The sequence below is a fragment of the Arcticibacterium sp. SM2516 genome, from assembly GCF_057914865.1.
The window spans coordinates 4,266,708-4,324,378 of record NZ_CP195290.1 but is presented as its reverse complement, the minus strand read 5'-3'; the positions used below and the strand labels follow the sequence as shown (position 1 = coordinate 4,324,378).

The window sequence follows — 57,671 nt, the reverse complement described above, 5'->3', positions numbered from 1 at the left end:
TGCCAGAGGACCTGGAGCCACAGATGGGGCTTCTCCATTTGCTAAGAAATTTAAGGCTTCTGGTGATTTTAAATAAACGGCATAAAGCAACGCAGCAGCTATCCATGCCATGTAATGACCTACATACATTCCTGCGGCTGTAGTCCATCCTGATTTAGCGGATTTAGCATATCTGAAAACAGAAAGGTCAGACATACCTACGTGCATAGCAGCGTTTGCAAACCATGACCAAATAGCAACATGCCAAAAGGTGTATTTGATTTGTCCAGGAAAAGGCTCTCTACCTTCTCCCCAAATATTCCAGAAATCGCTAAAGCTCTTTATTTCCAACTGGTTTAATGCCACAATTCCGGCTGCAAGAAAACCGATGATAATAATAGGTGACATCCAATTGGCGGCTTTAGATACCATGCTGTAACCTTTGGCGGCTACATAGGTGGTAATGGCTCCAAGCATAACCACAATAATAATCCAAGTAGATCCATTTGGCATGACGTCTGTAAGCTTAGGCATATCCATATTAAAAGGGATGCCTACAGCTGTAGCAGAAACGGTTAACATAGAGCCTGCCAAAAAGCAAAAAAGAACGCCGTTGGCAATATTATAAAACTTTACGAGGCTTTTTCCGCATATCTTTTCCAGTTGGAAATAAAGTGTAAACCTGTTTTTGACAGCAATTTCGGCGGTTAGATATCTCCAAGACAATACGGCCATCAGATTACCAACCAGAAGACCCATTAATAAGTCAAATGCACTGACACCAGTGGTAAGGAAAAGGGGACCAATAACAAACTCTGTACCTGCCGCATGTTCTCCAGCATACATGCCCAAAAAGCTTTTCCATCCTTTGAGTTCTTTTTTGGGAATAGGTTCTCTTTCGTATTCCTCAACAACGACAACTTCTTTGCTCATTTTTTATTTTGGTAGGGTTTAGTGGAGCAAATTAGTATAATAGCTTGATATACCGATAGGTTGTATTCCCCCGAATGGTTTACTAAAAATTTAAAAAGCCTATTGGGGCATATGATTCTATGTTAGTTTGAAGCATTATTTGTGATAAAGCATATCTTGATAAATCACTTGTATATAATAAGTTATAGGCAACTCGGGTATCCGAACTTTATATGAAATAATGTGTTTCACCGTAAAATGCTTAACAAAAAATGAAGTGCTATGGTATAGACAGTATAGGATTGTGAGTTGCACCGATTCATAGATTCTCTGCTTGGAAATATTTGTTATTAAGAGTGACTTTCATAGAATATTTCAAAATTATAAGCTCCTAAAAATGGCTATGCAGTGTTTGTTATTTCATTATAGTGATCTTTTGTACGTCCTTTTTCTTTGAAACGAGAGCTATGCATAGAACAAAATAGTTACCTACTTTAAAATTCGCCTAAATCAATTGATGTAGTGTTTCTTATATCTGCGACTATTTCGCCCAAACTATTATATATTTTAATATCAAAACTTACACCTTGTTCTTAACTTAAATAAAGGTATCTAGAAGTTCGGTTAGGGTATAATATTAGAGATGTGTTGTTTTCTTCTGATGATAGTAAGACCATGCTTATTCGTCACAGTTGTCATCAATGTTTTATTTGGGATTCCTTCATCAGTAGCTATCCCCCAACTTTTGTTCTGAGTTCGAATGCTGTTGCATTGCCTTCGTCTGAGCTCTGTAGCCTTATAAGAAAAAAGCACCTAATCTTTCGACTAAGTGCTTTGTTTTCGTGGGAGTTGAGGGATTCGAACCCCCGACCCTCTGCTTGTAAGGCAACATTAATGCTGGTTTCATATGTATTCATATGTGCCAAAAATGCTGATAAAGAGCCATTTACTTGTTTAAGCCATTTCACATTAATTCATAAAATACCTATATTTGTTGGAGAATTGTTGGAGAATTTTCAATTCATCAAAACAAACAGGGTTATGAGCTTAACTTCAAAAATATTCGTTGATGGCCGATATACTAAGAAAGATGGTTCGCAAGCTATCAAAATCAGACTCACAATTGATCGCGAAACATTAGAAATTCCTACTGGGTATACCGTCAATCCCATTTATTGGAATGAGCGTAAAATGGAAATAAAGCCAGGGTGTCCCAGCATCAAGAATGTAACACGGCTGAATAATATGCTTAAAAAGCAGAGAATTGAATTTGAAGATAAGATCATAGAGCTTCAGAATTCAGGTGCCCTGCCCTCCATGAGCATGAAGACCTTAAAATCATCTTTAATTGGCAAAGCAAGCAATGACGGTATTTTGGCATTTTCACAAAGGATTATTTGTGAAATGGAACAAGCCAAAAGATTTGGAAATGCTAGAGTTTATAAAACGCTCTACCGAAGTATTAAGAATTTTCAAAATGGTAAAGAATGCCCTATAAAATCTATTAATTTTCAATGGCTAAAGGCTTATGAAGCGTGGTATTTGAGCAAAGGAAATTCATTGAACGGACTTAGCGTACATATGAGAACCTTAAGGGCTTTGTTAAATCGATCTATTTCAGAAGGTTTAATTAGTAAAGAGGCGTACCCTTTCGAGAAATACACAATTAGGAGCGAAAAGACGAAGAAAAGAGCTATTACAGAAGAAGGTATTCAAAAAATCAAAGCCTATTCTCCCGATACGCCCCAAAAAGAGAGGGCAAAGGACTTTTTTCTAATAAGTTTTTATCTCATGGGAGCTTCTTTTGTGGATTTGGCTTATATGAAGATGGCTCAGGTTCAAAATGGCCGAATAGAATATAAAAGAAAGAAGACCGGCCAGCTTTACAATATTAAAATAACCCCTCCTCTAAAGGAAATTCTTGATAAATATACTTCGAATAAAAAACCAGTAGATTTTGTCCTTAATGTTATAACGGCTAACGAAGAGGCAAAGCAGTATCAGCAGGTACGGGATGAGTTGAGGCGGTACAATAAACGCATAAAGGATATTGGTGTAGAATGCGGCGTTTCTGGCTCTCTTACAAGCTATGTGGCAAGACACAGCTTTGCTACGATTGCTAAATTAAAAGGTGTTCCCGTTCCTGTTATTTCTCAAGCATTAGGGCACGAGGATTCTAAAACAACAGAGATTTATTTGGTACAGTTTGATCATGAAACCATGGACGCTTTTAATGAGCAGATTCTTCTTTCGTAATTAGATATTAGAAAATTGCACTATGCTAAACAAATAATTCCCATTCTTTTTAACTTAGGAAATGAGATAATTGGAAGTGGCAAAGAATCTTGTGCTAAATACGTTGTGGGAATATCTTCGGATGTCATAATTAAGGAAATAATAGAATATTCACTTGGATTATCGACCAGAGAATCTAATGAATCAGTATTATCCTTCAGCCACTTGTCTCTTTCAGAATGTTTGTGTACCCAAGAACTATCCTCATTTCTTCCTAAATACTTATCCATTTCCGTTTTCATTTCATGAATAACTCTAGCACTGACTGTATTTTTACATTCGATAGAGAAAATTATTTTTTTTGCTTTATCAATTGCCAATACATCAATATCTCCATATTTTTCATCATTTTGATTTCCACTTAACTTACTTGGTTTTACTTCGTATGGTATAACTTCCATTGTTCCTTCTTCTTTAAGCCATTCAAAAACGTGGTCTCTAAACATTTTACCCTTTTCATCATTTATCTTTTTTAGGTAATTATTCAACGAACTTCCTTTTTTCGCTTTCAGTCTTCCGTTAAATAAGAGTACTTGGAGGTTTTCTGAAGAATCTAACACATGTCGGAAACTCCAATAGTAAAGAACTGAACCCTCTTTTCTTTTGACTTTAATTAAAGGCTTTCTTAGGTAGGATAGACTTCTATTGTATTTCCAAGGGTAAATGTCTCCCTTTTCATATCCGTTAGGAGATTTAATTATTGAACTTCTTTCAGACAGAGTTATTAAATCTAGTCCAATTTTTATTAAATCTTTTTGAAAGCCTGAAAGTTTTTTTGACAACATTTCAAGTAATAGTTCTTCTTTAATTTCTATAACGGATTGTTCTTGTTCAAAGGCGATTTCTACCAATGTTCTCTTAAGCTTGATGATTTTTGTCAAGCCTATCCCCAAATCACTTTCAAAAGCTTTATCTATTTCTATTATTTCTTCAGGCGGAGTGGAACCATTTGTTTCTTCATGTTGGATTGTCCTGAACTTATCGGTAAAATTTTCTTGATATGTATATACAGCAGTTTCTGCCTTAGCTTTTGAAAAAGGATAAATATATGTATTCACAAAACTTTTATCCGTTCCAATTCTACCAGAAGGAAGCAACCCCATTTCAGGATTATCCATCTCTAAGTCGATAGAATCAGAAAGGATTCCCCAACTGATAATTTGATTCATTAATGCAACAATTCTATCGTAATCGTCAATATTTGGCCATCGGGTTCCAAACGTAGGTTTGGCTGCAATAAATTCAATTATACATCTAATAGAGAGTGCTGTGGCTGCTAAATCATGGTTTCCTTTTTCAAGCTTTTGAACTTCCCTTGGAAAATCACTAAAACACGATATTTTCGCAGGAATATGCAATTCCTTAAACTCCCTACTGTGAATACATTTTTCATGCAATTTCATTAACCATTTTAATAACTCACAGGCATTGAATGCTTCAAGTTCAGAAATCAGTTTTGCGACTAAGGAGGAAACAACTTTATTACAGAGCGAATTCTTTTCTTCCATTGATTCTATCTTCTCAGGAATTGGTTCTTGTAAATCCAAATAGCCTACTAGTTGATCAAGTATAAATGATATTTCGCTTTCCTGAACGGATCTATAAGGAACAAGTCCTCTATTATCCAACCGTAATTCATTAGTTGTATCAAAGTATAAAATCATCTTTGCACTATATGGTTGCATATATGTTTCAATCAATTCTGTAATTGCATTTTCTTCCAAATGATTGGAACCATTTGCTTTTAATAATTGATTTAATCCTGATAAGACGGCACTTATTAGTTTTTTTTCTCCAAGATTATCTGGTCTAAAGAAAAAGCTTAAAATTTCCTTAGGAATTCCGATTGCAATAGTGTTTTTACTTTGTTCTATTTTGGTCTCGAAATCCAATTCAATATCTTCAGTTGTTTGAGGAGAAATATCAGATGGAGCGATTAACTCTTTTGCTAATCTCAGATCAAATTCAATCGGAGTGGTACTTTTAAATTGAGCAAATAATTTTTGCAAGTCACCTCTCATTTTATACAACCAGAAAATCACGGCTTCATTATAATGATTAATTGTTTCTTTTTCTTGCCGTGAATTTGCCTGATTATTTTTAACCCAAACGGGACATTTAAAGCATTCAATCAGAAGATTATGCTCTCTGGAATATTGCCGTTCTTTATATATGGGAGCAAAATCTCTCATTCGCCTTACTGGAACAGGTAATAAACCATGTTTTCTCGTCTGCTGAAGAGCAGAGTGTTCATCTATTTTTTTTACAGCAATTCTCTCAAAATCGTTTGAATTACCAATGGAGAAAGTCATAAAATCCGGAATTGCCGTATCTGATGGTAACAAGGATTCATTGTTTGATTGATATGAAACAAAGGCATCCAATATGCCTCCCATCGAAAGTATTCGGGATTGAGAACTCGCTTTACTATAGACTTTGGCAAACTTCCATAAACTTAATTCATCAAGTGTATCAGAGAAAACCAATTTTTCCAGCTCACAATATTTTATAGTAAGTGCTTCGTTAGAACTTGCAGCCTTCCCATACTTGAATAAGAAATCCTGACCGTCTTCTCCGATAACATTTAATGTGAAATATTTATATATGTGAGAACCATTAAGATCTTCAAGAAAGTCGATAACTTCTGTATTCCTTAATTCGAGTGGTAGTACCTCTTTTGACTTTGATAACTCTTCAGTTTGGGCAGAATCATTAATGGCACTAGTTGGGATAAAACAGACATAAGCTAATTTATCATTATCAAACCTAAATATCGATTCTTTCAAATTCAATTCTGTTTCTGGCAGTTGAATGTCTGTTTCTTCCCACCCCGTTTCTTGCAATAGTTTTTTAATTTCACTCCATTGATGATTGTCAAAAAAGTTCATTAATTCTGATAAACAGCCATCCTCAATTGCTTGTTTTCTTATAAAATGAGTTAAACAGTTTACTGATGCAGTTGGAAGAGCAAATAAAAACTCACTTTTCCCATTTTTAATAATAGGTTGTAGTAGCAAAGGATTTTTATCAGGATCATCATTCTGAAAATTGAGATCCTCAGGATCAGCAACAAAATGATTTAACACATTAATGTTCACACCATAGTGTTCTGCAATTTCTGATAAATGTTCTTTATCAAAAGCAACTGATTCCTTTAAATGATTTAACAAACCTTTTTCAGGCAGTTGAATTTTAGAATCTGTAAATTCTTCATATTCATATCTATTTAATCCAGCGGACATAGCAATGTATTGGCTCATTGCAAGAATCATTGTAACACCATCGCTTACCTCTGTCTTGAAATTTTCAGGAAGATTATTTTCTTGAGTAAAAATTGTTTCCAGAAAGAAGTTTAATATCCTTGTCCCATTGAGATTTAGACCGGGGAAAACTATAAAATCTCCAGAAAACCAAATTACATTTTCGGTAAAAAAAGTGCTAATAGGATCTTCTAGATAATGGCTGGTTAAATTATTTTTATAAAATTTGACCAATAATGAATTCGGAATATTAGGCTTGTTCTCTTCTGAATGGACAATGACGTTTCTTGCAAAAATCTCAAATCTAATATTTTTGCCGTGATTTACAGGAAGAAGTTGTAGGGCCGCATTTGTTTTAAGAAGATCAGCTTTATCAAATGATTTGATAAACTCCTCTACTTTTTGAGGGCTATGTCTTTTTGAATATGGAATGCTTGATGGCATATTAAGACAACATTTTTTGAATTTAAGTCCACTTCCACACGGACATGGATTGTTTCTACCAGTTCTATGCAGATTTTTCATTTTATATCTTCTGATAATCTAAGGATTTATTTTTTTTCAATTGTTAAAGTTATTACATTTTATTGCCTTTAAGTATTTGAGGTCATTGGAATTGAACAATCAAATACTCGCTTAAACACTAGGCAATTAGAACTCTTATTATATCAAATCATTGCTCCTGAATTTGCCTAGACAACGAGGGAGAGGTTTTGTGAAAACATTAGAATATTAATTGATATAATTGTGGTAAATACGTGAAATATGTTGTATAATTACTCTTATAATGATATTTATAACACCAAGCGAAACCCTTCAGAAATTCCCTGCCCTACTCCGTGTGAGCAGAGTAAAGGAGGGCTTAACGCAAGCTGAGCTTGCCCAAAAAGCTAATGTCAGTATTTCAGTTCTAAGAAAATTCGAACAAACAGGCCAAATTTCCCTTGAGTCCTTTACCAAGATAGCCTTCGTTTTAAACCTGACAGAAGCCATTGTGAAGGCCATTGAAAATACGCAAACGGTTCCTAGAACTATCGATGAAGTCCTAAAAGAGCAAAACTCGACCAAAGTTTCTAAAACGATTAAGAAAAGAGCAAGGAACAAATGAAAACTACCATCAATCCAATAAAGGTTCTCAATGTATCATTAAACATTGGAGAGACCCCTCCTCTGCCTGTTGGCAGATTGGCACATGATAACGGCAAAGTTCTTTTTGAATATTCCCCTGAATTTATTCAAAGTGGTTTGGAAATTTCTCCATACAAACTCCCTTTGAAATCAGGAACACAAAGTTTTCAAACGCATTTATTCGAAGGTTTGCCAGGGGTATTTAATGATAGCCTCCCTGATGGTTGGGGCAGGCTTTTACTAGATCGGTCTTTACGAGCCAAAGGGATATTGCCCGATACATTTACAGTTCTAGACCGATTGGCACATGTTGGGCATACCGGCATGGGAGCGTTAATCTACGCACCTGATTATAGCTCCTCTCCTCAAGGCGGAACTGTCAATCTGGATGAACTGAGCGAGCAATCCCTTGAAGTACTCTCTGGAAATAGTGAAGACGTATTTGAACAATTGTTGAAACTTAACGGGTCTTCGGCCGGTGCAAGGCCAAAAGCAATGATTGGTGTAAGCATGGACAAGAGTTCCATCATTCAAGGTATAGATAACTTGCCAGAGGATTACGAACATTGGATTGTCAAATTTGGAAATGCACTGGATGGGCATGATTCAGGAGCAATTGAATTTGTTTATAATCAAATGGCGACAAAGGCCGGTATTTTAACCCCAGAGACGCACCTGTTCGAAGGAAGGGGTAATGCTGGCTATTTTGCGGCAAAACGCTTCGACAGGCTTGCAGGTGGGAAAAGAATGCATGTGCTTACAGCATGTGGCCTCCTACATTCTGATTTTAGAACCCCTGCCCTTGATTATGAGGATTTGATAAAAGCGACGCTTTGGCTCACGAAGGATATTCGTGAGGCTCAGAAAATGTTCCGTTATGCGGTGTTTAATGTACTGGCTCATAATCGTGACGATCATTCCAAGAATTTTTCCTTCCTCATGGATGAAAAAGGAGAATGGATAGTTTCTCCTACCTATGACCTTACCTTCTCATCAGGACCAGCCGGACATCAAAGTATGATGGTAGCAGGAGAAGGCCAAAATCCAAGCGTGAAAGATTTAATGAAACTGGCTGGTCATGCTGATTTATCTCCATTGGAAGCTAAAGAGATTATAGGACAGGTTCAAGAAGCTTTATCTGAATGGAAAATGCTTGCTAAGAATTATGGCGTTTTGGCTCAAAATATTGCTTTAATCTCGGGAAAACTTAATTAGGTTTCTTATAACTTCATAGTTTTAAATAATACCGTGTATGTCTCAACTTCCCCTCTTTCCTTAATGCACCTATCTCAACTAGCTCCTGAAGATCGCGTGTGGCCGTTGCTCTTGATGTTTGGGATATCCTTAGGTAGTTCTCCGCACTCAAACCTCCTTTAAACCCATCTAATCCTTCACGAAATATTCTTAAAATGACTTTTTTCTGCCGTTGGTTTAATTGGTTGTCAAATTCTTGGAAGAATTTGGCCTTACTAAGGATAAAACCAATTAAGTCCTGCACATGCTTTTGTGATTCTAGAATCTTTCCGGAGAAATAGAGCAACCATTTTGTAATCTCCAAAGAGCCATTCGCTTGCTCTAAGGCTTCGTAATACGCCTTCTTGTCACTTTCTATCACTTTAGACAAAGAGGTAATCAATGCTTGCCTAGCCCCCATAGCCAAAGATTTTTCCGCAATTGCTCGCCCAATTCTACCATTTCCATCCTCGAAGGGGTGGATTAGCTCAAAATACAAATGGGCGATACCAGCATGAAGGATAGACGATAAGCCCTCCTCCCTTGACGTATTATACCAGTGTATGAAGACTTTCATTTCTTCCCTTACACGGGAGGATGGAGGTGCTTCATAAAATATCTTGGGCCTATCCAAGCGTCCTGAGACAATTTGCATGGGGTCTTCATGGGTTCGATAGTTCCCCACTACTTCTAAATCTGTTCTTCCATTCATGGTCATGGCGTGCCAAGAAAATAAGGTATTCTCACTCAACGATTCATCATATTTTCTAAATAAATCAACGAGCATTTGTGATATACCCGCCTCCTGTGGTTTTGACTTTCTCCCATCGGTTTGCAAACCCAAGTTTTTACGAATTGAAGATTGAACAGAGTCGCGATCTAGAATTTCACCTTCAATTTTAGAAGTATCCAATGCTTCTTCACTCAATATGGCTACCCTTAGTTCTTCAACTTCTTCAGATGAGACACTCGCCAAAGAGCCTATGATTAGGCCAGCATTTCTGTGGAATTCATTTTCAAATTTGTCAAATTGGCTTGCGTCAAATCTAAATGCTGGCCAATTCTGATGTTCCCAAATCCATTTCATGAGGTATAGATCCCGTTTCTATGCCTCAATATTAGCACAAAAAATGAGCTATAGAAAGAAGTTCTATAACTCATTGCAAACTTTCTTCTTTTATTGGTTTTTCAGACTTTGAAAAATTGTTAAGCCATATTTTAAATTAGGGCAATCCCCTATCAGGTCGGGCTTTACGCTTTTACGCTTCTCACGTAAAACGTGTTGCAGGGTAACCACTTCAATCCCTATTGCAGTATGCCGAACATTTAGGCCCCCTACTCTCTTCCGCACCATATCATCAGCTCACAGCGAAATCCTTTGGATATTCACAAGTTCACCATGCTGAAAAGGTGCTTTCCTAAGGTGATACATTTCGGGTAGTCAGCGGTAACCAGAATATTGCTCGATTGCATCAGAACAATACCCTCGTTTTTAAATCTATAATTCTGGTTTAGGAAAAGGGTTTGCTTCCTTTAACTGTTTACGCAGTAGCACAAAGTCCTCTAAAGCTACTTTTTTGTCCCGGTTTGTAAACTTTTCGAACTGGGCGGAAAGTGTTGTTAATTGGTTGAGCTCTTCAAAACTGGCTTCTGTATCAATGAGGAAGCTGAATAACCCGCATCGTTTGGAAGGTTGTTTTTCGAGAAAATCAAAATCCTTGAACCTAGTATTGCAAATTAACTCCCGTGCCTTTGGATGAAGTTGATTCGTGAAAGTTGGATCATTGTGCCAAGCAATCAAGGTATCCTTTAGATTCCAATCATACTGCTCTAACCATGATCTATAATAATTATAGCCATCCAGGCAATCAAACCCGACATATTCAATGGAATAGCCCTTTGTTGAAAAATGACCAACAACATTATTATAGCAAGCCAAAGCACATCTGGATAAATTAACGACCTGTACCACTTCTTCCAATGGAGCAGTATCAGGATACGGGATTTCAAATATGATGGGGCTATTTATTTTTTCTAATGGGGTCATTCTTATCACTGAAATTCTGTTCGTGTGGTGTTCTATTGTTTAAATCTAGCTAGTCCTGCTATCCAAACAATTTAGAAAAGAAGCCCCTACTCTGCTCGATTTCCAAAGCTTTAAGTTTTTCCTCCCGTCTTCGCTTAATAGTCTCTTGACGCTCTTTCTGTCGTGCCTTCTCTACATTTAGAAGCTCTTGTACCTGTTTGGCCAAATCATCATTTGCTTTTTTCAGATGCTCGATTTCAGAACCATTCTTTTTACCGGAATGGTCTTCCAATAGACGCACATAGGTTTCTTTGTCCTTACGACCTTCTTCTACCGTTTTAGTCAGAAGCTCAATTTGCTGTTGCAGGGCTTCCCGCTCTTTTTCACGAGAATCAGCTATCTCATGACGGATCGCTTCAAGCTGTTTTTCCCAATCTGACGGCTTTACTGTAACCTTACTGTCAGATTTTACACTATCTGACTGTTTCTTCACGGCATCAGGTTTATTGATTATTGAAAAAACACGCTCCAATTCTGACACGTCAATGACTTTGTGCCCTCTTGCGTTCTTTTCAAAACTTAACGTGCCATCCTTGGTAGCATCATTGATGGTCTGTCTGCTTTTATCGGTCAGTTCTGCGGCTTCACGTACTGTAACTTTACTCATGGAATGCTCCTTATGCTTTACTGTAAAAAAAGCCTACCGTATATTTGTGCCACATTCAAGACTTTACAAGTCCCCTGCCCCGACTTTACACAGTATTTTACAGCCTTACTGTAATTTACTGTCAGATTGGACAGGTCTTTACAGTCAGATTTTACTGTCAACTTTACTGCTTCTTACTGTAAGAATATGTCAGATTTTACTGTAACCTTACTGTCATCTCTTTACTGGGATTTTGTAACTAATTGATTTTACTTGATTTTATGCTTTACAGCTTTATTACAGTTGAAGCAATATGACAGGTATGTTACTGTAAAGTGCGGTTTTAAAGAATCGCCCTGCCCTTCTCTCCTTTCAATGAAGAGAAGATCCTATCTAACCAAACCTTAAAGGAGGCTCCCTTTAGCTCTATTTGAAGATGACAAAAACAGAAAAGCCCCAGTCTGCAAACTAGGGCTTTTATTGGATACAAATCTGTACCCCTTTATTCGTATTTAAAGCCTACAGGTTTGGTTAATCAAATGCAAGCAATTCTTTTGTTTGCAGCAGGTTTTTCTGTGTCTTTTTTAGGGCAGGGGTGTACACACACATGTACTTACCTAAATTGACATCACGAAAAAGATTAGAATCCTCAGGAGGATTTTCTCAAATTGGAGCAGTGGCTCTTATTAAAAGCTTTGACCCCTATCTGGATAAACCTGAAATCACAAATAATCAGCCCAAAAGAAAGGGCTTATCATGTCCAGAGGATAACGGCACATTCGTAAAGCCCTTAAAACAGAGCTTTATACGCAACCCACGACTAATGCCTATGACCAGAATGATGTTATCACTCCTAGCCGGATGGAACGGTAAAGGGCAGGGGGCTATCAAAACCACCACGGGGATTTTGGCTAAACATTTAAGCAGGTCAAACAGGATGGTCTTCAATTACCTTCAAGATGCTATGGAGGAGGGGTATCTGACCTATTCACGAATTAAGGATAAGATGGGCTACTATATTGGTATTAAGATAACCTTGAATTTCGGGGCTATTAGGAAGATTTATAAGCCAAAACATCCACAAGAGACGCAAAAAAACCAAGAAACACGGGATCGGAAATTTACTTCCGAGATAAAACCCAATTTAATTAATACTAAAGCTTTAGATGAGCAAATAATGGTGACTTTGGCACGTTTTGCCCTAAAAGCAGGGTATTTGGATGATTCAGTGCCCAAAATATCACCAAGTTGATGTAAATTAGGATGCTCACTGAAAGAATAAAAAGGCAGGGTGAGGATAAAAACCTCCCTGATATAAATCAATGAACTGTAAACAAGCCAACGATTCAATTGCCCTGATAGACCTCATGGAAAAACTAGGCTATGAGGTTAAAAAGAAAGAGCGGGGCGGTAGTGAATGGCGATTTCTAAGTCCTTTTCGCTCAGAAGCCGAACCTAGCTTTTATATCAATGTTAGGGATAATTGTTGGTATGATCATGGAGAGGCCGAAGGTTCTCGCTCTGTGGTAGATTTTGCCATGAAATATCTGCAAACCAATGGCAAAAGCTCAAGCGTATCAAATGCCCTTTCTTTTTTGGAGGATCTGGGCTTTGGCGGGAATCCCTCCCAATCTTTATTTCCTTCAGCCAGTACATTCGAGCAAATTCAAGAAGAGCTTCCCCGTGATCTGGAATTCATTAGGGCAAAACCAGTTCAACATCCGGCCATATTCCAATATCTGAAGGGTAGGGGTATACCGGAGCATCTGGTTAGTCATTACCTGTGCGAGGTTCAATACCGGAACCTGAAAAAAGACAAAGTCTTCTTTGCCTTCGGTATAAAAAACAGGGCAGGGGGCTATGAAATACGTTCGGCTTCCGATACGCCCGTATTTAAATCTGCCCTAATCAAAAGAGATATTACCATCATTAAAGGAAACAAGACTGGCAGTTCAATTAATTTATTTGAAGGCACGGTAGATTACCTTTCTCTTCTAGTGCTTTATAATGGCACTAAATTAAACGGCGATACAATTATAATGCACTCTCTGTCTTCGTTTCAGGATACTTTAGAATATATCCAAAACGGCTCGTATCAGAATATAAATCTATGGCTGGACAATGATAACAGCGGAAAGAAGATGGTTGGCAGATTTGTGGAGGAGGGGGTTGAGAACATTCAGGACAAATATGATTTGTATGGCGATTCCAAGGACTTGAACGATTTGTTGAAGGTGAAGCTAAATTCCGAGAAAGGTATTCATAAAGTAAGCAATCCAAACCTTAATCAAGCCTAATCATATTTCATGATTACAAAAGATTAATTGGTATATAGATAATAAAACAAAATCTGGTCATTTTGTTCTAAACAGGAATTAATGGTCTGATAATTAACCAGTTAAAAGCTAGGCGACCAAATAGGCGATTTGGTCTTTTTTCTTCGAACCATCTTTGATTTCGAACTATATTCGTCCATGTTTATTCTTCAATTATTTTAAGAAAAACATTACTAGTTCACAAACAACAACAACAACTATGACACTACTTTTGACGCCCTAAATTTTAATAGGTTATGAGACAAAAAAACGAATGATTCTCAACCCAAAACCTGCCACCTTTTAATTTCACTTGTAATGCTAAAGAATCTTTAGACTTAAATTTTCACGTTCTTTTTTTCTTCACAATTAACTTTTCTTAAATATGAAAAAACACATTAGAGCTTTAATTCTTAGTATTCCGTTGGCTCTTTTAACCTTTACGGTATTTTCTCAGGAAACTAAAGTTTTGAACTTGGGTTTTCCTAAAATAGGCCAAGAGAGTTTGAACTATTTATCTTTAGGGACTTCACTTTCGGCTGGGGTTAGAAATGGAGGGGTTTATGCTGAAGCACAAAATGGCTCTTTCCCTAGTTTATTAGCTAGACAAATGGGTTTGGTTAATTGGAGAGTACCAACTCTTCCAAAATCTGGAACGGGACGTGACCATGCCGTTATATTATCGAATGGATTGCTAGATATATATCATGAAAAAGGGAAGTTCGATGACACTACGCAGGATTCCGTATTCCCCAAGATTGAAGGAGTAGTGGATAATTATGCTATACCCTATCAAAAGGTTCTGGATATTTTAAAATCTAATCAAAACGATGTTAATCAAAACTACGATAACCGTTCTTTTAAATATTTAGAGAGGTTTTCTGAAGAGAACCATTCTCTGTTCTATTTTGTAAAGGAGCGACTTGATAATGTTGATTTTTTTACGTTCGAATTTGGCTTTCACGACTTTATTCAGTTTGCCCAATCTGGTGGTTATCAAACGGATATTAGCTTTATCTGTGACCGAGAGATAATAGGGGAAAAGATTCTATTGGATTTGCTTACTGAGAAAACGCCTTATGGCGTAGTTTTAAATGTTCCAAATTATTTGAACTTTCCAATTTACAAAATGTATTCCTCAGGTTTAATTGATGAAAATGAAATATTCATAGAACATTGGCAAAAATCGGATGTGAGAGCAATCGATCTCAATGACATTATGCTGCCTAAGGGTTCAGTTTTAGAATATTTCAGTGGTGGATATGGTATTGGAAGTTTTGAAAACCCTCTCAAAGATGAAGACATACTTGATGTTGAGGAACAACGCTTTGCAAGTGTTACCTGTTATAACAATTTATTAAAGAAATTTGCCAACGACAAAGGGCTTGTATAAGTCGATTTAGAATCATTATTTGACGAAATTATTGACGGCACCTACTCAACAAAAGAGCTAGGTCTGGTTATCAACCCTGATTATCCTAACGGAAACTTCTTTTCTTCTGATGGGCTAACACCCACAGCCTTAGGTCAGGCAATAATAACAAATCGTATTATTAAATCGATAAATACAGCCTACAAATCAAACATTCCACTTTTAGACCTGCATAAATTCTAAACTCAATTACAACAATGAAAATTTTATACAAAATTCTGCCTTTCATTTTTCTTTTTTCAGATTTTGCTTATTCACAGGTGAATGGTGGTAATATTACTTGGCCGCCAAACAGGGCTGTATTTCAACGAAATACCAGTAATCAGGCGAATGTTCCTATATCTGGAAATATCCTTGTTGACACTGGTTATTCTGTTCAATATAAATTAGAGAGTCTTTATAAAGATGGCACCTACAAAAGCACTATTACAAATTGGACTACATTAAGCTCCACCCCATCAAATTTTTTAATTAATAAAACTTTGTCCACGGGATGGTACAAATTTAGTCTTAGGTGGATGAGTGGAGGTAGTCAGTATGGGAGTGATGTAAAATCTCTCTTTGGTGTTGGAGAAGTATTAGTTATTGCTGGTCAATCCAATGCTCTTGGGGAAGGTAGTGTAAATTATAGTGATGCATCTAATATTGGAGCCGATTTAGACTGTATATCAATATCGAATCAAACATATGCAAACAAGTGTTCTGGAAAGCTTCCGGTATTTCCTACAATCACTAAATTATACAAGAACTCAAGCTATATCGGCCCAAACGGTATTGAACCCTGGGCCTATAATATGCTTGGAACAAAAATTGTAGATAGTGAAACAAATACTGTTGTACCAGTCATGTTTTTTAATGCTGCTATGTCTGGCTCTAGTTCAGAAGATTGGGCTTTGACGGCACAAAGCACAACAACGAATCGAAGCAACAATAATGGTTTTAATCGGTGTTCTCAAGCTGGAGGCCAAAATTTTGGTCAGGGAGAGCCATACAGAAGTCTTCGAAACTCCCTGAATTACTATGGTTCACTTTTTGGGGTTCGTGCAGTCCTCTGGCACCAAGGAGAAGCGGACAACACTAACAATGTTACTCAAGCAATTTATAAAACCAATTTAAATACCGTAATAGATGCTACTCGCAGTCATTTTAATAGTAATTTGGCATGGGCTATCTCAAAAGTTTCTTGGGATGGTAGCACAACAGACGTAAACATTACAAATGGTCAAGATGACAGTAGAACCGCAAGGTCAGCAGCAAATGGAAGCATAAATTCTGATACTTTTACCTCCATATCTTACAGGCAAGATGCCGAAGACTATAACTTAAAAGTTCATTTTAATATGGCGGGGTTGAAAGAACTTGCCACAAATTCAACGGGTAGCTATTATGCCAATTGGAGTAATATTAAGGCGAAGAGTCCGGTCGTTGCTAATAAGTTAATTCCCATTACACTGAGCGGATCAGGTAGTTCAAAAACAGCCACACTTAACTTTGGGGCTGTGGATTTGAACGCCACCGATTTTAATTGTTTCCATTGGACAAACGAGGGCACCTATGATGCAATATCGTACCCGAGTTACACGTGTAATAATGGAGGGGCGGGTACTTCTAAGTTATTAACCCAAACTGGTATTTGGAGATGCTTCATGCGAGATTCTCAAGGCAATGTATATGTTAGTCAATCGGTTCAACGTGATTCTTGGGGTACGTTTAGGGTAGCTAAAAGTCCGATCAGTTCTAAAGCATATCCTAATCCTACCTATTCTGATTTTGCAAACACGATTGCTTTTACGTTAGAGAAAGAAGCACATGTGAAAGTTGAAATACTTGACCATGATGGTTCCCTCATTCAGATATTAACTGATGGAGAGCATAATGCTGGGGAGTTTGAATATCCGTATAAAATTTCAAAGAAAATGAGCAATCGACATAATATATTGTTCTATCGCATTACTATTAATGGAGAAGTTTTGACGAAAAGGCTAGTCTACAAGAGTACAAACTAATTTAATTTGAAATGATTGGAAAACGTATTTCATTGCTCCTTTTGGTAGTTTCTATCATGGCGTGCCGTGAAAAAGAAGTATCTGTTGAATTAACACCTTGTGAAAATTATTTCAGCTATCAGTTACTTGATAGTGGGTTGGTTCAATTCAACAATACATACCCTTCAGGTGCAAATTTCAAATGGATTGTCGAAAGTACTGCTAATAGTAACACTTATTATTCTTTATCACCTGACCCCTTCTTTAAATTTGAGTCCAATGATTTATTTCAAATTGGGGTTTCTTTATTTTCAGAATTAGACAGTTCAGAGATAAAATGTGCTTTTGAAGTTGAGGTAAATAGTGCTTTCCAATCTGATGATACAACAAGAATTTATGGTCATTTGGGAGAGAGAAGTTTAAATAATTACATAGAGCCTTTGGGTGATAGGCATTTTTTTCCTTATGTCGCATCGGAAAATATTTACATGCCTGTTGGAGCCCCTGGAGGGTATTGGAGAGGTACAGACTTACTAATTATAATGTCAGACTTTAATGAAAAACCTAGCGGAACGCCTTCACAGTTTATTCAAAATATTAAACCAGGGATTCAATCCATTGCTAAATTTAGAAATAACACTCTTGATAAAAATAATTTAATTGAAAAGGGGTGGTATTTTGGTGCTATTGTAGGGGTTAATGGGGGGGCAGAACCGTTTTATATGTTCGGAGGAAATGACGCCAATGAAGACCAAATTGAGATTTTGGAAATAGTATCAAAGAAACGAGCCCGGCTATTCCCAGAGATGGATGATGATACCGTTTGGATAACATGGCACCTGTTTAATGGGGAATCAGCCGAGATTCCAATTGATGTAATCATACACTCAGAATATATTTTTCTGGAAAAGCAGAATTATTAATAAAACTATTTTTAGTTGTTGGGTGCATTTTCGGTTGATTCGCCAAAAGGAAAACACAGCTACCTTGAAAAAAGTAATACAACCAGTGTTAATTTGGAGTGACATGGAATTTTACCAAATCTTCAAGGCCAATAATGTAATACGGGATTAAAGGGATTTATCGTCTTTTTAAAAAAAAACTGCCCCATTAAAAATGAGACAGTCTCTCGCTAGCTTTTTAATGACTTTGAAAGTCCTTCAATTGCTTTGAACAGTAGTGTAATTGCTATAAGCAATGTCACTACGGAATTTAGAATTCCTAATTTTTTCATTGTATGGATATTTTTTAAAGGAACAGGACTTTCCTGCCCATTCAATAGCAAAGATAGAAAGAAACCCTCACATCCCAATTTTTCGTATTTGGTCTTACTTTTGCTTAAATAAAGATTTGAGAGACATTTGTAACTTAGGAAGTTATTATAGCCATGGATATTTTAAATTTCGCTCAAAACTTGTATGAATTTATTAACGGAAAGTCTGAATCTTATAGAGTCATATTTTTTTCAAATTGCAAAATAGCCTGTGCTTGTTTTTAACCAAATTTGTCTTTGAAGAAATCATTATGAGATAACCAACTCAGTCCTCTTCATCCCACATTCTTTCTGCCCATTCACGCTCTTCTAAGCCGCTTACCTGCAAATATATTCCAGTGGTCTCCACAGAGGAATGTCCCATCCAGATCTGAATCTGGGTTAAAGGCACTTTTGTGACACCATGCACAGCAAAGCCGTGCCTAAGACCCTTTGCTGAGGCACAAATGCCATATACTTTGGCCTGATTCATTGCTGTTTTTACAATTCTTGAGGCCGTCCTTACAGAAAATGGCCATATTTTTTGATTGCCAAGCTCATACTGTCCTAGTTCTTTTCGGCTAATGTCTAGAAATGGAAGTAACCGGCCTAAAAGATGTTCTGGCAAAGGAATCTGTCTGTAGACATCATCCTTTCTTTGTTTCAGCGTACGCAGAATGACCGTCTTGTCAGTAAAATCAATCTGTGGAACACGTAGCTCTGATATCTCGCTGATGCGGGCTCCAGTGTAATACAACATTTGACAGAAAAGGGGACCAAGAACAAAAGTTGGGGGATAGCTGTTAAATTCTGAATTTTGGAGAAATTTAACAGCTATAAAATTGGAAGAACTAGTAAAGCTATTGTTGCCCGAATTGTTAGTCGATAATTTCAATCTGATAAAGGTCGATAAGGATAAAAAGACTGAAATTCTGCGAATTTATTTAGAAGAGAAGTTGGATATTCCACAGGAATTATCAGAACTAAAACTTCATTCAAAAGGCTTCTATGATGAAATAACCATCCAAGACTTTCCGATTCGTAATTACAAAGTGTTCCTTCATGTCAAACGTCGTAAATGGAAGGATTTGGAAACAGGAAAGAACGTAACAAGGAATTGGGAAATAGTAGCTCAGGGAACTCGAATGACAACAGAGTTTGCTGCTTTTTTAAAAGAATTCAATAGATACACAGGCCATTGATGTCGAAACGGTTGGCAAGTTCTTCGGATTGAATGGGAAGAAACTACAACGGCAGTATAAGAATCATTTAAGCGACTTCAAAAACTGGAAGCAAAAGCCAAGAGCCAAAGAATGGCTAATCTACCCACAAAATATGGGAGAATATCTGTCAATAGATGAAACTAGCCTTTCGGATGGAGAACTCTATACTATTCTGACCAATAAAGAAGCGAAAGGAAAAAAAGGGAGCATTGTTGCCATCATAGCAGGCACTAAGGCGGCTGATATTATAAAAGCCCTACGTAAAATACCAGAGCCTAAACGTAAGAAAGTCAAAGAAGTAACCCTTGACATGGCTCCTAATATGGAGTTGGCAATCAAAAAATCATTTCCATGGGCCAAACGAGTTACCGATAGGTTTCACGTACAAAAATTAGCCTGGGATGCGGTGCAAGAAATGCGAATCAAGCATCGTTGGGAGGCTATAGACCAAGAAAGTGATGCCATCGAACTTGCAAAAGTAAAGGGAACTCCTTATAAACCTGAGATACTAAGTAATGGCGATACACTCAAGCAGCTTTTAGCTAGAGGTAGATATGTACTTTATAAACGACCAGCAAACTGGTCTAAGTCGCAAGCCGAAAGAGCTGCTCTATTATTTGAACGCTATCCAGATATTGAAAAAGCCTTCGGACTGGGTATTAAACTAGCCGAGATTTATGACAAAACCACTGACCAAACTTATGGTTTAGCTCGACTAGCCAAATGGCATGAAGAAGTAAGACAAGCAGGCTTTAAATCCTTTAATTCAATTGCCCGAACATTTGAGCATCATTACAGAACTATTCTTAATTATTTTGATAACAGAAGTACCAATGCTTCAGCAGAATCTTTCAATGCGAAAATCAAAGCTTTTAGATCTAGGTTTAGAGGTGTCAGGAGTATTGAATTCTTCCTTTTTAGACTATGTCAAATTTATGCTTAAAGAACTCATCCCCCAGATTTTGCTCTTGACCCACATTATTCTTGTATTGTGCTCCTTCACTCGTAGGTTCTTCAATAATCTCATAAATTTTTTTAACCACGGAATCAAAAATCAATTTACCGTTGCCAATAATAAATGGGTTAGAAATCTTTAAATTATAAATTCCTAAAAAAGGCTTTAAGTCCAGATTCTGTCCCTTAATGAAGAATCTTCTTGGGTTAAATCCTGATACATCATTATACAGTAAGCTGCCCGAAATCACTTGAAAAGTATGATTCCACCCTCCATTTTGATTACCTCCAATATCATCAAACAATTTTTGCGTAAACTTATAACTACCTATCAAAGTTATAAAGGCAAGGTCATAGCCCCCAAGCAGCATATATTTTTTGGGTTTGTAATAACCAGTTGGTTCCCCAGTCAACTCTTCTTCGGTATACTCCAAAACTTGATTTCCATTTCTTTCAAAATGGGCATCAACTCCTGAAACGTAATCTTGGATTGATTTATCCGGCGGGGTAGTGGTTAAGGCGATATGCAGAGTTGAGTGAAAATATCTTATTTCGGACATGAAGGGTGTTTAGATTATTCGATTAGACGACGCAATTTAGTCTTAACATATTTAATTTCAAAACCATGCAAATCAGTCACAATTCATTGATTTTCAATATTGATAACGCTATCAAGAACTAAATAGAAAATAGGTTATTCAAATGACCAATTGTAGGAAATTTCTTTTTCCTGCTTTATTACGTTTTGGGATTGTTTGATTCCTTCTCTGAAATATTTTATCGCTTCCTAAGAGCTTTCATTTATTCCCAATGCCAACTTTTGGGCTAAGTCAGGATAAAGGTTGACCCAGAGATAGCCTTCGTTGATTTTTTGGATGTTTTCAGTATCAGAAATAGTATAAATTTTTTTGAGGCGTGATCTTCCAGGAATTCATTTATAGATTCCCGCTCGTATAAAATAAGTTTATGAAAAGGCTCCTTCTTCTATGCAGATTACATTCATAACCAAATATAAATAAACAAGATGAATTCACGTCGCTTTGATTAAAACTGCTGGCAGACGTGGAAATTGGTTTTAGTGACAAAGTATCAATTGTTGGAGAATTGTTGGAAAAATAAAAAAGCGTCAGAAAGAATAAACTTCCTAACGCCTTTATTTTCAGTGTGGGAGTTGAGGGATTCGAACCCCCGACCCTCTGCTTGTAAGGCAGATGCTCTGAACCAACTGAGCTAAACTCCCCTTTCGTTTGGGATTGCAAAGATGTAGGATTGATTTATAATTTCCAAATACTTTTAGAAAAAAACTTGATTTATTTTCAAGCCTATTTTAAGGCTTGAGAAAACATTAAAATTGTATTAATTCTTTATTAATTTGCACTATCTGGTCATGAAAGTATTAGAAGTTGTCAATATTGTACAGGCTGATATGCATATTCAGACCTATGTTTGCCAAACATTTATTCAACCATTCCTTTTTAAAAGAAAGTGTTGGTGGCGTACTAAAGGGAATATCTCTTTTTTTCGTTGCCAGCACTTTTTCCTTTTAAATTCCTTATGAATTTATAGCAGAATATGGATTGACTTCATTAAAGCCCTCAAATGATTGTCTATAAATTAGCTTACGAGATATTTTAAATTTCCGAGTGTCTTGCAAATAAAAAAGTGCCTCCGGTCTTTTACGACTAGAGGCACTTCAAATAAAAAGGAAACAATACCTAATTAAGCATATACATTTAAAGCGGAGACTACTCCCTTAACGCCAATCATGGTCATATTGGATAGGTGAGTAGCTACAGCATCTTCGAATCCATTAAGAGTTGTTAAGTCCATTCCCCAAAATTCAGAATTGCTTAGAGCCTTTTTCGTTAACTCCCTTGGATCATTATTCTTCCAAGCTTCATGATACCAGGCGGCTTGGTCGTCGTTGATTGGATAAAATGTCCCATTTAATTCTCCAAAGTATTTTTGGTCTTCTACTTTTACAGATTTCATGAATAGCATGTAGGCCGCAATACCTCTAGCGAAATAATGAGGGGCTGTTCCAAAAACTTCATAGTATCTTAGAAGAAGAGGAATGGTCCTCATCTTTATTTTCATGGTGTATTGGAAAGTGATGCTGATCCACTTATGATCTAAGTATGGATTTCTAAATCTGTCAATAATTTCTCTACCATAACGTTGAACTACTTTTGGGTCAATTTTGGCTGGAAGAGAAGGTGCAAGTTCAGAAAGCATTAAGTTAGAAATGAATTTCTCCATAATGTCATTTTCTAAGGCCTCTTTTACCGTTTCAAAACCGGCTAGAAAACATAAGGCACACATGAGCGTATGCGGAGCATTAAGCATTCTTAATTTTAGCTCACGATATTGTGTAATGTTGGGTTCCACCACTACTCTATCATCTGCTTTTTCAAAAGAAAGTCTCTTTTTAACGTCTTCATTTCCTTCAATGGCCCATAACGAATAAACTTCTGCTTTGGTTAATAGATCGTCTTGATAGCCGATAGTTTCGCATAGTTCTTTATGTTCTTCTTTAGAGGGCATGCCAGGGACAATTCTATCTACAAGAGAATTGCAGAAGTGGTTTTGATTTAAAGCCCATTCTTTAAAATCCTTGCCCAAGTTTTGATCATCAATTTGCTTTAGTACCAGATCTTTTAAGATAGAACCATTATCCACAACCAATTCCGTTGGAATGATGATGACACCCGGTAACCCAGCTTCGAATCTTCTTACTAGCCATGCCGTCAATTTTCCTGGAAAGGAGTTTGGTGTGCCTTCTCCATCTTCTTTATGATACTGAAGGCCAACCTCAGTGGTGTTACTTATAATAACGTCGATGTTTTTGTCTTCCGCCGTTTTGAGGATTTCTTCCCATTGGGTGCTGGCCGCCAATACCCTGCTGATGGGTTCGCAAATAACGTTTTCCGAAATGTTTTTGTTGTCTTTTATACCTCTAACACAGACCGTATAAAGGTTGTCTTGCTTATTGAAAATATCGATGCCGCCAGGCATAGATTTTACGACCACAATGCTTCCATTGAAAATGTCCTCTTTATTGGCTTTGTCAATAAGGAAATCACAAAGGCCTCGGAGTAATACTCCTGTACCAAATTGTAGAATTCTCTCTGGATGTGTTGTTTGTCTTGGGTGAGATTCTTCTGAAAGATTCATTGCCTTTATGGGTTGTTTCTGATTAAAAGAAACAAATAAGGCAAATTTGGTTATTAGAACCAATTAATTTTAGCTTAATCAAGCATTAATTGGAGGCTTTTTCTCTAAAACATCAGCAAACTCTCTTGTTATGAAGAGGCTAGAGCGATACATTGAAACAGAATTTGAGGTTAATAAAACCCCTGAAAGCGGGTTAAAAATTGTTAAAACAGGTAATGAAGAAGTTGTAAACCGTAGTTTTGTTAGAATTTAAGGTAATTAGGAAACGCTCTGAATGAATAATTTTAGATACATTATAGTTTTAATGCTGTTGGCATTGGTTGGTCTTGTGGGCTTCCAGTGGTATTGGATTGAAAATGCATTAGCCGTAAAGCGGGAACAGTTTGACCGTAAAGTGGTGGAGTCTATGAATCAAGCCGTGAATAGGGTGGAGAAGCAGGAAGTTCTTTTTCTGGCTAGTAGAAAGATGAAAGAACAAGAGCAGCTTACTTTAGCAAGTCTTTCAGAAACTAAGAAACCACAAAAAAAACTGAAAAGGGTTTTGAAACGGAAGACAGTGAAACCTGTTGAGACTAAACAAGCAGTGCCTGTTTCAGTTAAAAAGGACTTAGCTCATTCGAGCACTAAACAAAATGCCAATGGCTTATTAAGGTCGCCAAATTCTAAAAAACAAAACTTCCCAATGGATTCTGTTTTTCTAGGGTTTGAGCAATCCTCTGAGATTCCTAGTATTGAAGAGTTTACTATTAATATTCAGCTATCGGATGTAAATTTTGACGAAAGAAATCTTCTACCCGAAAACAGGTTGGCTTTTGTGAAAAAGGTGATGAGAGAGCAGAACCTTTTGATGCAACAGCTTGAACAGAGAGCAGGAGACTTCTCAAATAGAAACAGAGGGATAAATCAGATTTTTAATATTATTGATCAGGAATTTAACCAGTTAATAATGGCCAACGAGGCTTTGGTTGCAAATAGAAACCAAGCAGGTATCGGTCATCCTCCGATGCCACAGAATTATCGATATGCATTCGAAAACAATCCTAGTTCGTCAATTTCTCACGATAGTTTGAAAGTTTCTGGGATTAAAAAAGGTAACCCTTCTGGAAATTTAAAGCCTAAAAAAGTGCTTTCTTCAAATGCAATTGCGACAAAAAAGAATACGGAGCCGGAATATGAATGGATAGAGGTAGAAGAAGAACCGAAAGTTTTGGAGAAATCTATCAACAAGGCAAACTTGGTTAAGGATGTCTTCGCAGATTTTATGCAAGGCAAAAAGGATATTTACGACAGGGTAAACCAAGAAATGCTGGATACGCTATTGAGACAGGAATTGAAAAATCACGGTATCGATATTCCCTTTGAATATGGTGTTAAGGATAGTGGAAATATGATGTTTGCCTCCTATGCTCTTGATAACAAACCAGAGCTGGCAGATCTAGCTTATAATGTGAGACTCTTTCCAAATGATGCCATACCGCAGCAGCAGTTTTTGTATGTTTATTTTCCTGAAAAGGATAATTTTATCATGGGAAATATGTGGTCAGTTTTTGGGAGTTCCTTGATCTTGATTTTAATGATTGGTGGTATCTTTTTTACATCCATCAATACGATGTTGAAGCAGAAGAACCTGTCTATGATAAAGAACGACTTCATAAACAATATGACCCATGAGTTCAAAACACCAATTTCTACCATTTCTCTGGCGGTGGAGGTGATGAAAGATACTAGCATGAAGTCTAATCCAGAAAAGTATCTTAACATTATTAAAGATGAAAATAGCAGGTTAGGAAGCCAAGTGGAAAAAGTGTTGCAAATGGCTTTAATGGACAAAGGGGAAGTTAAGTTGTTAACGACCGAAGTAGATCTCCATGATTTAATAGAGCAAGTGTGTCAAAACTTGAGCGTGCAGATTGAAAGTAAAAACGGAAGTATCGTTTTGGATCTAGAGGCCGCAGATGCCGTGATTATTGCAGATGAGGTTCACATGACCAATATTATATATAATCTGATAGATAATGCAAACAAGTATTCGCCGGAGAACCCAAGGATAATGGTCGCTACCAGGGATGTGGATGGCGGTCTGGCCTTAATTGTAAGTGACGAGGGTATCGGAATGAAAAAAGAACAGCTAGGGAAAATATTTGAAAAGTTTTATAGAGTTTCCACGGGAAACATTCACAATGTTAAAGGATTTGGTTTAGGTCTGAGCTACGTGAAAAAGATGATGGACCTTCACCAAGGAGATATAAAAGTGATGAGTGAAGTGAATAAAGGAAGTACTTTTGAATTAACGTTTTATAAGGATTTAACGGCTTAAACCTGTGAAGGATAAAAATATGGAAATCAAATTAAAAATACTCTTGGCCGAAGACGATCCGAATCTAGGAATGCTCCTTCAGGAGTATCTTTCTTCAAAGGGATATGAAGTGGAGCTGGCAAGAGACGGCAATCAAGGCTTAGATCTTTTTTTAAAGAATGAGGGTTTTGATATGTGTTTGCTGGATGTAATGATGCCGAAGAAGGATGGGTTTTCTTTGGCAAAGGAAATTAGACTCAACAATGCCGAAGTCCCTATTATTTTTCTTACTGCTAAGTCTATGAAGGAAGACACCATTCAGGGTTTTAAAAGCGGAGCGGATGATTACATTACTAAGCCGTTTAGTATGGAGGAGCTTCTAATGAGGATGGCGGCCATTTTTAGAAGAGTTAGTAAGCAAGGGCCAGAGGTAAATCAAGAAGAGTTTTCTATAGGGCCTTATACTTTTAACACCATAGATCTTAAGCTGTCGTTGAATGGAGAATCAAAAAAGCTAACCACAAAGGAATCTGAACTCCTTAAGCTCTTTTGTCAAAACCCAAACAAGCCAGTAAGTAGGAGTTATGCTTTGAAGATGATTTGGGGAGACGACTCCTATTTTAATGCCAGGTCAATGGATGTTTATATCACTAAACTTAGAAAACATTTAAAGGCAGACGAGAACATTAAGATATTAAACCTCCATGGAGAAGGCTTTAAGTTAATAACGGGCTGATGTATAGCGGGGTATATAATTAAAAGCATAGGATAGTGCAGTACAGGTTTTCAGTAATAAAAATCTTTATCCAAAGAAAATTTTGCAAAGAATAATCGTTAATTTTGCAGGAATTATTTCCATATTTTTCAAGACTTAACACTTCGGATGGCAGGATTATTTAGCTTTCTTACTAGCGACATTGCAATTGACTTAGGTACCGCAAATACCTTAATTATACATAAAGACAAGATTGTCGTTGACGAACCTTCAATAATTGCCTTAGATAAAGTAAGTGGCAAAGTGCTTGCTATTGGTCATAAGGCCATGCAAATGCATGAAAAAACCAATGAAAACATTAAGACCATAAGACCGTTAAAAGACGGTGTTATAGCGGACTTTACGGCCGCCGAGTTAATGATTCGTGGTATGATTAAGATGATTGACTCTGGTAAGAGTTGGTTTTTCTCTCCTTCTCACAGAATGGTGGTTTGTATTCCTTCAGGTATTACGGAGGTGGAAAAACGTGCTGTAAAGGATTCTTGTGAGCATGCAGGTGCTAAGGAAGTATATATGGTTCATGAGCCCATTGCGGCAGCAGTAGGTATTGGTATTGACATAGAGCAGCCTAATGGTTCCATGATTGTGGATATTGGAGGGGGTACTACCGAAATAGCGGTCATTGCTCTTTCGGGTATTGTTTGCGAAGCATCTGTGAGAATTGCAGGAGACTTATTTACAAGAGACATTGTGGATTACATGCGTAGAGAGCATAACCTTTTAATAGGGGAGCGTTCTGCGGAATCTATAAAAATACAAGTAGGTGCTGCTCTGCCAGATTTGGATGATGCACCAGCGGACATAGAAATTCGTGGTAGAGACCTTATGACGGGTATACCTAAAGAGATTAAGGTAACTTACAGTGAAATAGCCTATGCATTGGATAAATCAATATCCAAAATAGAAGAAGCTATCATGAGAGCTTTAGAAATGTCTCCGCCAGAGTTATCTGCAGATATTTTTGAAAACGGAATTTTCTTGACTGGCGGAGGTGCATTGCTTCACGGTTTGGATAAGCGTCTGGAACTTAAGACAAAACTGCCAATTCATGTGGCAGAAGATCCACTTAAGGCTGTGGTGAGAGGTACCGGTGAAATTCTTAAAAATATTGAGAAATTTCAGGCAGTATTAGTTCATTAGTATTTTTCATTTGAGCATTTAAGTTTTTATGTCTCAATTATTCGGGCTCTTAAACAGAGCCAAATATTTTTTCCTATTCCTAGTTTTGGAGATTATTTCCTTTGCATTGATTCGTAAGAATAATTTGCAATGGGATGTTAATGTCTTTAATTCAACCAATGCGGCGGCGGCAAGCACCATGGCAGCTACGTATAAGGCGAAGGAATATCTCTACTTAAAGGAAGAGAATGAAAGTCTGGCGAATGAAAACAGTGCTTTAAGAGAGGAGTTGACAGAGCTTCAGCAAAAAAGTGAAAGAGGAGATGCCTTTTATAAAGTAGACTCTATATATGCGGATAGATTTGAATTCCAGGTAGCCAAAGTTATCAATAGCACTTCAGCAAGGTCAAAGAATTACATTACCATTGACAAAGGAACTTTGGACGGTATAGAACCTGGCATGGGGGTAATTGGTCCCAGAGGTGTAGTAGGTCAGGTGATGTCTTGTAGCCAACATTTTTCCAGAATTTATTCCATTTTACATGAGGAATTTAGAGTTTCTTCCGAAGTTAAGAATAAAGCACTGCGTATTTCTGATCAAACAGCCCTTGGCCTAGCACTTTGGAATGGTGTTTCGCATGACATCGTTAAGCTAGGAACGATAGATAAATTCAAAAAAATAGCCGTAGGTGATAGTGTAGTAACCTCTGCACAAAACTTAATTTTCCCTCCAGATGTACTTATTGGTAAAATAGGATACGTATCCACACCCGACAATGGGGCTTTTCATGATATTGATGTGAAATTGGCAACTGACTTTGGTGGGCTTACTTATGTATATATCGTAAGGAATAAGTTAGTAGACGAGCAGATAAACTTAGAAAGGGAGGAAGAAAATGAATAGTCAGAATCTCATTAAATCGGGTTTGGTTATTATACTCTATGTGGCACTACAAGTGCTATTAGTGAGGAATTTAGTGCTTTTTGATGTGGCTTTCTGCTTTATATACATTATAGCGATATTATGGCTACCGGGTGATATGGATAGTATTTGGGTTATTTTACTCAGCTTTCTAATTGGATTGACGGTAGATGTATTTTATAATACTGCTGGGGTGCATGCGGCAGCATGTACTTTAATAGGTTTTCTAAGAAGAGGAATTTTACTATACTTTTTTCCGGCAAAGGGGGTTGAAAATGATTTAAGCGTCACACTGCCAGAGTTGGGTCATCAGCGTTATTTGGTATACATCACTGTAATTGTTTTTGTTCATCATTTAGCTTTGTTTTTTATTGAAGCTGGTGGTACACATTTGTTTCTTCACACAGTCTTGAAGATTTTTTCAAGCACTGTTTTCACGGTACTGGTTATTTATCTAGGCAGTATTTTCACTTCTAATCTGTCTTTTCAAAGATAATGCTCATCAGACTTTTAGTTCTTTTTTTTTTCTGTTTAAATGTTTTTTCTTGTAGGAGTAAGGCAGATAATACCGGTTTACAAGATCAGGAAGATTTAGGACTACAAGAAAGACTCGATTCTATTCGGGTAGCCATTTCTGCCGATAAAAAGATAGCACTGTTAAAGGGTTTTGTGGATGCCAAAGTCAAAAAGGGTTTTAATGGGAGTATCTTAATAGCCCAAAGCGGGATAGTACTATGTGACACGCTTATTGGGCTGGCAAACTTTGAGGATTCGATACCTATAAGTAGAAATACTCCGTTTCAGTTGGCATCTTTATCTAAAACATTTACCTCAGTAGCTGTAATGCAATTGGTAGAAACGGGTCAATTGAGTTTAGATCTTACCGTTAAAGATTACTATCCTAACTTTCCATATCAAGGTGTTACACTTAGAAGTCTGTTAAGCCACAGATCTGGATTACCTTATTACGAATATACTTTTGATAAAAAATCTAGGGAAGGGAAGTTTTTTCCTGATAATCAAGAGTTGATGAAATGGTTTGAAGAAGTAAATCCTACACCAAAGGCTTTCAATCTACCAGACCATTATTTCTCTTATAACAATACAAATTTTGCTATTTTAGCAGCAATTGTAGAAAAAGTTTCAGGTCTTACGTTTGCGGAATACTTGAAAAATAGAATATTTCTGCCATTATGGATGAAAAAATCGAAGTTTGTAACGGAGTTAAAAGATGGTCAGCCAAGGACTTTTGGCTATCAAAATCGAAGAAGAATTCCCTTTGACGCTTATGATAATATAGCTGGAGATAAGGGTGTTTTTTCTACTTCTCAGGATTTATTGAAATGGTATGGGGCTTTGAAATCCGAAAAAATACTGAAGAAAGAGTCTTTGAGGGAAATTTATACACCCAGAAGTTTTGAACATCCGGGGTTGAGAAATTATGGTTATGGTTTTAGGCTATGGCTGAATGATAAACAACAAACAGATTATGTTTATCATACGGGTTGGTGGAAGGGCTATAATACGATTATGTTCTTAGACCTCAGAGAAGATTTTGTTATTATTATATTAAGCAATAGATACAATAAGGATGTTTATCATGTCAAAGATGTTGTCGATATTCTTCATGGTGGAGAAAGAACCACAACGGTGGAAGAGAACATTTTAGATGAGTAGTAAAGAAATTTAACCTTTTACGATATATGAAAAAATTATTAATACTGGCGACATTATGCATTGCACTGCTGTCTTGTGAGCGGAAGTCGGCAGAAGAGTATGGTGTTATAACCAATAAGCCAGAGTATTATCATAACGCACTAGATAAGCTGACAGAAGTTATTATTCATGACATTTTTTCACCACCAGTAGCGAGTAGAATTTATTCTTATGCTACGCTAGCCGGTTATGAGGCTCTAGTGAATTCTGATGAGAGCTATCGAAGTATGGATGGCCAGCTTAAGGGTTTTGTGAATGTGCCAAAACCGGATGCTGCGGAAGAGTACTGCTATCCTTTGGCGAGTATAAAGGCGTTGCTCCTGGTAGCCAGAAGTCAAACATTTACGGTTGATAAATATGATGAGTTTGAGAATGGTCTCTATGCCGACTTCAAGAAGGCAGGTGTTCCTTCTGATGTTTACGAGAGATCTATAAAGTATGGTGAGGCTATTGCGGCTCATGTTATAGACTATGCCAAAAAAGATAATTATGCCCAGACGAGGGGTTTAAGATATACGGTGAAGAATGAGGCCGGATTATGGGTGCCTACTCCTCCGCAGTATGGAGATGCTATGGAGCCATATTGGATGACTATCAGATTAATGGTTTTAGATTCAGCTAATCAATTCACACCACCACCACCACCACGATATAACCTGGATAAGAATAGTTTGTTTTGGAAGGAGCTTATGGAGGTTTATGATATATCTAAGAATAAAACGGAGGAGCAGGAGAGTATGGCGTGGTTCTGGGATGATAACGCTTTCGTAATGAATGTTCAAGGGCACGTAATGTTCGCTAATAAGAAAATGACACCTGGTGGTCATTGGTTGGCGATAGCAAAAACAGGTTTAAAGGGACAAAAGAAATCTATTATGGAATCTGCAGAAGCGTATCTTATGGTATCAGTTGCTTTGCATGAAGCTTTTATCTGTAGTTGGGAGGAGAAATATAGAAGTGAGAAAATAAGACCAGAAACGGTTATCAATGCCGAGTTTGATCCAGATTGGGTGCCTTATTTACAAACACCGCCATTTCCGGAATATACAAGTGGGCATAGTACCATTTCGGCGGCTTCTGCGGAGGTGATGACGGGGCTTATGGGAGATAATTATTCCTTTACTGATTCTACGGAGTTTCCGTATGGTCACGGGGTAAAGACTTTTCCTTCTTTTAGGGAATCTGCTACTGCTTGTTCATATAGTAGGATGTATGGTGGAATACATTACAGGTCTGGTTGCGAAGAAGGGCAGGCCATGGGAATAAAAATTGGTTCTTATGTTTTTGAGAAGCTGAAAACAAGGAAGTAGTTAAATAAATCCTTCATGAAGTATTTAAAGTCCTGACATAAATGTCATGGACTTTTTTTGTTTTTGGAAGATGAGTGACAATGTGGCATACTTTGCTCACATTGAGAACCAGAAAGAAGACACAATGGCTGAATTATAAGATTGGAATGAGAGTTGATGAGGAATGATTAGAAATTAAATTTTTAATTAAAATAAATAATCATCATGAATACTTTAGTAAAATCTTTTAGACCTGTAAGTAACTACCCTTTCTTATTTAATAATGTTTTTGGGGAGAATGACTCGTTTGGAGATATAAAGAAGAACGAAGCAATACCCGCTGCGAATATTTTAGAAGGGGTGGATAATTTTAAAATTGAATTGGCGGTACCTGGAGCACAAAAGGAGGATTTCAAAATTAACGTGGACGGCAAGCATTTGTCTATCGCTAGAACTTTGACAGAATCTAATGAGCGTACGGAGGCCAATTATACGAGAAAGGAATTTAGTCAATCTTCTTTTGAAAGAAAGTTCTATCTGCCTAAATCTGTAGATGTCGAGAAAATTGATGCAAGTTATGTTAATGGTATATTGATGCTTAATTTGCCTAAGAAAGAAGAAGAGAAAGAAAAGGAGCCTAAGCTGATTACGGTTTCGTAATGCTAATGAGGGTGTAAAAAAAGCGGCTTAGAAATAGCTCTAAGTCGCTTTTTTCTTGTTAAATTATGTTAAGTGTTAAGGTCGGGGTTGAATTTTAATGCTTCGACGTACGTTTCTATATTACAAAAAAATATTTTTGTGTTTATTGTTCTAAATGTAAAACAGATGAAGGATATATGAAAAATAATTTAAAAGTAGCATTAATAGCAGTGGCAAGTAGTGTGGTCACCATAGTAGGCTATAAAGTGTCAGGCTTAGAAAAGACTGATGTTATAATGAACGAGGCGAATGCTAGAGAAGATACAGGGAATTCTAAGCTAGTGAACTTTTCGAATATGCCTGCTTCTGGGTTGACAGACTTTACTTATGCAGCCGGAGTTTCTGCTCCTGCGGTAGTGCATATAAAGGCTAAGTCCATGCGGGCGGTAAGACAGCAGCGAATGCCGTCTATCTTTGATGATTTTTTTGGTTTTGATCAACAACAAGCTCGTCCGCAGGAACAACAATCTTCTGGTTCTGGTGTAATTATCTCTAAGGATGGATATATCGCTACAAACAATCACGTAGTGGAAGGTGCAAGCGAACTTGAGGTAGTGACTTATAATAAGAAAATTTATACGGCAGAAGTTATTGGTGTAGACCCGTCTACGGATATTGCGGTAATAAAAATTAAGGAGAAAGATTTACCTAGTTTAATCTTTGCCGATTCCGATGAGGTTAAAGTGGGAGAATGGGTATTGGCGGTAGGAAATCCTTTCAATTTGGAGTCTACAGTTACGGCTGGTATCATAAGTGCAATTGGTAGAGATATAAGTATTTTGGCTAGAAGTTATCAGCAGAGGTACCAGAAAAGTGGCGTGGAGGGCGATACGCCGATTGAATCTTTTATTCAAACAGATGCTGCGGTTAATCCAGGAAATAGTGGCGGGGCTTTGGTGAATTTACAAGGTGAGCTTATCGGAATTAATACCGCTATAGCGTCTCCAAATGGGGCTTATGCCGGTTATGCTTTTGCAGTTCCTTCAGCAATAGTCAAAAAAGTAACAACAGACCTTATTAAATTTGGTAACGTTCAAAGAGGATATCTAGGGGTTGTTCCGGTGGAACTAGACAATAAGAATTCTCAAGAATTTAAGGTAAAGGTTACTCAAGGAATTTATGTTAGAGAAACTACAGAGGATGGTGCTGCTAATGTTGCGGGAATTCAGCCAGGTGATGTAATTTTAAAAATTGATGGGATGGTAATAAAGTCTGAGCCGAAATTTAGAGAGTTAATTGGACTTAAAAGACCGGGTGAGAAAATTAAAGTGACCGTGGATAGAGATGGTAAAGAGAAAGATTTCACGGTAACATTAAGAAATAGAGATGGAGGTAGTTCTATCATTAAAAAGGAAGTGGCAAAGAGTTCTATTTCTAATTTAGGAGTTAAACTAGAGGAGCTTTCATCTGGAGAGAAAAGCGAGATGGGAGTGAGAAACGGTGTTAGGGTTTCAAAGGTTTTTGAGGCGGGTACTTTTGCTAGAGACACAGATATAAAAGACGGTTTTATTATTACGCGTGTTGGGAATGTTAAAGTTGATTCAGAGAAGGATTTCAATGATGCCATTCAGCAAGCAGTCAATAATAAGGAAGATGGTGTGTTGATCTGTGGTGTTTATAAAAGCGTTTCACGTAATTTCTGTTATGGTTTAACGCTTTAAAGAGCGTAATAGGGTAATATGCAAAAAGACCGCTTTCCGTGAAGGAAAGCGGTCTTTTTATGCCTAATAATGCAAGAATAACTATCCAATCACCGTGTGAGTGAAAGAAGTTATTTTCAATCCTTTTTGAGTGTTCTCAAGAAGTTTTGCAATGTTAATAGATGGGTCTTTAACAAAGTCTTGATTTAAGAGTGTATTCTCTTTGTAGAACTTATTAAGTTTACCAAGTGCAATTTTCTCAAGCATTGCTTCAGGCTTTCCTTCTTGACGAGCTTGCTCTTTTCCTATTTCAATCTCTTTTTCCACGATTGTAGGATCTACATTATCTTTATCTAAACCTACAGGCTTCATGGCTACAATTTGCATTGCAACATCTCTACCTAAAGATACTACATCCGCTCCTTGAACATTCTCAAAAGATACCAAAGCAGAGGCTTTGTTATTTGAGTGAATATAAGCCACAACAGCTTCTCCTTCAACATGGTCAAAAGAAGATATAACTACCTTCTCACCAATTTTACCTATTAATTCTGTGATGGCCTCACTAATTATTCTGCCATCTTCAAGTTTTGTTTCAAGTAAAGTAGCCGTGTCTTTTACATCATTTTTAACACCAGCTTGTAAAATAGCTTTTGCCAATGAAGTAAAGTCTTCAACATTTGAAACAGGCTCTGTTTCGCAAGCTAAGGCCAATACTTTACCACTTTTACCACCATCACTTACATCTACAAGAATAACGCCCTCAGAAGTAGTATTGTCTGCTCTTTTGGCAGCTACTTTCTGACCCGCTTTTCTTAAAAATTCTACTGCTTTTTCAAAATCGCCATCAGCTTCTACTAAGGCTTTTTTGCAATCCATCATACCAGCACCTGTGGCTTGACGAAGTTTGTTTACATCTGCAGCTGTTATGTTCATTTTTGCTTTGATATTTAATTATAAATCCTATAATGTGAATAGCCCGAAAGGTTCCTCCGGGCTATTCGAAAACTTATTTTTTCCTAGAACTAAGCTTTCTCCTCTGTAGAAGTAGCATCAGATTCAGTAGCTGGAGTTTCCTCGTCAGCACCTTCTTCCTTTGTTGTTCTTGTTCTCTTTCTTTTTGGAGATTCTTCAGTTTCCGCTTCTTCAACTGGAGCTGCAGCTGCTGCGGTAGCGGCTGCCTTTTCTGCTGCTTTTTCGGCTGCGGCTTCTTTTTTAGCATCTGAAGCTTTTTTAGCTTCTTCAGCTTCTTTTAACTCAGAAGCTTCTTTATCTTGTTTTCTTTCAAGAATACCTTCTTCTATGGCTTTACCAATAGCAAGGGTAATCAAAGAAACAGATTTGTAAGCATCATCATTAGCTGGGATGGCGAAGTCAATTAACTCTGGGTTAGAGTTAGTATCAACCATAGCGACTACGGGAATACCTAATCTTTTTGCTTCAGAAATAGCAAGGTGCTCACGTTTGATATCCACTACAAATAAAGCAGCTGGAAGTCTAGACATGTCAGTAACACCACCAAGCAATCTTTCTAACTTGATTCTGTCTCTGTCTAACATTAATCTTTCACGCTTGGCAAGATTGCTAGAAGTTTCTTCGTCAGAAAGCATTTTCTCAATGTTCTGCATTTTTTTCAATGACTTACGAATCGTTGGGAAGTTGGTAAGCATACCGCCTAACCATCTTTCTGTAACGAAAGGCATTTTCAATCTTTTCGCTTCTTCAGAAACAATCTCTTGAGCTTGTTTCTTAGTAGCTACAAACATTATTTTTCTACCAGAGCGAGAAATACCTCTTACGAAGGCTTGAGCTTGCTCTAATGAAGTTAATGATTTGTTAAGATCAATAATATGGATACCATTCTTCTCCATGAAGATGTATGGAGCCATACGTGGATCCCATTTACGGGTAAGGTGACCGAAGTGAACACCTGCATCTAAAAGTTCTTTGTAAGTTAACTGTGCCATTTGTCTTTGTTTAAAGGATGATTTAAGCAGCCCAACACATCGGACACGATAAGTGCTGACTGTACTATTTTAAGAAAAACACAAAGTCTGAAATAGAAAACCATGACAGACTTTGTATTCATATTGGTATTAACGTTTAGAGAACTGGAACTTCTTACGAGCCTTTCTACGTCCGTATTTCTTACGCTCAACCATTCTTGAGTCACGAGTAAGGAATCCTTCTTTTTTCAAAGCTGGTCTGTTTTCTCCATCTGCCTCTACTAAAGCACGAGAGATAGCCATTCTAATAGCTTCCGCTTGTCCTGCTATTCCACCACCTTTAACATTCACTTTTAAGTCATACTTTCCGTCTGAATCAACTAAATGAAAAGGTTGGTTTAATATAATTTGTAATACTTCCGTTGGGAAATATGTTTGCAAATCGCGACCGTTAACCGTAACATCACCCTTACCAGGTTGCATGTATATTCTTGCAACAGCCGTCTTTCTTCTACCTATGGTATTGATTACTTGCATATTTTTAATGTTTTAATTTAGAATTAAAGTTCGATTAACTTCGCTTGTTGTGCTGCGTGAGGATGCTCACTTCCAACATAAACAAACAGGTTTGTAAATTGCTTACGACCTAGACGAGTTTTTGGAAGCATACCTCTAACGGCCATTTCCACAACTCTTCTTCCGTCTTTCTCCATTAATTCACGAGGTGTAGCAAAACGTTGTCCACCTGGATGACCCGTATGACGGATATATTGCTTATCTGTCATCTTCTTTCCAGTCAATTTCACTTTCTCAGCATTGATAACAATAACATTGTCACCGCAATCTACGTGAGGCGTGTAATTCGTTTTGGTTTTACCTTTCAAAATGCTGGCAATCTGGCTACATATACGACCTAAAACTTTGTCTTTTGCATCCACAATTATCCATTCCTTGTTGACCGTCGCTTTATTAGCCGAAATGGTCTTATAACTTAATGTATCCACTGTTTATTTTTTTTAAACGTTTATAAAAAAACATTCGCCATTTGATTTTTAAACCTATCCCAAATTCAGTGTTAAAAACCTCAAGCCTAAAGAAAAGTTGTAAGATGCTAGAAACCAGCACATAAAACGGATCGGAACTTCCATTTACACCAACTTAATTTTCCCTTCGAAGCACGGGCGGCTTCATGAAGGCAGTCTTTGGGGCTGCAAAGGTATAAATAAGTGGTTTTAAATACAATAGCTTATTGAAAATAAATATTCAACTAAGCATTTAGCTTTATGACTTACTAAAATTACCTCTTAGAAGTTGGTATTTCCAAGAGGTAAATGGGTTTAGGTTTATCTAAGGTTAATATTGCTCGCTAGTTCACAATCAAATAATGATAGGTAACAGTATCATGGGAGTTCTCATAAAGATAACCAGAAACCTCCAATCTTAAATTGTAGCGGTCATTTGAATCTCTGATAAAACGACGAGTTTCCCCATTTTTATAAGTAACATTAATCCTTTTCATTGATGTCTTAACGCAATCATCAGGGCCTTCTGCGGTTGCCCAATACCTACGGCTTGAGGTTTCTCCGTTTTCGGTTACTTCGTCATACGATATACTATTTCCAGAAACATCCTCCGTATCTATAGTTAAAAAGTAAAGACTGTCTTTATAGCTTATGGTACTGTTTGGAATTACTATTTTTTCTTGTTTGAATTTTCCTCGAATTTGACTTCTGGCAGGAATACAACTACAGCTGTAGATAAACCAGCAACTGGTTGTCAAGAGAACAATGACTAACGTTGTTGAGAGTTTTTTCATAAGTGGAATTTATTTATAACATAGCTGCAATATAAATATTGTGTATTCTTCTCGGGATTGACACTTTTTTAAAAGCGGTGATACAGCTTATCTAAGCTTCAGCGTTACAAGACAGATTACAGCTAGAATAATTCCGATAATCCAGAATCTGGCCACAATTTTCGCTTCATGCAGACCCTTTTTCTGAAAATGATGATGCAATGGTGACATCAAAAGAAGGCGGTTGGCTTGTGCATGTTCCAGTCCATGTTTTCTTTTTTGGTATTTAAAATAAGCCACCTGAGCCATAACCGAAACCAGTTCTATTAGAAATATACCACATAACACAGGAATTAATAGCTCTTTTCTTAAGGCTAATGCCATGGTAGCAATTATTCCACCGAGCATTAAACTTCCTGTATCTCCCATAAAAACTTGAGCAGGATAAGCATTATACCAAAGAAAGCCAATACAAGAACCAAGGAAGGCCGCACAGAAAATCACAATCTCTCCAGAGTTAGGAATAAGCATTATGTTAAGGTATTCTGCGAAAATTTTATTTCCAGACAAGTAAGCAAAAATGGCAATAGCCAACCCAATGATAGCGGAGGTTCCTGCGGCAAGGCCATCGATACCATCCGTAATGTTGGCTCCATTTGAGACAGCGGTTATTATAAATGTGCAAATGAATACATAAGGTAACCAAGATAAAAAATCAGGCAAGAAGCCCCCAAGAATACCGTAATCGATCTCATTACCTTTCATAAAAGGGACAGTGGTGGTTAGCTTAGCCATATCTACATATTGGCCGGCATTTCCCACATATTCTCTTACCACAACATTGTCATTATAATAAAGTGTAAGGCCTACAATTAGCCCAAGCCCAATTTGACCAATGACCTTAAACTTTCCTTTAAGACCTTCTTTGTCTTTCTTGAAGACCTTTATATAGTCATCAGCAAAGCCAATCATACAGGTCCAAATAGTCGCTATTATTAAAAGTATGATGTATATATTATCTAGCCTAGCAAATAACAGTACTGGAATTAATAAGGACGCCAGTATAATAAAGCCGCCCATGGTGGGTGTGCCTTTTTTTTCCATTTGCCCTTTAAGGCCTAGATCCCTAATGGATTCTCCAATTTGAAGATTTCTTAAAAGGTTAATAATTCTTCTACCAAAAATGGCAGCAATTAAAAGAGATACGATGGTTGCTGCAGAAGCTCTGAACGAAATGTATCTAAAGACTCCTGCCCCTGGTAAATCAAGGATACGATGTAGGTAATCGAAAAGGTAATAAAGCATAAATTAGAAAAGGTATGACCAAAGATAGGGATAAAATTATTGTTGATCTCAATCTTCGTTTATGGAGTAGTCAAAAGAAATTTAATGCGAAAGTCGTTGTTCGCCCCAAGAGGAGTTCAATTAATAAAAGGCATCTTCAAAATGTACAATTTCAAATGGCGAAAGTACGATGGAAATTAAATCAAAACGGACTTTACCTTCCCATTCAGAATCATTCAAATATATGTCGGCGGCTTTGATAAGAAAATTCTGTTTCGACTTACCCACATTGTCTTCCGGTAGACCATGGTCTGCATCCCCTCTTAATTTTACTTCTACAAAGATAAGCCAGTCGTTTTGTTTAGCGATGATATCAATTTCTAAATGACTAACCTGATAATTTCTTTCTATAATCTGGTAACCTTTATTGACTAAGAAATCTACCGCCCATTGTTCTCCTTTTTCACCAACCTTTCTTTTGTTCTTCATCACCGTTATTGAAAATAGCCTTAAGTTTTATTTTTGTTTAGTGTACTGTAACCATAAAAGCAAATTAATTTTGCCGCCATAGTGTTATAGTCAGAACCTGAAAGATATGGATTAAAGATATGCAAAATAAGGAAGTAAAGGTTGAAAATTTGGGTTTGATAGACTATCAAGCGGCATGGGATTACCAAGAAAGTGTTTTTGCTAAAACAGTAGAAGTCAAGCTCCACAATAGGAATAATAATACAGACACCCGAACGCCAAATCATTTGTTGATTTGTCAGCATCCGCATGTTTACACGCTTGGAAAAAGTGGTAAGGAAGAAAACTTGCTTTTAGACCAAAGAGGTTTGGAAGAAAAGAGTGCTAATTTCTATAAGATAAATAGGGGCGGAGACATTACTTATCATGGGCCAGGTCAATTAGTGGTTTACCCCATTTTAGATCTTGAAAACTTCTTTACGGATATACATAAATATTTAAGGTATTTGGAGGAAGCGGTTATGCTTACTTTGGCAGATTATGGTATTTCAGGTCTAAGGGTAGATGGTTTTACGGGTGTATGGCTAGAAAGAAACCCTTTAAAAATGTTAGGAGAACGAAAGATATGTGCTATGGGTGTAAAAGCCAGTAGGTGGGTGACTATGCATGGTTTGGCGTTAAATGTGAATACCGATTTGTCCTATTTTGGAAATATTGTGCCTTGTGGTATTGAAGACAAAGCAGTTACTTCAATGCAGTACGAGCTCGGTAGAGAACTAGATATCAATGATGTTTCAAAAAAAATGATTGAGCATTTGAAGGTATTGTTTAATATGGAAATTATATGAAGTTAAGACTGTTGCCATTTAGTTTAGAAAACAAGAACCCATTCAGGATTTCTTATGGTGTAAGAACGCATACAGATACCCTGTTTGTGGAAGTTAGTAGCGGGGGCTTTGTGGGATTGGGCGAGGCCGCTCATGTTCCATACTATGGCATTAATGTATCAGAATCTATCGCCATTTTAGAAAAAAATTGGAGTAGCATATCAGACTTCTGGGGTACACCTCATGATATTTTTTGGCATCGTATGAATAATATATTAGGAGAGAATCATTTTGCGAAATGTGCTGTGGATATTGCCCATTATGATTGGTGTGCTAAAAGAGAGAGAAAGACTTTGTCAGATTATTTGGGGCTTAGCTTAGGTAACTTGCCAAATTCCTGTTTTACCATTGGAATGGATGAACCTGAGAGAATGGCCGAAGCAATTTCTTCATCTAACTGGCCTAGTTTAAAGATAAAATTAGGAGGAGATGATGATTTAAACACACTAAAGTTCTTAGAAAAGGGCATTCATAAACCCTTCAAAATTGACGTAAATGCAGGTTGGAGTTTAGAAAAGGCTTTTGAGTATTTGCCTGAGTTGGAGAAAATGAACCTTCAGTTTATAGAACAGCCTTTGGCTAAAAGCAGGATGGATGAAAATGGACTTCTAAAGGAAAGATCATCCATTCCTATTTTTGCGGATGAGAGCTGTTTTTACAAGGAGGATGTGGCAAAGTGTGCTAAAAAGTTTGACGGTATTAATATAAAGCTGAGCAAATGTGGAGGCGTTTTCCCGGCACTTGAAATGATAAAAGAGGCTAGATCTCTTAACTTGAAAGTTATGATGGGTTGTATGACAGAAAGTAGTGTTGGTATTTCCACCATTGCACATTTAAGTTCTTTGTTAGATTATGTAGATATGGATGGAGCGGCCTTGCTAAAGTACGACCCTGCATCTGGTGTTAATGTAGTAGATGGGGTAGCGGTTTTTAACGGTCTTCATGGGCACGGTGCCATTTTAAAATAATTTTAGAAATGTTAGAACAGGACGAGCTTAAGCGATTTAGTAGACAGGTTCTAATTCCAGAATTTGGAATAGAGGGACAGGAAAAGTTGAAGCAAAGTTCCGTTTTAGTGATTGGCTGTGGAGGATTGGGTAGCCCAGTCCTTTTGTACCTAGCATCAGCTGGAGTGGGAAGGATTGGACTCGTGGAAAACGACGTCGTGGAGACTTCAAACCTGCAGCGACAGATTCTATATTCAGAGGATTCTGTGGGGAAATTGAAAATCGAGGAAACGGAAAGTCGACTTAAGTCCATTAACAAAAGACTTAAAATCACGAAGCATTCTACCCGAATAGTGTCAAACAATGCATTAGAGATTATTGAAGATTATGACTTGGTGATAGATGGTTCTGATAATTTCCCTACGAGATACCTTGTAAACGATGCCTGTGTTTTAAGTGAAAAGCCACTAGTTTATGGGGCAATATACAGGTTTGAAGGCCAAGTTTCTGTCTTTAATTATAAAGGAGGGGTGAATTATAGGGATCTTTTTCCAAGTCCACCTTCAGAAGAAATGGCACCAAACTGTGCGATTGCTGGAGTTTTGGGCGTTATGGCCGGAATAATTGGTTCCTTGCAGGCCATGGAGGCCATCAAAATATTAACGGGTATAGGAAAGGTATTGAGCGGAAAACTGCTTATTGTTGAGACTTTAAGTATGAGCTTTAGGAAACTGACAATTTTTAAAAACACAGACGCTGAGCCAATTACTAGTTTGATAGATTATGACAGGTTTTGCGGTATTATGGTTGAGGACAGGGACTGTATTGATTATGATAACTTCAAAGTTTCAAATATCGCTCAACTGATAGATGTGCGAGAATTTCATGAGCATGAAATGGGAAATCTTGGAGGAGAGCTCATGCCTTTGGCAGCCTTAGAGGATTTTATTCCTGAAATTAAAAATACAGGACTCGTGGTGGTTTACTGTCAAAGCGGTATCAGAAGTGCTAAGGCAGTCAAAGTTTTAAAAGAGACTTATGGATTCAATAATGTGGTGAGTCTAAAAGGAGGAATTAATGCCTGCGACTCATAAAATCTTGTAGGATTATAGTCGCAGATATTTTATCAATGTTACCCTTTACTCTCCTGTCTTTCTTCTTTGTTCCGCTGGAAATCATGACTTGCACGGCCATTTTGGAGGTAAACCTTTCATCAATCATATGTACGGCTTTATTTGGAAAAGCTTTGGAGAGAGAGAGTCGAAAGTTTTTCACCATTTCTGTGGCATCCGTTGCTGAACCATCTAGGTTTTTAGGATCACCCAAAACAAAGCATTCCACATCTTCCTTTGCGGTATATTCTTTTAAATAAGATAGGAGGGTGTTGGTAGGCACTGTTTCCAATGCAGTGGCTATAATTTGTAGTGGATCCGTTACCGCTAAGCCTGTTCTTTTCCCTCCAAAATCAATTGCCATTATTCTTGCCATGGTGTTCTTAGAATTTTTCTATGTCGGAAAAGAAAAAGGAAGATTCAATCAAGGCGTTCTCATCTGAATCGGAACCGTGGATAGCATTTTCACCTAAAGATTTTGCAAAAATCTTTCTTATAGTTCCATCTGCTGCATCCTTTGGATTTGTAGAACCAATGAGGGTGCGGAAGTCGGAAACTGCATTCTCTTTTTCAAGGATTAACGGTATGATGGGTCCAGATGACATGGTTTCACAAAGTTCTGCGTAAAATGGCCTCTCCTTATGAACAGCATAGAACTTGCCTGCGTTTTCGGCTGTTAGTTTGGTTTTTTTCATGGCCACTATTTTGAAACCAGCCTTTTCTATCATTTGGATTATCGCTCCAATATTATTTTCTGCCACTGCATGCGGCTTAATCATTGAGAATGTTCTGTTGGTCATATTAATTGATATTTCAGATTCGATAGGAGACAAATTTAATGTATTTAGAGATACTACGCTGAATTATTAATATAGCTTTCCAAATATGCTTTGTACCTTTGCCCCCCAATTATAGAGAATGCATCAATATTTCACTGACAGTCAGGACAAAAGGAAAGAATTTTTAAGTTTGATGGCTAAGCCACAACAAATAATTCTTACCGCACATCAAAACCCAGATGGAGACGCTTTTGGCTCTTCGTTAGGGCTTTATGCTTTTTTTAAACAGCAAGGACATGAAGTCACGGTAATCAGTCCTACAGGTTATGCCGACTATTTGGCTTGGATGCCTGGCGTAAATCATGTGGTAGATTTCCAGAGTGAACCTGCTAAGGCAGCAGAACTTATTGCTAAAGCTACCCTTATTTTTTGCTTAGATTTTTCTGCATTAAGTCGCATTGGTGAAATGGGAGAAATGTTTGAAAAATCTTCCAGTTTTAAGGTCTTGATTGACCATCATCAAGAGCCAGAGAGCTTTGCTGACTTTGTTTTTTGGAATGATAAGGCAGCAGCAACTTGCGAGTTGATTTATACCCTAATAGAGCAGTTGGGTCTTTTGGAGTTTATTAACGAAGAAGTGGCGACTTGTCTGTATACAGGAATTTTAACAGATACTGGTTCTTTCAAATTTGATAGCACTTCGAAGGAAGTGCATCGAATAGCCGGTGAACTTATTGATAAAGGAATAAATCCCAATGCAATAAATCGAAAGCTTTTCGATCAAAACGAAATTGATAGGCTCCGGTTTTTAGGATACGCTCTTAAAGAGAAACTTACTTATTTAGAAGAATATAGAGTTGCATATTTCTTTTTTTCAAAGGAAGAATTGGAAATGTTTAACTCTAAAAAAGGAGATACAGAAGGGCTTGTAAATTATGGATTGTCTATTTCTGGGGCAGTAATGTCTGCTATTTTTATTGAAAGAGATGGGATGATAAAAATCTCTTTCAGATCAGTTGATGATTTTTCTGTATCCGAGTTTTCAAGAAACCACTATAGTGGCGGTGGGCATAAAAATGCCGCTGGTGGAAAGTCGGATTTGTCATTGGAAAGTACGGTTGAAAAGTTTTTGAACCTTCTTCCAACTTATAAACAACAATTAACCTCACAGCCAGTATAAAAATGGAGTGTGATTCAAACAAAGCAAAAAATGAACTTTAAAGCGAGTGTGTTAGTGGCAGCTGTATCTGGTTGCTTATTGGCGTGTGGCCAATTTAAAATCTCTGAAACTGAAAATGGAAGTAGGCTTCAGATGCATAGAGAGAGCTCTGAAACCAAAATTAAGGAAGGTGATATGTTAACCTTGGATATGAGAATATCTACCGAGTTGGATACCGTTTTTAGAGATACTTGGGCTGAAGGCCAATCTATTCAAGTACCTGCAAGAAAAGGAGAGTTTAGAGGATCTTTTGAGAATGCTCTTTTTGAATTAGGAGAAGGAGACAGTGCAACGGTTTATGTTAAGGTGGATTCTTTATTTGGTAAAATGGGACAGCCGCTTCCTCCAGGAGTGCCTGAGCATTCAGAATTAAAGTTTTTAGTAAGTGTTAAGTCTGTTCAAACAATGGAGCAGTTTCAGGAGTCTTTGAAACTTAAGAGAGAAGGCGAGGCACAAACTATTGCGGTTTATGTGAAAGAAAAGTATCCAAAAGCCGTTAAAATGGAGAATGGAATTTATTATGTTAAAGAAAAAGATGGTGTTGGAGCAACGGTAGCTGCTGGAGATACCGTAAGTGTTAGTTATGTAGGTAAGTTTTTCGATGGAAAGGTTTTTGACCAAAATAGTCCCTTCAAATTTCCTGTAGGTTTAGGATATGTAATTAAAGGTTGGGATGAAGCCTTAATGACAATGAATAAGGGTCAAAAAGGTACTTTTATTATTCCTTCAGATCTTGCCTATGGCGAAAGAGGTGCAGGGGCAACAATTCCTCCTTTTACGCCATTAGTATTTGATATAGAACTTTTTGAAATAGGTAGAAAATGAAAAATGTAGTTATTGCTTTATTAGTAGCGGTGGGCCTTTCCTCTTGTGGAAAGAATTTTATTGAGAATGAGGACCAAAAGTATTTAGATCTTAACGTAGAAGAAATAAAGGCTTTTAATGAAGCAAATAATTTAGGTCTTACAGAACATTCAACGGGTATTTTTTGGAAAAAACTAGTCGAGGTAGAGAGTCCTGTTTATCCAACTGCTGACATTTCTCTTCATGTAGCGTTTAGAATGAGCACATTGAAGGGTGGTGAGTTATTAAATGTTACTGCGGCAGACTCTAGCTTTTTTTCCGCAAGTGCGGCATCTAGTGTTTTTCAAGGGTTTTTAATTGCACTAAGTGCTTTAGGAGAAGGAGAAAAGGGCGTGTTTTATTTGCCTTCTACATTGGTTTATGGTGCTAACCCACCAGAGAACTTAGCCATTCAGCCCTGGCAAGTTGTAGTTTTGGAAATGGAGATTATTAAGCAGTATTCTGAAGAGGATTTTATCGATCTTTATATAGAAAGAAATAGTTTGGCAACTCCAGAACTTACAGATCTAGGTGTTAGAATTATTAGAAGTGCTAATAGACCGGCGGAAGGAGATTTGGTTGCTGGGAATGTGGTTAAGGTAAAATACAAAGGTTACTTTTTAAATAAGAGCACTTTTGATGAAGGTGAGTTTGAATTTAGATTGGGTGCAGGTTCTGTTATCACTGGTTTTGATGATGGTGTTTCGCATATGCGAGTAGGAGAGAAAGCCACTTTAATTATTCCTTGGAGTTTGGGTTATGGAGAGTTTGGTACAGGAACTATTCCTGCAAAAACCACATTGGCTTTTGACATTGAGGTTGTATCAAAGACGGAATAATTTCCCTATTGATGGTGTAATAAAACACTAATAAGGATTCTTGACTTGAAAAAGTGACATTATTCCAAATGATAGCCATATTTTTTAAAAGCAAATATTGTTTGGCTTAAAAGCTTATAAAGCAAAATATTAGTTTAGTTATGTTAAATAATTGTAACTATTAGGCCACTTAAAAGGAGTCTCATCCAAATTTGGATGAGACTTTCTTTTTTAAAAAGATCTAACATCGCATTGATTTAAGGATCTTTAAAACATATCTTTGCGGCGATATCAGCAAAATGTTAATGCTGAACAAAGTAAACGCAATGAAGATATGTCAGCTACTGTAGAGAAAACGCATTACACAGAAAGTGAGTTAGCAGAGTTTGAAGTTATAATTCAAAAGAAGCTCGCGGCAACAATTAATGAAATTAACTTTATAAGCACCACACTGAGTAGAAAAGACGATAACGGTACCGATAGTACTGCTGTTGGAAGTAAAACGCTGGAAGATGGTGCTGATATGAGGGAAAAGGAGAGACTTAACCAATCTTCAGGAAGGCTGAAAAAATTTGCTTCTCAATTGGAAGGAGCCCTGATTAGAATTAAGAATGGTACTTACGGATTATGTAAAGATACTGGTAAGCTTATTCCGGCAGAAAGATTAAGAGCGGTACCGCATACGCAGCAGACTATAGAAGCCAAGTTGGCGAGAAATTAATTGAACAATACCTATTTAACCCTAAATTACCGTCATTTTTAATGACGGTTTTTTTATGCGACATGTTTTACAAATAGCATCTGCAATAGTCTACTTGCTTTTGGTTTTATTTCACAAAGAGAGACAGGATTTTTGGCTTTATTTTGGTGGGGTGTCACTTCTTTTCGCTTTTTATGTTTATGTTGTAGTCAAGACGAAGTTTGTTTTTTTTGAGATTTTATTTTGGGCAGTGCTGTTCAGATTTCTTTTTATTTTTTATTTACCGGTACTTTCAGATGACGTATATCGGTTTATTTGGGATGGCTATTTGGGCATAACAGATCAAAACCCATATTTATTTTTACCTTCAGATTATCATGGTCTAATGCCTGAAGGGCTTTTTGAAAAATTAAATTCTCCTAACTACTACAGCCTTTACCCTCCGTTAAATCAGCTCCTCTTTCAACTAGGCGTAACGTTGGGTAAGACTTCTGTTTTTAGTAGTATTGTGGGTATTCGTTTTATTCTTTTTGCGGCAGGAATTGGAAATGTTTTTTTAATTAAATCAATAGGTGAAAAATTAAAATTTTCAAAAAATAGGGCCGTTACAATTGCTGCTATTTATGCTCTAAACCCTTTTATTATCATTGAAACGGTAGGAAACCTTCATTTTGAAGGCGTTATGCTATTCTTTTTATTTTTAGCCAGTTATGTTTATTTGAGATTTTCTCATACCATATGGTCGGCCATTCCTTTTGCTTTAGCGGTATCTATAAAATTACTTCCGCTTATATTTCTTCCTTTGATTTGGAAAAGGCTGGGTTTAAAAAAGGGAGCTTATTTCATTCTGTTGACTTTTTGCATAAATGTAATTTTATTTCTACCCTTTTTTGATGCTCATTTGTTGACTAATATTTTCAATTCTCTAGATTTATATTTTCACAAGTTTGAGTTCAATGCGAGCTTCTATTATTTACTTAGAGCAATAGGATTTAAAGCTTTGGGCTTTAACACTATTAGCATAATAGGGCCGTTTTTGGCGACTGTTAGTTTATCTCTCATACTAAAACTGTCTTTTTCCAGGCTTGAGTTTGCCAAGACTTCGCTTTTGATTCTACTTATATACGTAATGTGCAGTACCACCGTGCATCCATGGTACATTATTACGCTTTTCGGGGTTTCTTTGTTTACGGATTTCAGATTTCCAATTGTTTGGACTTTTGCAGTTTCTCTTTCATATTTCGCCTACACATCACAGCCAGTTCAAGAGAACCTCTATTTGGTAACTTTGGAATATATGGTAGTTTTCTTCGCAATTTATTGGGAATGGAAGAATAAAAAACCGCTGTTCTAATTTAAGATTCCTTTAATCTTCCTATTATTTAGGCAATAATGGTAGGATTCTCTTCAAAAAATGCAAAACAATGTGTAAGAAGTTTGTTTTCTCCTTCGGAGTTTTTAATTTTGCAGTCCAAATCTCAAAATAGACGAATAAAATATATCTTGATATGGCTAATATCGGTAAAATTTCACAAATTATTGGACCTGTAGTTGATGTAAGCTTTGAGGGCAAAAACTCAGAGATTCCTGAAATTCTAGACGCTTTGTCTGTGGTAAAACCAAATGGACAAAAAGTAATTTTGGAATGTCAACAGCACCTTGGAGAAGACAGAATCAGAGCTATTGCGATGGATTCTACAGATGGTCTTCAAAGAGGAATGGAAGTAACTCACTTGGGTTCTCCTATCATGATGCCAACAGGTGAAGAAATCAAGGGTCGTCTTTTCAACGTTGTTGGAGAAGCCATTGACGGTTTAGGAGAAGTTACCACAAAAGGTATTTCTATTCACCGTTCTGCTCCTAAGTTTGAAGATTTGGCAACGTCCACTGAAGTACTTTTTACAGGTATTAAAGTAATTGACTTGCTTGCCCCTTATGTAAAAGGTGGTAAAATTGGTTTATTTGGTGGTGCAGGTGTTGGTAAAACAGTACTTATCCAAGAGCTGATTAATAACATTGCCAAAGCTTATGCTGGTTTATCCGTATTTGCTGGAGTAGGTGAGCGTACGCGTGAAGGAAATGATTTACTTCGTGAGATGATCGAGTCTGGTATCGTGAAATATGGCGATGCATTTAAGGAGTCCATGGAGCAAGGAGGATGGGATTTGAGCAAAGTAGATAAAGAAGCTTTGAAAGATTCTCAAGCAACATTTATTTTCGGTCAGATGAACGAACCTCCAGGAGCACGTGCTAGAGTAGCACTTTCTGGTCTTACTGTAGCAGAACATTTCCGTGATGGTGATGGCGAAGGAAAAGGTCGTGATATTCTTTTCTTTATAGATAATATTTTCCGTTTTACACAAGCGGGTTCAGAGGTTTCGGCTCTTTTAGGTCGTATGCCTTCTGCCGTGGGTTACCAACCTACATTGGCTACGGAAATGGGTGTAATGCAGGAGCGTATTGCTTCTACAAAAAGAGGTTCTATTACATCTGTTCAGGCCGTTTACGTACCTGCTGATGATTTAACTGACCCAGCCCCAGCAACTACTTTTGCTCACTTGGATGCCACAACGGTATTGAATCGTAAGATTTCTGAGCTTGGTATTTACCCTGCGGTGGATCCTTTAGATTCTTCTTCAAGAATTCTTTCTGCAGAAGTTTTGGGAGATGCCCATTACGACTGTGCACAAAGAGTGAAGAATACACTTCAGAGATATAAAGAATTACAAGATATTATTGCTATTCTTGGTTTAGAAGAACTTTCTGAAGAAGATAAATTAATCGTAACAAGAGCTCGTAGAGTTCAGCGTTTCCTTTCTCAACCATTCTTTGTGGCGGAGCAATTCACAGGTCTTCAAGGCGTTTTGGTTGACATTAATGATACTATCAAAGGTTTCAATCAAATCATGGATGGTCTTTATGATCACCTTCCAGAAGCAGCTTTTAACTTGGTAGGTACGATTGAGGATGCCGTGGTTAAAGGAGAGAAACTGTTGGCAGAAGCAAACAAATAAATTCCACTGAAATTAGAGTTTGAATTATGATTCTAGAAATAATTACACCAGACAAGAATGTTTTTGAAGGCGAAGTTTCTATAGTGACTTTACCTGGTAAAAACGGAGAGTTTCAGATTTTGAATGATCACGCTCCATTAGTGAGTACACTTGCAAAAGGTAACTTAACTTATGAGCAAGGTGGTTCTAAAACCTCAATGATAGTAGATGGTGGTGTGATAGAAGTGGTAAACAATAAAGTTCTAGTTCTTGCTGAGGCTGTTTTAAAAGCCTAGTTTGAACAAACTAGTATATTAAATCCCATGATTCATTTCATGGGATTTTTTTGTTTTTAAGTTTAAATGAAAACACTCATTTCGATTTCTATTGTAGTTTTGTAATAATGGGAATAAAATCTACTCTAAGTAAGCCTTTAGCCGCTATTACGGCAAGGAATCAACATGGCTGGATGCGAAATGCCGTAGAGGTTCAAGAGAAATGGCGTAAAAGCATTATAGAAACAGCTTCAAATACCGTTTTTGGGAAAGATCATCGTTTTTCAGATATTCAATCTTATGGTGATTTTAAACAAGCGGTTCCTGTAAATGACTACGAAGGCTTAAAGCCCTATGTAGAGAAAATTATAGCAGGAGAAAGTGACGTACTCTGGAAAGGAAAACCGCTATATTTTGCTAAGACTTCAGGGACTACCTCTGGAGTCAAATACATTCCAATAACAAATGACTCCATTCATAACCACATAGATTCGGCCAAAAACGCTTTGTTGAATTATATTTTTGAAACAGGAAATGCTAAGTTTTTGGATAACAAGCTCATTTTTCTTTCTGGGAGTCCAGTAATGACCAAAACGGCAGGTATTCATACTGGGAGACTTTCTGGAATATCAAATCACCATGTACCAACTTATCTCAAAACAAATCAGCTGCCTTCTTATGAGACAAACTGTATAGAAGATTGGGAGCAAAAACTGGAAAGAATAATAGACGAGACCATTGATAAACCTATGAGTCTTATTTCTGGTATTCCGCCATGGGTGCAGATGTATTTTGATAGGATTCAAGAGCGAACTGGAAAACAGATTAAAGATGTTTTTCCAGAATTCGATCTTTTTGTTTACGGCGGTGTAAACTTTGAACCCTACAAAGCAAAACTGTTTGAATCTATAGGCAAGGAAGTAGCCTCTATTGAGCTATATCCGGCTTCCGAAGGATTTATAGCTTACCAAGACAAATTTGAGTCTGAGGGGCTTCTTATGCTCTTAGATAGTGGTATTTTTTATGAGTTTATTCCTGCGGAAGAATATTTTGACGAAAACCCTACTCGTTTAACCATTGGTGAAGTAGAACTGAATAAGAATTATGCCTTAGTTATTAATAGCAATGCCGGTCTTTGGGGTTATTCTATTGGAGATACTGTAAAATTTGTTTCATTAGATCCCTATAGAATTATTGTATCTGGACGGATTAAGCATTTCATTTCAGCTTTTGGAGAGCATGTGATAGGGGAAGAGGTAGAAAAGGCTATGAAATACGCCTGTGAAAGACATCCTGAAGTAGAAATAGTGGAGTTTACAGTAGCTCCTATGGTGATACCAAAAGAAGGTCTGCCATATCATGAGTGGCTTGTGGAGTATGCCAGAGAGCCAATTGATGAAAAAGCATTCGCAAAAGATTTAGACTCCCAGTTGGTGTCGCTTAATACTTATTATAAAGATCTCATCGTCGGAAATATTCTAAGGCCTTTGGTGGTTACTTCACTTAAAAGAAATGCCTTTATAGGTTATATGAAATCAATAGGTAAATTAGGAGGACAAAACAAAGTACCTAGACTTTCCAATGATAGAGTTATAGCAGATGGATTGACCAAGGGTCAAAACTTAATTTAAAGTGAACTTGTCGGCATCCAGATGAACAGGAAAGGCATTTCTAAAAGAGCTTAATTCGTCTTTTGATAGTTCAGAAATAATAATCTGAGACTTACTGCTAATTTCGTTTAAAACAACACCTTTCGCATTGATAGCCTGTGAATGCCCAGAATAGGAAAGATTGTTTCCGTCGGTGCCTATTCTATTGGTTCCTAGAACGTAACACTGATTTTCAAGACTTCTTGCCTTAAGTAAAGTATCCCAAACATCTGTTCTTGACGCAGGCCAAGAGGCGGTGTAAATTAATACATCATAGGCTAAACCTAGGTTTCTACTAAATACTGGAAAGCGGAGATCGTAGCAAATTAAAGGGCAAAATTTCCAACCCTCATAATCTATAATCAGGCAATTATCACCGCTAGAAAATGTCTCTTTTTCTCCTCCAAAACCAAAAAGATGTTTTTTGTCGTAGAAGGAAGTGTTTCCATTGGGTTCCACAAAAAGCAAGCGATTGAAGAAATTTTCACCTTCTTTAATAACCAAGCTTCCACATATAGCGGCATCATACCTTTTCGCCATTTGCTTCATCCATCGGTGTGTGGTGAAGTTCATAGGCTCTGCCAAATGTTTTGCATTTGTTGAGAAGCCCGTGGTGAACATTTCGGGAAGCACTATCAAATCAAAAGGAATATCAATAGAAGATATTTTTTCTTCTATTTCAGACCTATTAGCTTCAGGGTTTTCCCAGTAAATATCTGATTGAACAAGAGCTACTTTTAGTGTTGGCTTCATATATAATGTGTTTTACTTTTTGTAAAAACGCATTTTATAGTCTGCTTTTATCATGCCTTTAGAAATATTAGTCAATCTTTTTTTTAGCATTTGCTTCTTAAGCGGACTTAAATGATCTGTAAATAATATTCCGTCAATGTGATCGTACTCATGCTGTATAATTCGTGCCGCCATATCATCATACTCTTCTGTATGTTCGTTCCAGTCCGTATCAAAATATCTAATGGTAACAGTCTCGGGTCTTAAAACTTCTGCTCTTATGTCTGGAATACTTAAACAACCTTCTTCATAAGCCCACTCTTCCCCTGTTTCTTCCAAGATTTCGGCATTAATAAAAACTTTTTTGAAGCCCTCTAAAGACGGATTAACCTCTTCATCCTCCTCTAAGTTTTCATTTATTTGATGCCCATCTACTACAAACATGCGTATGTCTTTCCCAATTTGAGGAGCCGCTAAACCAACCCCAGAGGCAGAGTACATGGTTTCAAACATATCTTCTGCTAGTTTTTTTACATCTATTTCCCCTTTTTCTATATCACGGCATTCTTTTCTTAAAACAGGATCGCCGTAAGCTACTATAGGATATTTCATCTAGAATTCTCTTTTGTTTTTTGCAAAAATAAGGATATGTTTTTTCACCTATGCATTTCAGTGTAAGTACTAAGAGAATTTGTCTGTAATAAATTCCCGTTATCAGGGCACTATTTCAAAATTTAGACAGGAAAACCCGCTGAAAGAGAAGTAAAATGTTTTGTTTTTAAAGATTCCAAAAGCAACCTTATTTTTTTTAGTTACGTTGATATAATAGGGTTTTGAAATTTACTTAAAGGGAAAAGTCAAGATCATTTATGTCTTTAATGCGGATTGAAAACGGAATTTTTGAATAAAAAACGTTAAATCTCGTTTTCTAAAAGCAATTTTACTTTAAATTACGTAAATCAGGCCAGCCTGAGTCTGGTTCAGTTTTTGAGCCTACTTTCTTTGTTAAAATATGTTTCGCTTAAATAGGAAAAATATAATAAATCTGTTCTTCATGACGCTGTCACTTTTTGTGAACAGTAGTGCTTGGGCACAGTTTTATGTAAGCGAAAAAACTTGTGTTGTAGATATTCAGAGTGGTGCAGAAGGTTCATTAGAAGGATGCCCAAATGCCACTTATTTTTTCGACACCGATACGAGTTCCGCTATCTGGGAATGGAATTTTGGAGATGTAGCCGATGTGACTCCTGGGCTAATAAGAAACCCACAACACTTCTATGGCTCCCCAGGGGATTATGTCGTTCAATTGACTAAGACGTCTAAGCAAGGTGTGCGATCCATTGAGACTAAAACTATCTCCGTTGGAGGTTTGCCACAGCAGCCTAAGTTTAATGAGGCCATTTCGGCAGATACTACGGTTTGCGGTAGTAATCCTTTAACCCTTAATCCTTTCAAAATAGGAATAGGAACTGGAGATTATACTTACTTATGGTACCCAGGGGGAGATACCACTCGAACCATTGATGTAGATTCTTCTGGATGTTATTCTGTAGAAGTTTTTAGTGCAAGTGGTTGTTCTAGAACCGCCAAGATAAATGTTAAATTCTGTTTTGAAGAGTCTGGTGGTGGTGGTGGAAATGAAGAATGGTTTTTTGGGACAGGAGCAACGCTAGAATTTCAAAATGATGGTGGCGTAGAAATCCCTAGAGATTCCTTAAATCCCGAAGGTGATTTTTTTGCAGACGTAGAAAAAGATAGCATCACCATTTCTCCAGTGGCAGGACGTTCAAATTTATTAGACTCTGATGTTTCCACAGGTATGGTTTATGGGCCTTCTGGAAGTCTGGCTTTCTATTCCGACGGAAAAAATGTCTATAATGCAAACGACGAACCTGTTTTAGACATAAATGGTGTTGGTTTATTAAATGGAAATAATACAGCATCTCAGGGTTTGATTATTATACCTAAATCTGGATGTACAGAATGTCCTCATCATCAGTATTATGTTTTTGCCAAAGATGTAGACACGGGCTTACTTTCTTATAGTGTGATTGATCTCAGATATAATGGAGGAATGGGCATGATAACCGAAAGGGATGTTCCAGTAGCTGTAGGAATTACAGACAAGATTACCATTCTTCCTAAATCAGACGAAACAGGATTTGAAATTTTCACACATCAATCTGGAAACAATATTATTGAAGTAATTAGAATTGACTCTGTTGGGATTCAAAGCACACAACAATCCATTGGCTTGCCACAGGATAATCCTTTAACAGAAAGTGGATATACGGTATTTGACCAGAATGGTGCTCAAATGGCTCAAGGTGGAATTCAGAATGGAAACAATGTCGTTGAAGTTTTTAGCTACGATGGGGCGACAGGAACATTTTCAAATCCTATTGTGATAGATCTGGGTATTGCAGCTCCGCCAAGCGTTTACGGATTGTCATTTAGCCCAGATGGAAGGCTTTTATACGCTACTATTTCTGGTGATCCAACTAAGGGGGAAACGTCTACCTTACTACAAATTCCAATATTTTTTCAAGATCCAAGTTTAATACAAAGCAATATCTCTACCATTGCTACATCTAAAACGGAGCAATTTGGAGCCCTACAGTTAGGACCCATAAATCCTAATGCCCCCGGAGATAAGTATTTATATATGGCTGTCAATAACAGCAAAAAAGTAGCTTACATTCAAGCTCCCGATATTCCTGGAAATGCTGCCGTAACTGGATATATAGAGGCCAGTAAAGGAATTGATGTGAACGGTGAGATGGGCTTAGGTCTTCCTATCGTAATTTATGCCAAACAAGTGCAGGATGGAGGCGGTGCTTCTGCTAATTATTTTGGGAATTGTTTTAACGCTGCCACGGCTTTGGAATCTCAGGGCATTTGTGACCCTATGAGGAATGAAATCACGTGGGAATTTGAGGACGGCACCACATTAAAGGGCACCAATGTCAATTATACCTTCCCAAAATTGGGTTGGAATAAGATCAAGGTTATTATAAAAGTCTTTAATAAATCACCATTGAGTGGTGTAATAAGCTCTCAGGTTATAGATAAATTATTAGAACTTACAGAAACGGAATGTACAGAAGTCATTTTAGAAGATTCCATTTATATCAAACCTTCGCCCGTTTCTAATTTGCCAGATGTAGGCTATGTATGTACCAGAGAAGTCCCCGTGAAAAGAGCAACTCTTTATGCTAATGTTACCGGTGGAGATGAATTCTTTTATAGCTGGGGCACCGCTTCTGGAGTACCGCTTGGCGGAAACTCAACCGACTCAACGGTGAGTGTTATAGCACCTTCCGTTTATACGCTAGAAGTGGAAAACAACTTTGGGTGTAAAACCAATGACGAAATAGAAGTAGTTGAAGGATGTGAACCAAGGGTATTTTTTCCTGAAGCTTTTACGCCAGTGGGTATGAACCCAAAATTTAAAATTCAATACGCTTATTTGGATGAAGTGAATTTGAAAGTCTTTAATAGGTGGGGCGAGCTGGTATTTGAGACTGATAATCTGGATAATCTATGGGATGGTCGGATTAAGGGCAAATTACAGGCACCTACCGTATATTCATACGTCTTAACTTATAAGGCTCTTGACTTTCCTGATAGGGGAGTTTTAAGGGAAGTAGGCTCAGTGTGGGTATTAAAATAAAAATTCCAAGAATTATTTGAACCAATAATTAGCAGCATAACCCACAATTTGTATTTTTACCAAATTTAATTCTGTTTTGAATTTATGCGGGAAGATTACTTAAATACTGATAGCGATATGCTTAGCCCTACGGAGAAGGATATTGAAAGGGCGTTAAGACCTGTCAATTTTGACGATTTTGCTGGTCAAGCTAAAATTCTCGAAAATCTTAAAATTTTTGTTCAAGCTGCTAATCAAAGAAAGGAAGCCCTAGACCATGTTTTACTTCATGGACCTCCAGGTTTAGGTAAAACCACACTTTCTTTAATCATAGCCAATGAACTAGGCTCTTCCATAAAAATTACCTCTGGACCAGTTTTGGACAAACCGAGTGATTTAGCAGGTTTATTGACTAACTTGGAAGAGAATGATGTGCTTTTTATTGACGAAATTCACAGACTTAATCCTATCGTAGAAGAGTATTTATACTCTGCCATGGAGGATTATAAGATTGATATCATGTTAGATTCTGGTCCAAACGCCAGAAGTGTTCAGATTTCGCTTAATCCGTTTACGCTAATAGGAGCAACCACTAGAGCGGGTTTATTAACATCTCCTTTGAGAGCAAGGTTTGGCATTAATTTAAGATTAGAATATTATGATGCTAAGCTATTAAGCCAAATTGTAGGAAGGTCCGCTCATATTTTGGAGACACCAATAAGTGAAGAAGGGGCTTTTGAGATAGCCAGAAGAAGTAGGGGTACTCCAAGAATTGCCAATAATTTATTAAGAAGAACTCGAGATTTTGCTCAGGTGAAAGGGTCTGGAAAAATAGATATCAAGATTGCCAAAATGGCTTTAGGAGCTTTGGATGTTGACGAACATGGACTAGATGATATGGATAATAGGATTTTACATACTATTATTGATAAATTTAAAGGTGGACCAGTGGGGCTTTCAACTATTTCTACGGCTTGCGGAGAAGAAGCAGAGACCATAGAAGAGGTATATGAGCCTTTTTTAATTCAAGAAGGATTTTTGAAAAGAACCTCGAGAGGCAGAGAGGCCACAGAAAAAGCCTACATTCATTTAAATATAGTACCAAAAAATAGAACAGGAGAATTGTTTTGAAATGGGAGTAAAAAGAATCGGAAGGGAATCAGAGGAGACATTCAAGGTAGAGCCAAGACCACAATCAAAAGAGGTCTTGTTTGAACTCGCTTGGGAAGTTTGTAATCAGGTAGGTGGAATCTATACCGTAATTCGCTCCAAAGTACCAGCAATGGTAGAAAAGTGGGGAGA

52 protein-coding genes and 1 tRNA gene (2 of these 53 cut by a window edge) are annotated in these 57,671 nt (G+C 37.2%); 33 read left to right on the top strand and 20 right to left on the bottom strand.

Features of this window, described 5'->3' with window-relative positions; translation table 11 throughout:
* Positions 1-912: the 5' portion of a purine-cytosine permease family protein gene (locus tag ACSBFT_RS17815; protein WP_463045176.1), read on the bottom strand. 480 nt of this gene lie to the left of the window's left edge; only the first 912 of its 1,392 coding nucleotides appear in the window; the start codon lies at positions 910-912; its stop codon lies off the left edge, out of view.
* A gap of 1,020 nt (positions 913-1,932) precedes the next feature.
* Here ACSBFT_RS17815 and ACSBFT_RS17810 point away from each other — a divergent pair.
* Positions 1,933-3,147, top strand: a complete 1,215-nt coding sequence (locus tag ACSBFT_RS17810) for a phage integrase SAM-like domain-containing protein (protein WP_489601826.1) — start codon at positions 1,933-1,935, stop codon at positions 3,145-3,147.
* A gap of 20 nt (positions 3,148-3,167) precedes the next feature.
* Here the strand turns inward: ACSBFT_RS17810 and ACSBFT_RS17805 are convergent, their stop codons facing one another.
* Positions 3,168-6,971 (bottom strand): SEC-C metal-binding domain-containing protein, encoded by a 3,804-nt coding sequence (locus ACSBFT_RS17805; RefSeq protein WP_489601824.1) that lies wholly within the window; start codon positions 6,969-6,971, stop codon positions 3,168-3,170.
* A gap of 262 nt (positions 6,972-7,233) precedes the next feature.
* Here ACSBFT_RS17805 and ACSBFT_RS17800 point away from each other — a divergent pair, with 262 nt between their 5' ends.
* Both ACSBFT_RS17800 and ACSBFT_RS17795 read left to right on the top strand, forming a co-directional pair.
* Positions 7,234-7,554: a helix-turn-helix domain-containing protein gene (locus ACSBFT_RS17800; protein WP_489601822.1), complete on the top strand. Its 321-nt coding sequence runs from the start codon at positions 7,234-7,236 to the stop codon at positions 7,552-7,554.
* Positions 7,551-8,789: a type II toxin-antitoxin system HipA family toxin gene (locus ACSBFT_RS17795; RefSeq protein WP_489601821.1), complete on the top strand. Its 1,239-nt coding sequence runs from the start codon at positions 7,551-7,553 to the stop codon at positions 8,787-8,789. Before ACSBFT_RS17800 ends, ACSBFT_RS17795 begins: the two co-directional genes overlap by 4 nt.
* Positions 8,790-8,802: 13 nt before the next feature.
* Here ACSBFT_RS17795 and ACSBFT_RS17790 read toward each other — a convergent pair whose 3' ends face one another.
* From ACSBFT_RS17790 to ACSBFT_RS17780, 3 genes are all read right to left on the bottom strand, one after another.
* Positions 8,803-9,894 (bottom strand): Fic family protein, encoded by a 1,092-nt coding sequence (locus ACSBFT_RS17790; RefSeq protein WP_489601820.1) that lies wholly within the window; start codon positions 9,892-9,894, stop codon positions 8,803-8,805.
* A gap of 411 nt (positions 9,895-10,305) precedes the next feature.
* Positions 10,306-10,854: a hypothetical protein gene (locus ACSBFT_RS17785; RefSeq protein ID WP_489601818.1), complete on the bottom strand. Its 549-nt coding sequence runs from the start codon at positions 10,852-10,854 to the stop codon at positions 10,306-10,308.
* A gap of 58 nt (positions 10,855-10,912) precedes the next feature.
* A complete protein-coding gene (locus ACSBFT_RS17780; protein WP_489601816.1) occupies positions 10,913-11,500 on the bottom strand; it encodes a hypothetical protein in 588 nt (195 codons plus the stop codon).
* 601 nt (positions 11,501-12,101) lie between these two features.
* On the opposite strand from ACSBFT_RS17780, the gene ACSBFT_RS17775 reads away from it, so the two are divergent.
* The 5 genes from ACSBFT_RS17775 (at position 12,102) to ACSBFT_RS17755 (ending at position 18,134) form a co-directional block, all read left to right on the top strand.
* Positions 12,102-12,731, top strand: a complete 630-nt coding sequence (locus tag ACSBFT_RS17775) for a hypothetical protein (RefSeq protein WP_489601814.1) — start codon at positions 12,102-12,104, stop codon at positions 12,729-12,731.
* 70 nt (positions 12,732-12,801) lie between these two features.
* Positions 12,802-13,776: a DUF8464 domain-containing protein gene (locus ACSBFT_RS17770; RefSeq protein WP_489601813.1), complete on the top strand. Its 975-nt coding sequence runs from the start codon at positions 12,802-12,804 to the stop codon at positions 13,774-13,776.
* A 403-nt stretch (positions 13,777-14,179) separates the two neighbouring features.
* Positions 14,180-15,187: a hypothetical protein gene (locus ACSBFT_RS17765; RefSeq protein ID WP_489601812.1), complete on the top strand. Its 1,008-nt coding sequence runs from the start codon at positions 14,180-14,182 to the stop codon at positions 15,185-15,187.
* A gap of 236 nt (positions 15,188-15,423) precedes the next feature.
* Positions 15,424-17,232, top strand: coding sequence for a sialate O-acetylesterase (locus tag ACSBFT_RS17760; RefSeq protein WP_489601811.1), 1,809 nt, complete (start codon positions 15,424-15,426; stop codon positions 17,230-17,232).
* Between the two features lie 11 nt (positions 17,233-17,243).
* Positions 17,244-18,134, top strand: a complete 891-nt coding sequence (locus ACSBFT_RS17755; RefSeq protein WP_489601809.1) for a hypothetical protein — start codon at positions 17,244-17,246, stop codon at positions 18,132-18,134.
* Between the two features lie 615 nt (positions 18,135-18,749).
* Here the strand turns inward: ACSBFT_RS17755 and ACSBFT_RS17750 are convergent.
* Complete coding sequence (locus tag ACSBFT_RS17750) at positions 18,750-19,223, bottom strand: tyrosine-type recombinase/integrase (protein WP_489601808.1); 474 nt, start codon at positions 19,221-19,223, stop codon at positions 18,750-18,752.
* 82 nt (positions 19,224-19,305) lie between these two features.
* Here ACSBFT_RS17750 and ACSBFT_RS17745 point away from each other — a divergent pair, with 82 nt between their 5' ends.
* Together ACSBFT_RS17745 and ACSBFT_RS17740 are read left to right on the top strand one after the other, a co-directional pair.
* Positions 19,306-19,665, top strand: a complete 360-nt coding sequence (locus tag ACSBFT_RS17745) for an ISAon1 family transposase N-terminal region protein (RefSeq protein WP_489601145.1) — start codon at positions 19,306-19,308, stop codon at positions 19,663-19,665.
* 28 nt (positions 19,666-19,693) lie between these two features.
* Positions 19,694-20,629: an ISAon1 family transposase gene (locus ACSBFT_RS17740; protein ID WP_489601806.1), complete on the top strand. Its 936-nt coding sequence runs from the start codon at positions 19,694-19,696 to the stop codon at positions 20,627-20,629.
* Here ACSBFT_RS17740 and ACSBFT_RS17735 read toward each other — a convergent pair.
* The 3 genes from ACSBFT_RS17735 to ACSBFT_RS17725 form a co-directional block, all read right to left on the bottom strand.
* Positions 20,604-21,200 (bottom strand): hypothetical protein, encoded by a 597-nt coding sequence (locus ACSBFT_RS17735; RefSeq protein ID WP_489601804.1) that lies wholly within the window; start codon positions 21,198-21,200, stop codon positions 20,604-20,606. The two genes, ACSBFT_RS17740 and ACSBFT_RS17735, sit on opposite strands and share 26 nt — an antisense overlap.
* 605 nt (positions 21,201-21,805) lie before the next feature.
* A tRNA-Val gene (locus ACSBFT_RS17730) sits at positions 21,806-21,880 on the bottom strand.
* Positions 21,881-22,359: 479 nt separating this feature from the next.
* A complete protein-coding gene (locus tag ACSBFT_RS17725; RefSeq protein ID WP_463045213.1) occupies positions 22,360-23,814 on the bottom strand; it encodes a tagaturonate reductase in 1,455 nt (484 codons plus the stop codon).
* Between the two features lie 274 nt (positions 23,815-24,088).
* Here ACSBFT_RS17725 and ACSBFT_RS17720 point away from each other — a divergent pair, with 274 nt between their 5' ends.
* From ACSBFT_RS17720 to ACSBFT_RS17680, 9 genes are all read left to right on the top strand, one after another.
* Positions 24,089-26,131 (top strand): sensor histidine kinase, encoded by a 2,043-nt coding sequence (locus tag ACSBFT_RS17720; protein ID WP_489601802.1) that lies wholly within the window; start codon positions 24,089-24,091, stop codon positions 26,129-26,131.
* 19 nt (positions 26,132-26,150) lie between these two features.
* The gene (locus ACSBFT_RS17715; protein ID WP_489601800.1) at positions 26,151-26,846 is read left to right on the top strand and encodes a response regulator transcription factor; all 696 of its coding nucleotides are present in this window, start codon (positions 26,151-26,153) and stop codon (positions 26,844-26,846) included.
* 147 nt (positions 26,847-26,993) lie between these two features.
* Positions 26,994-28,025 (top strand): rod shape-determining protein, encoded by a 1,032-nt coding sequence (locus tag ACSBFT_RS17710; RefSeq protein WP_111373174.1) that lies wholly within the window; start codon positions 26,994-26,996, stop codon positions 28,023-28,025.
* Between the two features lie 28 nt (positions 28,026-28,053).
* On the top strand, positions 28,054-28,908 hold the full coding sequence (gene mreC / locus ACSBFT_RS17705; protein WP_463045216.1) for a rod shape-determining protein MreC: 855 nt from the start codon (positions 28,054-28,056) through the stop codon (positions 28,906-28,908).
* The gene (locus ACSBFT_RS17700) at positions 28,901-29,422 is read left to right on the top strand and encodes a hypothetical protein (RefSeq protein WP_463045217.1); all 522 of its coding nucleotides are present in this window, start codon (positions 28,901-28,903) and stop codon (positions 29,420-29,422) included. The genes mreC and ACSBFT_RS17700 overlap by 8 nt, the downstream gene beginning before the upstream one ends.
* The gene (locus tag ACSBFT_RS17695; RefSeq protein ID WP_489601798.1) at positions 29,422-30,603 is read left to right on the top strand and encodes a serine hydrolase domain-containing protein; all 1,182 of its coding nucleotides are present in this window, start codon (positions 29,422-29,424) and stop codon (positions 30,601-30,603) included. The genes ACSBFT_RS17700 and ACSBFT_RS17695 overlap by 1 nt, the downstream gene beginning before the upstream one ends.
* Before the next feature lie 26 nt (positions 30,604-30,629).
* On the top strand, positions 30,630-31,952 hold the full coding sequence (locus ACSBFT_RS17690; protein WP_489601796.1) for a vanadium-dependent haloperoxidase: 1,323 nt from the start codon (positions 30,630-30,632) through the stop codon (positions 31,950-31,952).
* A 204-nt stretch (positions 31,953-32,156) separates the two neighbouring features.
* Entirely contained in the window at positions 32,157-32,591 is a 435-nt protein-coding gene (locus tag ACSBFT_RS17685; protein WP_463045220.1) for an Hsp20/alpha crystallin family protein, read from the top strand.
* A 176-nt stretch (positions 32,592-32,767) separates the two neighbouring features.
* Positions 32,768-34,291: a trypsin-like peptidase domain-containing protein gene (locus ACSBFT_RS17680; RefSeq protein WP_463045221.1), complete on the top strand. Its 1,524-nt coding sequence runs from the start codon at positions 32,768-32,770 to the stop codon at positions 34,289-34,291.
* A gap of 81 nt (positions 34,292-34,372) precedes the next feature.
* On the opposite strand, the gene tsf is transcribed toward ACSBFT_RS17680, so the two are convergent.
* From tsf to ACSBFT_RS17645, 7 genes are all read right to left on the bottom strand, one after another.
* A complete protein-coding gene (gene tsf, locus ACSBFT_RS17675) occupies positions 34,373-35,206 on the bottom strand; it encodes a translation elongation factor Ts (protein ID WP_463045222.1) in 834 nt (277 codons plus the stop codon).
* Between the two features lie 89 nt (positions 35,207-35,295).
* Positions 35,296-36,237 (bottom strand): 30S ribosomal protein S2, encoded by a 942-nt coding sequence (gene rpsB, locus ACSBFT_RS17670; RefSeq protein ID WP_463045223.1) that lies wholly within the window; start codon positions 36,235-36,237, stop codon positions 35,296-35,298.
* A 129-nt stretch (positions 36,238-36,366) separates the two neighbouring features.
* Positions 36,367-36,753, bottom strand: a complete 387-nt coding sequence (gene rpsI / locus ACSBFT_RS17665; protein WP_489601793.1) for a 30S ribosomal protein S9 — start codon at positions 36,751-36,753, stop codon at positions 36,367-36,369.
* A 23-nt stretch (positions 36,754-36,776) separates the two neighbouring features.
* Positions 36,777-37,220 carry a 50S ribosomal protein L13 gene (gene rplM / locus ACSBFT_RS17660; protein WP_463045225.1) on the bottom strand — a complete coding sequence of 148 codons (444 nt, stop codon included), beginning with the start codon at positions 37,218-37,220 and terminating at the stop codon, positions 36,777-36,779.
* 362 nt (positions 37,221-37,582) lie between these two features.
* The gene (locus tag ACSBFT_RS17655; protein ID WP_489601791.1) at positions 37,583-38,032 is read right to left on the bottom strand and encodes a hypothetical protein; all 450 of its coding nucleotides are present in this window, start codon (positions 38,030-38,032) and stop codon (positions 37,583-37,585) included.
* A gap of 87 nt (positions 38,033-38,119) precedes the next feature.
* A complete protein-coding gene (gene mraY / locus ACSBFT_RS17650; RefSeq protein ID WP_463045226.1) occupies positions 38,120-39,316 on the bottom strand; it encodes a phospho-N-acetylmuramoyl-pentapeptide-transferase in 1,197 nt (398 codons plus the stop codon).
* Between the two features lie 120 nt (positions 39,317-39,436).
* Positions 39,437-39,784, bottom strand: a complete 348-nt coding sequence (locus ACSBFT_RS17645) for a YraN family protein (RefSeq protein ID WP_489601789.1) — start codon at positions 39,782-39,784, stop codon at positions 39,437-39,439.
* Positions 39,785-39,894: 110 nt separating this feature from the next.
* Here ACSBFT_RS17645 and lipB point away from each other — a divergent pair, with 110 nt between their 5' ends.
* From lipB to moeB, 3 genes are read left to right on the top strand one after another with little or no spacing between them, the layout of a single operon-like run.
* Positions 39,895-40,611 carry a lipoyl(octanoyl) transferase LipB gene (gene lipB, locus ACSBFT_RS17640; RefSeq protein ID WP_463045349.1) on the top strand — a complete coding sequence of 239 codons (717 nt, stop codon included), beginning with the start codon at positions 39,895-39,897 and terminating at the stop codon, positions 40,609-40,611.
* Complete coding sequence (locus ACSBFT_RS17635; protein ID WP_489601787.1) at positions 40,608-41,618, top strand: dipeptide epimerase; 1,011 nt, start codon at positions 40,608-40,610, stop codon at positions 41,616-41,618. The genes lipB and ACSBFT_RS17635 overlap by 4 nt, the downstream gene beginning before the upstream one ends.
* Before the next feature lie 8 nt (positions 41,619-41,626).
* The gene (moeB, locus tag ACSBFT_RS17630; RefSeq protein WP_489601786.1) at positions 41,627-42,691 is read left to right on the top strand and encodes a molybdopterin-synthase adenylyltransferase MoeB; all 1,065 of its coding nucleotides are present in this window, start codon (positions 41,627-41,629) and stop codon (positions 42,689-42,691) included.
* Here the strand turns inward: moeB and ruvX are convergent.
* Together ruvX and ACSBFT_RS17620 are read right to left on the bottom strand one after the other, a co-directional pair.
* The gene (gene ruvX / locus ACSBFT_RS17625) at positions 42,672-43,085 is read right to left on the bottom strand and encodes a Holliday junction resolvase RuvX (RefSeq protein WP_489601784.1); all 414 of its coding nucleotides are present in this window, start codon (positions 43,083-43,085) and stop codon (positions 42,672-42,674) included. The genes moeB and ruvX overlap by 20 nt on opposite strands.
* A gap of 7 nt (positions 43,086-43,092) precedes the next feature.
* Complete coding sequence (locus ACSBFT_RS17620; RefSeq protein ID WP_489601782.1) at positions 43,093-43,509, bottom strand: nucleoside-diphosphate kinase; 417 nt, start codon at positions 43,507-43,509, stop codon at positions 43,093-43,095.
* A 118-nt stretch (positions 43,510-43,627) separates the two neighbouring features.
* On the opposite strand from ACSBFT_RS17620, the gene ACSBFT_RS17615 reads away from it, so the two are divergent.
* From ACSBFT_RS17615 to ACSBFT_RS17580, 8 genes are all read left to right on the top strand, one after another.
* The gene (locus ACSBFT_RS17615; RefSeq protein WP_463045232.1) at positions 43,628-44,668 is read left to right on the top strand and encodes a DHH family phosphoesterase; all 1,041 of its coding nucleotides are present in this window, start codon (positions 43,628-43,630) and stop codon (positions 44,666-44,668) included.
* Positions 44,669-44,698: 30 nt separating this feature from the next.
* Positions 44,699-45,532 (top strand): FKBP-type peptidyl-prolyl cis-trans isomerase, encoded by an 834-nt coding sequence (locus ACSBFT_RS17610; RefSeq protein WP_463045233.1) that lies wholly within the window; start codon positions 44,699-44,701, stop codon positions 45,530-45,532.
* Entirely contained in the window at positions 45,529-46,389 is an 861-nt protein-coding gene (locus tag ACSBFT_RS17605; RefSeq protein WP_463045234.1) for an FKBP-type peptidyl-prolyl cis-trans isomerase, read from the top strand. Before ACSBFT_RS17610 ends, ACSBFT_RS17605 begins: the two co-directional genes overlap by 4 nt.
* 313 nt (positions 46,390-46,702) lie before the next feature.
* Positions 46,703-47,089, top strand: a complete 387-nt coding sequence (locus ACSBFT_RS17600) for a TraR/DksA family transcriptional regulator (RefSeq protein ID WP_463045235.1) — start codon at positions 46,703-46,705, stop codon at positions 47,087-47,089.
* Between the two features lie 55 nt (positions 47,090-47,144).
* Complete coding sequence (locus ACSBFT_RS17595) at positions 47,145-48,422, top strand: MptA/MptB family glycosyltransferase (protein WP_489601780.1); 1,278 nt, start codon at positions 47,145-47,147, stop codon at positions 48,420-48,422.
* Between the two features lie 154 nt (positions 48,423-48,576).
* Complete coding sequence (gene atpD, locus ACSBFT_RS17590; RefSeq protein WP_463045237.1) at positions 48,577-50,082, top strand: F0F1 ATP synthase subunit beta; 1,506 nt, start codon at positions 48,577-48,579, stop codon at positions 50,080-50,082.
* A 26-nt stretch (positions 50,083-50,108) separates the two neighbouring features.
* On the top strand, positions 50,109-50,357 hold the full coding sequence (gene atpC, locus ACSBFT_RS17585; protein ID WP_463045238.1) for an ATP synthase F1 subunit epsilon: 249 nt from the start codon (positions 50,109-50,111) through the stop codon (positions 50,355-50,357).
* Between the two features lie 107 nt (positions 50,358-50,464).
* Entirely contained in the window at positions 50,465-51,967 is a 1,503-nt protein-coding gene (locus ACSBFT_RS17580; protein ID WP_463045239.1) for a GH3 auxin-responsive promoter family protein, read from the top strand.
* Here the strand turns inward: ACSBFT_RS17580 and ACSBFT_RS17575 are convergent.
* Both ACSBFT_RS17575 and def read right to left on the bottom strand, forming a co-directional pair.
* Positions 51,959-52,738 carry an amidohydrolase gene (locus ACSBFT_RS17575; protein WP_489601777.1) on the bottom strand — a complete coding sequence of 260 codons (780 nt, stop codon included), beginning with the start codon at positions 52,736-52,738 and terminating at the stop codon, positions 51,959-51,961. The two genes, ACSBFT_RS17580 and ACSBFT_RS17575, sit on opposite strands and share 9 nt — an antisense overlap.
* A 12-nt stretch (positions 52,739-52,750) precedes the next feature.
* Positions 52,751-53,329: a peptide deformylase gene (gene def / locus ACSBFT_RS17570; RefSeq protein WP_463045241.1), complete on the bottom strand. Its 579-nt coding sequence runs from the start codon at positions 53,327-53,329 to the stop codon at positions 52,751-52,753.
* A 442-nt stretch (positions 53,330-53,771) separates the two neighbouring features.
* Here def and ACSBFT_RS17565 point away from each other — a divergent pair, with 442 nt between their 5' ends.
* The 3 genes from ACSBFT_RS17565 to ACSBFT_RS17555 form a co-directional block, all read left to right on the top strand.
* Positions 53,772-56,390: a PKD domain-containing protein gene (locus tag ACSBFT_RS17565; protein WP_489601775.1), complete on the top strand. Its 2,619-nt coding sequence runs from the start codon at positions 53,772-53,774 to the stop codon at positions 56,388-56,390.
* Positions 56,391-56,474: 84 nt separating this feature from the next.
* Complete coding sequence (gene ruvB, locus ACSBFT_RS17560; protein ID WP_463045243.1) at positions 56,475-57,500, top strand: Holliday junction branch migration DNA helicase RuvB; 1,026 nt, start codon at positions 56,475-56,477, stop codon at positions 57,498-57,500.
* Between the two features lies 1 nt (position 57,501).
* Positions 57,502-57,671, top strand: the 5' end (the start) of a protein-coding gene (locus tag ACSBFT_RS17555; RefSeq protein ID WP_463045244.1) for a glycosyltransferase family protein. Its footprint extends 1,687 nt past the window's final position; 170 of the gene's 1,857 nt are visible here — the first part of the coding sequence; the start codon lies at positions 57,502-57,504; its stop codon lies off the right edge, out of view.

Excerpts from the sequence above, each read along its gene's own strand:
- ACSBFT_RS17595 (WP_489601780.1), top strand. The coding sequence starts at position 47,145 with ATGCGACATGTTTTACAAATAGCATCTGCAATAGTCTACTTGCTTTTG.
- tsf (WP_463045222.1), bottom strand. The coding sequence starts at position 35,206 with ATGAACATAACAGCTGCAGATGTAAACAAACTTCGTCAAGCCACAGGT.
- mraY (WP_463045226.1), bottom strand. The coding sequence starts at position 39,316 with ATGCTTTATTACCTTTTCGATTACCTACATCGTATCCTTGATTTACCA.
- ACSBFT_RS17750 (WP_489601808.1), bottom strand. The coding sequence starts at position 19,223 with ATGTTGTATTACACTGGAGCCCGCATCAGCGAGATATCAGAGCTACGT.
- ACSBFT_RS17710 (WP_111373174.1), top strand. The coding sequence starts at position 26,994 with ATGGCAGGATTATTTAGCTTTCTTACTAGCGACATTGCAATTGACTTA.
- ruvX (WP_489601784.1), bottom strand. The coding sequence starts at position 43,085 with ATGGCAAGAATAATGGCAATTGATTTTGGAGGGAAAAGAACAGGCTTA.
- ACSBFT_RS17765 (WP_489601812.1), top strand. The coding sequence starts at position 14,180 with ATGAAAAAACACATTAGAGCTTTAATTCTTAGTATTCCGTTGGCTCTT.
- ACSBFT_RS17770 (WP_489601813.1), top strand. The coding sequence starts at position 12,802 with ATGAACTGTAAACAAGCCAACGATTCAATTGCCCTGATAGACCTCATG.
- atpD (WP_463045237.1), top strand. The coding sequence starts at position 48,577 with ATGGCTAATATCGGTAAAATTTCACAAATTATTGGACCTGTAGTTGAT.
- ACSBFT_RS17725 (WP_463045213.1), bottom strand. The coding sequence starts at position 23,814 with ATGAATCTTTCAGAAGAATCTCACCCAAGACAAACAACACATCCAGAG.
- ACSBFT_RS17810 (WP_489601826.1), top strand. The coding sequence starts at position 1,933 with ATGAGCTTAACTTCAAAAATATTCGTTGATGGCCGATATACTAAGAAA.
- ACSBFT_RS17790 (WP_489601820.1), bottom strand. The coding sequence starts at position 9,894 with ATGAAATGGATTTGGGAACATCAGAATTGGCCAGCATTTAGATTTGAC.
- ACSBFT_RS17645 (WP_489601789.1), bottom strand. The coding sequence starts at position 39,784 with ATGAAGAACAAAAGAAAGGTTGGTGAAAAAGGAGAACAATGGGCGGTA.
- mreC (WP_463045216.1), top strand. The coding sequence starts at position 28,054 with ATGTCTCAATTATTCGGGCTCTTAAACAGAGCCAAATATTTTTTCCTA.
- ACSBFT_RS17720 (WP_489601802.1), top strand. The coding sequence starts at position 24,089 with ATGAATAATTTTAGATACATTATAGTTTTAATGCTGTTGGCATTGGTT.
- ACSBFT_RS17715 (WP_489601800.1), top strand. The coding sequence starts at position 26,151 with ATGGAAATCAAATTAAAAATACTCTTGGCCGAAGACGATCCGAATCTA.
- ACSBFT_RS17700 (WP_463045217.1), top strand. The coding sequence starts at position 28,901 with ATGAATAGTCAGAATCTCATTAAATCGGGTTTGGTTATTATACTCTAT.
- ACSBFT_RS17805 (WP_489601824.1), bottom strand. The coding sequence starts at position 6,971 with ATGAAAAATCTGCATAGAACTGGTAGAAACAATCCATGTCCGTGTGGA.
- ACSBFT_RS17615 (WP_463045232.1), top strand. The coding sequence starts at position 43,628 with ATGCATCAATATTTCACTGACAGTCAGGACAAAAGGAAAGAATTTTTA.
- ACSBFT_RS17785 (WP_489601818.1), bottom strand. The coding sequence starts at position 10,854 with ATGACCCCATTAGAAAAAATAAATAGCCCCATCATATTTGAAATCCCG.
- ACSBFT_RS17605 (WP_463045234.1), top strand. The coding sequence starts at position 45,529 with ATGAAAAATGTAGTTATTGCTTTATTAGTAGCGGTGGGCCTTTCCTCT.
- ACSBFT_RS17780 (WP_489601816.1), bottom strand. The coding sequence starts at position 11,500 with ATGAGTAAAGTTACAGTACGTGAAGCCGCAGAACTGACCGATAAAAGC.
- moeB (WP_489601786.1), top strand. The coding sequence starts at position 41,627 with ATGTTAGAACAGGACGAGCTTAAGCGATTTAGTAGACAGGTTCTAATT.
- ACSBFT_RS17685 (WP_463045220.1), top strand. The coding sequence starts at position 32,157 with ATGAATACTTTAGTAAAATCTTTTAGACCTGTAAGTAACTACCCTTTC.
- def (WP_463045241.1), bottom strand. The coding sequence starts at position 53,329 with ATGAAATATCCTATAGTAGCTTACGGCGATCCTGTTTTAAGAAAAGAA.
- ACSBFT_RS17795 (WP_489601821.1), top strand. The coding sequence starts at position 7,551 with ATGAAAACTACCATCAATCCAATAAAGGTTCTCAATGTATCATTAAAC.
- ACSBFT_RS17620 (WP_489601782.1), bottom strand. The coding sequence starts at position 43,509 with ATGACCAACAGAACATTCTCAATGATTAAGCCGCATGCAGTGGCAGAA.
- rpsB (WP_463045223.1), bottom strand. The coding sequence starts at position 36,237 with ATGGCACAGTTAACTTACAAAGAACTTTTAGATGCAGGTGTTCACTTC.
- ACSBFT_RS17760 (WP_489601811.1), top strand. The coding sequence starts at position 15,424 with ATGAAAATTTTATACAAAATTCTGCCTTTCATTTTTCTTTTTTCAGAT.
- ACSBFT_RS17655 (WP_489601791.1), bottom strand. The coding sequence starts at position 38,032 with ATGAAAAAACTCTCAACAACGTTAGTCATTGTTCTCTTGACAACCAGT.
- ACSBFT_RS17635 (WP_489601787.1), top strand. The coding sequence starts at position 40,608 with ATGAAGTTAAGACTGTTGCCATTTAGTTTAGAAAACAAGAACCCATTC.
- ACSBFT_RS17600 (WP_463045235.1), top strand. The coding sequence starts at position 46,703 with ATGTCAGCTACTGTAGAGAAAACGCATTACACAGAAAGTGAGTTAGCA.
- ACSBFT_RS17565 (WP_489601775.1), top strand. The coding sequence starts at position 53,772 with ATGACGCTGTCACTTTTTGTGAACAGTAGTGCTTGGGCACAGTTTTAT.
- ACSBFT_RS17755 (WP_489601809.1), top strand. The coding sequence starts at position 17,244 with ATGATTGGAAAACGTATTTCATTGCTCCTTTTGGTAGTTTCTATCATG.
- ACSBFT_RS17575 (WP_489601777.1), bottom strand. The coding sequence starts at position 52,738 with ATGAAGCCAACACTAAAAGTAGCTCTTGTTCAATCAGATATTTACTGG.
- rpsI (WP_489601793.1), bottom strand. The coding sequence starts at position 36,753 with ATGCAAGTAATCAATACCATAGGTAGAAGAAAGACGGCTGTTGCAAGA.
- ACSBFT_RS17580 (WP_463045239.1), top strand. The coding sequence starts at position 50,465 with ATGGGAATAAAATCTACTCTAAGTAAGCCTTTAGCCGCTATTACGGCA.
- ACSBFT_RS17610 (WP_463045233.1), top strand. The coding sequence starts at position 44,699 with ATGAACTTTAAAGCGAGTGTGTTAGTGGCAGCTGTATCTGGTTGCTTA.
- atpC (WP_463045238.1), top strand. The coding sequence starts at position 50,109 with ATGATTCTAGAAATAATTACACCAGACAAGAATGTTTTTGAAGGCGAA.
- ACSBFT_RS17735 (WP_489601804.1), bottom strand. The coding sequence starts at position 21,200 with ATGTCCGAAATAAGATATTTTCACTCAACTCTGCATATCGCCTTAACC.
- ACSBFT_RS17680 (WP_463045221.1), top strand. The coding sequence starts at position 32,768 with ATGAAAAATAATTTAAAAGTAGCATTAATAGCAGTGGCAAGTAGTGTG.
- ACSBFT_RS17690 (WP_489601796.1), top strand. The coding sequence starts at position 30,630 with ATGAAAAAATTATTAATACTGGCGACATTATGCATTGCACTGCTGTCT.
- ACSBFT_RS17800 (WP_489601822.1), top strand. The coding sequence starts at position 7,234 with ATGATATTTATAACACCAAGCGAAACCCTTCAGAAATTCCCTGCCCTA.
- ruvB (WP_463045243.1), top strand. The coding sequence starts at position 56,475 with ATGCGGGAAGATTACTTAAATACTGATAGCGATATGCTTAGCCCTACG.
- ACSBFT_RS17695 (WP_489601798.1), top strand. The coding sequence starts at position 29,422 with ATGCTCATCAGACTTTTAGTTCTTTTTTTTTTCTGTTTAAATGTTTTT.